Genomic DNA, 45,399 nt, shown 5'->3' with positions numbered 1-45,399 from the left:
ACTTGGCAGAGCCAGAAACCCTACGAGCAATCATGGTGGTGCCGGAGCGGCTACCGCGCGAGCGGTTTAGTCCAACGCTGCAAAGCGGCCGCTGCGCCGCCTTCAGCGATAGTCGTCTTCGAGCTGGTGCCGCACGGCAAGCACTGTCACCGTCGTCGCGTTTTCGATCTCGAAAAGCACGACATAGCCGCTGCCAACCATCCCAGAAGGGCTCTGCCGAATTCTTCACCGGCACCGTGCGCATCGATCCGTTGAATGCGCCACCCGCGCCAGCTCGCGTATCCTGCGCAAGCGTCACCTTCGAGCCGGGAGCGCGCACCAACTGGCACACCCATCCGCTTGGCCAGACGTTGATCGTCATCGCAGGCTGCGGCTGGACGCAATGCGAAGGAGAGCCCATCGTCGAGATCCGCCCGGGCGACGTGATCTGGTGCCCGCCGGGCCACAAGCATTGGCACGGCGCCTCGCCGACGACCGCGATGACCCACATCGCCATCCAGGAAGCACTGGATGGCAAGAACGTGATCTGGATGGAACCGGTCACGGACGAGCAATACCTTGCCGGCGTGGCCACGGCAGTGGCATGAAGCCTCGGCTACCGGAGTGATTCAATGAAATTCAAGCGCCTGTGGACCCTGTTGATGCCCTGCTTGGCCTGCCTGGCAGTGATGCCCGCCATGGCCGCAGAGCTACCCGCAACGCCATTCGTACGCATTGCCAAACTGGAAATCGATCCGGCGCGCCTGGCGGACTTCCATGCCGCCGTACGCGAGAGCATTGAAACCTCTGTGCGCGTTGAGCCGCAAGTCCTGGCGCTCTACGCTGTGGCCGACAAGGAGCGGCCGACCCGCATCACCGTGTTCGAGATCTACACCGATGCGCAGGCGTATGACCGCCATCGCGAGACACCGCACTTCCGCAAGTTCTTCGAGACGACCCAGGCGATGGTGCTCTCACGCCGGCTCAGCGATACGACGCCGATTGCGATGCGAGCGAAGCCCTGACACAGCGCGGCATCAGCGGCCACCTCACCAGCACATTCGCCGTGGACGCGGCCGCACCATCTGACGCAGCTAGCCAGCGGACTTGACGCCGCGTTTCACCACCGAGTCCATCCGTAGCCTTGCGTACTCCGCTGGCAGCACCGGTTCGGCATCGGGGTTGCCAAGGTCATTCATGCGCACCCGGTAGGTCTCGCGAGAGGTCCATGCTGCGGTGGCGGCGACGACCGTCACCGCGAGCGTGATCGCCCCAACGATCAGCGGAATGCCGGTCGTTCCGGGCGGCGCGACCGCGGCGAAGAGAGCCGGCAGCATGGCGGTGACCATGGTGCCCAGGTTCTGCGAGATCGCCATCGCCGACACCCGCGTGCGGGTGGGGAACAGCTCCGGATAGAAGCTCGGATACACCGCGTTGTAGCCCTGGTAGACCACGCCCCACATCAACAGCGACATCAATATCGCCAGCGGAATGTTGTGGATGCTGATCGAATAGAGGTACACAAAGGACAGAAGGCCAGCGCCGAGAGCCCCAACGATGATGGGGGGCCGTCGGCCGATGCGATCCGACAGGCCGCCAACGAACGGTATGACGGCGACCGCCAGGCCGTTGCCCAGCACGGGAATCCACAGGTAGACGGCCTTGTCGAACCCGATGCCGTAGCCAGGCTGCACAGCGTAAGCCGCGCCGAAGATGGTCGTGACCACGGGGATCACGTTCATCAGCGCCATGCAGACCACGCGCAGCATGTCGGACCAGCTCTCCGTCACCGCCTGGATCAGCGGTGCCTTGGGACGCTCACCTGCCGCGACCTCCTCGGAGAAGGCCGGCGTCTCATCGACCTCGCGACGGATGTAGTAGCCGGCAATGATGACGACGAAGCTGAGAAGGAAAGGAACGCGCCAACCCCAGCTGTTGAAGTCCTCTTTGGGCAAATAGGCGGCAAGCGGCAGAAACACTGCCGCAGCCAGGATCTGGCCCGCCTGCACACCCTGCAGCGTGAAGCTCGCAAAGAATCCACGCCGGCCAAAAGGGGCGTGCTCAAGGATCATCGCGCTGGCGCCGGAGATTTCGCCGGCGACCGCAAAGCCCTGGACCAGTCGAAGCACGACCAGCATGATGGGTGCCACGACCCCCACCTGTTCATAGGTGGGAAGCAAGCCCACCAGCATGGTGGAGATGCCCATCAGGAACATGCACAGGATCAGCACGTGCTTGCGACCGTGCGTGTCACCCCAGTGGCCCAGGAAGATCGCACCGATGGGGCGAGCCAGGTAGCCGACACCGTAGGTCGCGAGCGACGCAACGATGGCAATCTTGGGGTTGTCGGAGGGGAAGAAGAGCCCCGGAAACACCAGCGCGGCCGCGGTCGCGTAGATGAAAAAGTCGTAGTACTCAAGGACCGACCCGATCCAGCCACTGGCCGTCGCCTTTCTGGCCTGGTGCGGGGGCTCAGGCTCGCCATCAACTTGGAGGTTCATACATTGGCTTCCGGTAGGGTCACGCGGCAGCGCGCAGCTTCATGGCTCCAGGCAGTGGCACCGAACGACGCAACACGTCCTCTGCCAGCCAGAGCGCGCTGGCCTGGCCACGCTTGGCGACGTATGGCAGGGGCAGCTGCTGGTAGTCGTCGTTGAAGACCTCGAAGCTGTAGTCGCCTCGGTAACCCACTGCGTCAAGCTTCCTGACGAGAGTCGCTACGGCCTCGCTGTGCACGCCTTCGCCGGGGAAGACTCGGAAATGGCGCGCCGTTTCGATGCGCTCCTCGGTGGTGCGGGTCTCGTTCCACATGAAGTCCGACAGCTGCACCAGGAAGATCTTCATGGGGTCGATCGCGTCGATCTTGTCCAAGGGCGTGTTGGTGGCGAGCATGTGATACGAGTCGACGGCAAGCCCAAGGTTGGGCACGTCGGCCTCTTGCACGACATCCCAGGCCTGATGCACCTCGTTGATGTGGCGCCCCCAGGAAAGGCCCTCATAGGCCACTTTGATGCCCTGGGGCAGCGCGAGCATTGCCAGCTTGCGCAGATCGCGCACGACCGCCTGCTTGTCGCCAGTCGCGTGCCGCGACGTGGAACTGCACGCCAGCAGGAGCTTGGCGCCCAGCGCCTTGGCCATCACGATCATCTGCTTGGCCATGTCGACCTTGTAGGTATGGAGATGGCCCTCCAAGCCTTCGAAGTCGCGCAGCACCTGGAACCCGGTGACACGCAGGCCGCTGCTGCGCACGGCGGCGACGGCAGCGTCTATCCCCTGAGGATGGCCCACGATGTCGCGCGCGGCGAGCATGACCTGACCAAACCCGGCGCCTTTCACAGCGGCGAGCTTGGCTTCTAGCGGCCCCGCGAGCGTGATGGTGTCCAGGCCGAAATCGGTGATGTGGATGGAGGCGTTGGCGCAGTTCATGGTCATGCCTCAGCGCGGATCCAGCACGAACTCGAAGCTGGGGCCCTGGTCGCTGGGCCTCGTGATCGCGCCCCGGGTGCCGCTGCGCACGCCGCTGGTGGGCGACTCCACGAACTCGACACCACGATCCTTCAGTTCGGACACGGTTGCCAGGACATCGGCTGCTCCGAAGGCGACGCGTTCCAGGAACTCCTCTGCATCAGCGTCTTCACCAAAGGGAACAGGCTCCACCAGTTGCCAGTACAACGTCCCACACGGGCTAGCCAGAATGCGTCCGTTCGGCAGCACGCCGAACGTGACGTCTGAAGGCAGCTCGGTGAAACCGAACAGGTCACCGTAGAACGTGACCCAGTCGGCCATCCGGTCCTCGGCGATGTACTGCACGAGGCCGAACAGGTGGACGCCAGCCAGCGCCGGAGGGTGCTGATCGACGGATGGAATGGGGACAAAGTCGACGTCGTAGATCGAGAACTCGGAGTGCCGGTCAACGAAATAGATGCGGCTGGCGCCAACACCGTGAATCGCTGGGATGTTCAGTTCCATCACCTCCACATTGACCGGCACGGCCCAGGCGCCAAGCTCCAGCACGCGTCGATAGGCCTTCGCGGCATCACGCACGCGGAACGCGACCGCAGAGATGCTGGCCGTCTCGGCCATCGGTGGATCGCCCGGCGCGTGATGCGCGTTGACGATGATGTTGATGTCGCCCTGCCGATACAGCAGCACCTCGCGCGAACGATGGCGCGCGATCGGGCGGAAGCCCAGCTTCTCCAGGCTTTGGCCCAGCGTCTGCGGCTTGGCCGTGGCGTACTCGATGAACTCGATGCCCTGCAGGGTCAGCGGATTGGGCATGTCGCCCATGGCTTCCCGTTGGGTGGCGATGATTGGTGGCATGGTGAAGTCCTGTCTTTCAGTAGCTCAACTTGGCGAGCGACCGAAGCGTTTCCGGTGTCGTGGTAGGGAGCCCGAAGAACTCGAGGTAGGCCGGGATCTGCTCGAACAGCATGTCGGCGCCGACCTGAAACCGGCATCCCCGCTGCTGCGCAGCTTTCAGGAAGGCCGTCATCTCCTGCTTCATCACTACCTCGCCGACGAAGGTGCGCGCGTCCAGTCGTGACATGTCGATAGGCAGCGGATCGCCGTCGTTCATACCCATCGGTGTCGCATTGACGACCAGGTCCAGCCCGGCCGGATCGTTGACGCCCGCCACCACCTCCAGCGCCGGGAAGTGGTGACGCAGTCTGCTGGCCAGCCCGTTGGCCGATTCCGCGTGCGCGTCGAACAGGTACAAGGCGCTGACGCCGGCCGCGGCCAAGGAGGCTGCGATGGCGGAGCCAACCCCGCCACAGCCCACCACCAGCGCACGGGCACCGTTCAATTCACAGCCTCTGCGTCGCACGCCGCGGACAAAGCCCTCCCCGTCGAACATGTCACCGACGAGGCGGCCGTTCTCATCTCGCCTCACTGCGTTGCAGGATCCCGCGATCTGGACGGCCTGGGAGGCCTCATCGAGCAAGGACACGGTCGTGACCTTGTGCGGCATGGTGATGAGCGTCCCACGCACGTTCTCAAGCTCGAAGAGTGTCTTCAGCAGCGCGGGGAAATTCGCCGGCTTGCAAGCCATCGGAATCAAGGCCACGTCGATCCCGGCATGCTCGAAATACGGGTTGTAGATCAGCGGCGACTTGAAGGTGTGAGCGGGGAAGCCGATCAGGGGCAGCAAGTGGGTGGTGGCGCGAATCACGGCATGAACCTCAAGTCAAAGCGGTGCAAAGCCGGTCATCGGGCGCGGACCGCCCGGCGGCATCAGCGGGATGAAACCCATGCGGTCAAGCACTTCGGCCTGCAGGTCAATGCCGGGAGCGACTTCCTCGAGCACGACGCCATCGTGGGTCAATCGGAAGACGGCGCGCTCGCAGACGAAAAGGACTTCCTGGCCGGTTCTCAACGCGCGCGCGCCGGAAAAGCTGATCTGTCGAACCTCCTGCACGAGCTTGGGCAGCGTCCCCGCACTCAGGATTTGCAGGCGTCCGCCTTCCACCGTGACCTTCGATCCGCGCCCCTCGAACGCGCCGCAGAAGACGATCTTCTTGCTCCCCTGGGTGATGTCGATGAAACCGCCTGGGCCGATGATCTTGCCGCCGAGCAGCGCCACGTTCACATCGCCGCGGGCATCGAATTCGCCGAAGCCAAGGAATGCCGTGTCGATCGCGCCGCCCGAATACAGGTCGAACTGCGAAGGAGAGTCGATCAAGGCTTCGCCTCCGCGAACGAAGCCGAACAGCGGTCCCTGCAGCGACTGCCCGCCGTAGTGACCGTGGTCGACGGTCTGCCAGAGCTTGACGCCGTGCTTGGCGGCCAGGGCGGCGACCTCGTCGGGCATGCCGAAGCCGAAGCTGGCGATACCGCCTCCAGACAGCTCTTCAAACGCACGGGCGCCGACGATCTGTCGCACCCAGTCGGTTGCCGTTGGTTCTGCGTTCTGCGTGGCGACGCTGCTGCGCTTCACCGATCCTGCGAGGCCGGCCTCGAATGCGCTCTGATAGCTTTGAGGCTGCTGTGGCGAGACGACGACGGCATCGATCAGGGCTCCCGGCAGCCGGGCACTTCGAGCGGTAAGCTCACCGGCCGCGACTTGCTCCCGCACCTGCACCAGGACGCATCCGCCATTGTTGTGTGCGGCGGTGGCGAGCACCAGGCCGTCGAGCTCGGCGCCCTCTTCTTCGAAGCTGATGTTGCCGCGATCGTCCGCAAGGCTGCCGCGCAGGATGGCGACGTCAATCTTCAGCGGCAAGTAGCGGATGTAGGTCTGGCCGTCCAGGGAGATCAGCTCTGAGATCGGCTCTCTCGCAGCGGCATTCATGCGGCCGCCTTCGCGTCGCGGATCGACGAAGGTGTCGAGGCCGACGTGCGTCAGCAGCCCGGGCCGCCCGGCGCCGCTGTCGCGGACCAGGTGCTGGATCACACCGCCGGGCAACGCGTAGGCCTCGATCTTCTCGGCAGCCGCGAGGGCTTGCATGCGCGGAGACCAGGACCAGTGGGCGCCGATCACACGCTTCACAAGGCGCTCATGGGCCAGGTGGTTGAGCCCGCGGTCCTTGCCGTCACCCAAACCTTGGGCATGGACCAGCGTGAGGCCGAGGGGCGAACCCGTCGACAGGAATCGGCGCTCGATGGCGGCCAAGAGCTCTTCCGGCTCCAGCAGTCCTCCGCCAGCGCCTGTGATGGCGACAGTGGCGCAGTCAGGAATCAGAGCGGCGGCTTCGTCAGCCGACATGAACTTCAGTTGGCTCATCGCACGCCCGAAACGTGATGCTGAGCCAGGAATGTCCTCGCATGCGCGAGGACCTCGTCGAACTGATCGCGGTGCACGCCATGCCCCGCGTTCTTGACGGTGACGACCGTGATCCTGGGGTTGACCGCCTGCATGTCGCTTGCTATCGCTTCCGGCATCAGGCCTCGGTCCGCACGTATCAACAGCGTCGGGGCAGCAAGTCCTCGGACCAGCGGCCAAGGCCGAACGAAGCTCTCGCCTCGATTGGACTTCCAGATTCCCGTCACATCGCTGCGGTCCCGAACCCGCCCATCGGCGCCTCGAACGAAGCGTGCCTCGAGCGCCGACTGCGAGACCTTGCGCGCCGGAGGCAGCTTCGCCTCCATCTCGTCCCAGCTCGAATACACCCCGGGCGCGGGGGCAGCGGTCGGGGCGCCGGCCGGTGCGGCCTGACCCGGATTCAAGGCTGCCAGACTGCCATCGCTGCGCGTCGTGGGGCCGCCGTCTTCAAGCAGAAGCACCTGCACCTGCGATGGCAGCTTGCTGGCCAGCGCGATCCCGACCACGGCGCCGTAAGACATGCCATAGATAGAGAACTGACCCAGTTGCATCGCCCGTGCGAACTGCACCAGGTCATCCACCGTCGCCTCGACCGTGTAGTCGCCATCGGGCGCCCAGTCACTGAAGCCGCGCCCCCTCAGGTCGACCGCGATGACGCGGTAGTCCCGGGCAAGGGCGGCCGCCAGGTCCTGGCTGTCCGCGGCCGTCGAACCTTTGCCATGCAGCATCAGGAGCGTCGGCCGGCCGGCCGTGCGCCATTCCAGGTAAGACAGGCGTCGTCCCGAACTCAAGGCGACGTCGCTGCGGGTGACGCCGGCTTCGACGGCGGGCGCCGACTGGGCCGCCTCTGCCCGCGGCAAAAAGCTCGCGACAAGGCTTCCGGCGACTGCCGTCGCGCCGATCAAGCGCTTGAAGGTCAGGACACCGGGCATGTCAGTGCTCTTAGAACCGCGCGCTCAGGGCGACCGAATAGCGCCTCTGCAGCACGTCGTAGGCAACCACGTCGGTGGAGCCGATCACTGGACCGGAAGGCGGCTGCCGATCACCGATGTTCTGCACAGCGGCACGCAGCTCCAGCTTCGGAGTGATCTGCCAACGCGCCATGACGTCGAAGTAGTTCACCGACGGCGTGGGCGCCACGTTGGCTGCCGGCGTGAGCACATTGGTCGAGCTCTTGAGCTCACCCATGTATTGCCACGACAGCGTCACATCCACCGGGCCGAGGCCGTAGCTGAAGTTCGTGACGGCCTTCCATTTCGGATGGCTGGACGTGAACGTATCGACCTGGGTGTTGCCGACGGTGCCGGCGTAGTTCACAAAGGGCGCCGAGCTCACGTTCTGGATCTCGTACTTGCCCACGCGCGAGATCATCGAGTTGATGCCGACGCGCCCCTTCACGGCATCGCCGCTCAGCCTGGCGAGATCGACCTTCCAGTCCAGGTTGAAGTCGACGCCGCTGGTCCGGTAACCCGCGAGGTTGAACTCGGGCTCGACCGGGAAGCTCAGCGTGCCGTTGGCGTCACGACGCAGCAAGGTGCAGTTGTAGTTCGACGGCGAGAACGTCGGGTTGCTGCCATCGCCGTTGTAGCAACTTTGCAGGTTGACCGCCGTGGTCATGTAGCCGATGGCACCTTTGAGCGCGATCCGATAGAAGTCGACCGACACGGTGGCGTTCGACACCAGCGGGTGGCTGAAGGGTGACTTGAGCACCATGCCCACCGTGTAGGTGTCGGCCGTTTCCGGCTTCAGCGCCGGATTGCCCTGCTGAGAAGTCGTGACGGTCGTGCCCGTGAACCGATAGTTCGCTGGCACGCCTTGGGCGGCACACAGCGCCGCCACTGCGGCGGCGTCTGCCCCGGTCCTGTAGCGGCTGGTCACGTCGCAAGGGTCGCCCTGACCTGCGGCCGTTGAACCGATCGTGGAGCTGACCGAGCGTCCGCCGCCGAACAACTCACCCACGCTTGGCGCCCGCACGGCGCGCTGGTAGCCACCGCGGAAGCGGATGGGGTTGGCGACAGTCCAGTCCACGCTGGACTTGTAGGCGTTCACGCGGCCGATGCCTTGGTAGTCCGACACGCGATATGCGAGGTTGAGGTCGAGCTGCTCAATCAGCGGCTTCTCATTCAGCAGGGGTACCGTGAGCTCGCCGAACAGTTCCTTGACTGTCGACCGGCCGGCGGAGTTGCTGACCGGCCGCGAGAAGTAGACCTCGCTGTTGGTCTGCTGGTCATCGCCGAGGTATTTGTAGGCGACGCTGCGGCTATCGACACCGACCGCGAAGGCCATGTTGCCAGCGGGCAGCTCCATCAGGCTGCCTTGAACCGTCGCCTCGAAGATGTGCTGGTCGAGGGTCGTGTTCTCCTTCAGCGTGCGGAGGACGTAGGACTGGCACGCCGAAGAGATCGGATCGAACGAGAAGATCGAGAACCCGCCAGAGCATTTGCTCGCGCCGCCGTCGGCCGCGTTGAGCAGGCTCTGAAGTGCGGCGATGTTGATGCTGCCGGTCTGGGTGAGGTTGTAGTTGGTGTGCCCGGTGCTTGCGTAGGCATCCCACTTCCAGTCGCGGATACCGACATCGCCCTTCAAGCCCGCTGTGAGCTGGCCCACCTGGTAGTCGTAGGTAAACACCTGCGGGGACACACGGTCACCAAAGAACGAGTAATTGAACGTGGCGTTCGGGTTGGGACGCGACGCCAGCACTGTCTTCAGGTCGGCCGGGATGAACGGGTTCGTCACGGGCACCGTGGCCACCGGCGAGGTGCCGTTCAGCGAACCGCGCTGCTGGTTGGTAGCCGAGTAGCTGGTGTAGTTGACCGTGGCGTAGGCCTGAACGCTGTCGGTCACCTTGAAGTCGAAGGAACCGTAGCCGTTGTATCGCTTGGTCGGATTCAACAGGGTGCCGGCGGCATGCGGCGTGAGCGCGACAACGAAGCCTGTGTTGCCGGGCTGCATGACAAAGCCATCAGCAGCGGTCAGGCGCAGATTGCTGCCCGGTGCGGTCGAGAACAGCGTCTTGTCGCGATTGATCGAAAGCGCCTGGCTGGGTGTGGGCGCCGTCGCGCTATAGGAAGTGAACAGGGTGTTCAGCACTGCGGCGCTAGGCAGGTTGCCGGCGCTCGGCGTGTAGCGTCCCTGAGGCGGTGCGTTGGTATCGCCCGTGTTGTCGAAGAAGCGGCGCGAGTCCTTGTATGCGGCGCCGCGGTCCAGATACGACAGCGAGACCAGCGAGTTGCCGCGCCCATCTGCGAACTTGCTGCCCATCAACACGCTGAACTCGGTGGTGCGGCCATCAGAGCGGGAGGTCTCTCCGTACTGGGCGTCGAACTGGATGCCTTCGAACTTGCGCTTGGTGATGATGTTGACCACACCGGCCACTGCGTCGGAACCGTAGACCGCCGAAGCGCCGCCGCTGATGACTTCGACGTTGCCGATGATGTTCGAAGGGATGGTGTTCATGTCCACCGCGTGGCCGAACGGGTCGGAGGGCTGCGCCCGATGGCCGTCCACCAGCACCAGCGTGCGCGCCACACCGAGACCGCGCAGGTTCAGGTTGGCGCGTGCACCGCGAGCCTGCTGATTGGCCCCCGCCTGGGTGGCGCCAGACGAAGAAGCATTGAACTGCGGGAGCTGGTTGAGCACAGCTTCGATGGTCGCGGGCCCGCTTTTCTGGATGAGTTCCTGCCCCACCGTGGCAATCGGGCTGTCGGCCACGAAGTCCTTGCGGGCGATGCGCGAACCCGTCACGACCACGGCTTGCAGGCTGGCCGATGCGACCTGCGAGGCCGCAGCGGAAGGTGCCGCTGGTACCTGTGCGGCGCTCTCACTGGTCGTGGTCTGAGGAGCAGGTGCCGGCTCGGGCGTTTGGGCCCAGGCCGAGCTGCAGGCCAGTGCCGCGGCAATGGCAACCACCGAAGGCGCACTGATTCTTGCGCCCGTCATGAAAACTTTGTCTCTGCGATTCTTAGGCATGTTCTGTCCTTGATGACCCGGGCCAACAAGCTGGCCCAACTGTCCTCTCCTCTGTCGCTGTGCCGCGGCATTCAAGGCAAGGCTGTAAATTCAGATTGACTATAAATCACATTCATTCAAAGAACAATGCTATTTATCGAGGTGCAAACCCGCATCCAGCGATCGCACCTGGAATCAGCGGCTACGGGGTGGGGGCTGGCTTAGCCTGCGAGGACGCGTCGAAAGCAATCGAGCAGGTTTTGCGCCGGTCGTGACAAGGCCCGATCGGTGCGGCGAACGACATTGATGTCGCGCATGATCTTGGCTTTGCCCATGGGTACCGAGACCAGGCTCGGATGGAGTTCACCGGACGAGCACAGGCCCGGCAGGATGGCGACGCCAAGGCCTCCGGCGACCATGGCCAGGCCGGTCATCAGCTGCTCGGTCTTGAAGCGGGGCTTGATCTCCACTTCGTCGCGCAGCCAGGCGTTCTCGATGTCACGCTGAATGGCACCGGTGCCGGCCAGGATCACCTGGGCCGACGCAACATCAGTCCAAGATACCGAACGCTTGTTCGCGAAAGGGTGGTCGTTGCGGCAGAAGACCCGGAACTCGTCACGAAACAACGGCTCTACCTGGATATCGGCTGTCGACGAGGGGGCAGCCATGATGGCGAAGTCCACCACGCGGTCCAGCACCCAGGCTTGTGCCTTTTCGCCGGCGACGTCATGAAAGGCCACGTCAAAGCCGGGATGCGATTCGAAGAACAGGTTCAGCGCGCGAGGCCCTATTGCTGCGGCAACGGACGGGATGACGGCGATGGAAAGGCGGCCGCGCGAGTCGATGGCTGCGCCTTTGATGTTCTCTAGCGAGGCCTGAAAGTTGCGAACGAGCTCATCAGCAACCACCGCCAAGCGCTCGCCTTCTTGGGTCAGGACCATCGTGCGCGTGGTGCGGTCGAACAGCCGCATCCCAAGCATCGACTCGATCTTGGCGATGGTGTTGCTCAGCGAAGGCTGCGAGATGCCCAGGCGCTTGGCCGCCCCGCTGAAAGTCGATGACTGGCTGGCCATCGCGAAGACTTCCAGTTGACGGATCGTCAGATTGACGCCGGGCGAGCCATCTTCCGTTGGGACCAAGTTCTTCCACCTTGCTTGAGAAACTGCCTCGAATGATACGGGCCGGGTCTCCCAGACTTAGCCGCAGGCCACGGCGCCCGACTCGATGAACCGGGCAATGTCTGCTTCCGAATAGCCCGCCTGCTTCAGCGCGTCGCCGGTGTATTCCCCAAGCGCTGGTACCGGGCCGCTCAACCTAGGCGAGTCATGTGCGAACACAATGCCAGCGCCGACGATCTCCTGGGTGCCCTGCCCGTCGGCGGTCGGCAACGACTCAAGTAAGTGCCGCTCTCGTACTTGCGGCCAGGCAGCTGCTTCATTGACCGAGCAGATGGGGCTTGCAGGCACGCCACGCGCCGCCAACAGCTCAGCCCAGTCGGAAGCGTCTCGGTGGGCCAGGCGCGCTTCGATTGCTGAGATCAGCGCGTCGCCGTTGGCCCGGATCGACGCTGCATCCGCGAACCTAGGGTCGGCCGCCACCTCTGGCGCCTCAAGGACGTCGCAAAGTGTTGTGAACCACTTGGGCCAGATGAAGCTGATGAACAACCGCCGGTCCCTGCACATGAACCGCGCCGAATTGGGTCGCGGCACCATGGACACCGGCGTGTCGCCGCGCAAGACGTCGGTCACCGCACCGGCGCTCAGCACCCAGGCCGCGTCGAACATACTGACGTCGACCCGCTGACCGATACCGGTCTTCTGACGCTGCAGGATGGCCGCCATGATCCCGGCGAAAGCCATATAGCCGGCAAAGGGATCCAGGATGGACAGACCGAGCGTGGTGGCGGGCGCGTCGGGGTCGACGTAGAGCGACGTCGTGCCCGACATGGCCTGCACTGACCATTCCATCGCCGGCCTGTCCCGCAACTCGCCCGATTGACCATAGCCGCTCACGGAGCAGAAGATGATCCGCGGGTTCACGGCCTGCAGAGACTCCCAGTCGATACCCATCTTCGCCGCCGCGCCGGGGCGCAGGTTCTCGACGACCACATCTGCGTCGGCGACCAGGCGGAACAGGATCTCCCGGGCGGCTGCCTGCTTCAGGTCCAGGACGACCGAACGCTTGCCGGCGTTGGCCTGGGCGAACGTCGCCTCACGCCAGTGCCGGAATTCATCGCCGCCAGGCGCTTCGACCTTGATGACCTCGGCGCCCATGAGCCCCAGTTGGTAGGTCGCGAACGGTCCTGCGAAGGCGTGGGTCAGGTCGATGATTCGAATGCCCGAGAGCGGGGCGTTGGAGATTGCAGTCATGGCGCTGGGGCCTCCTTCTGACATCTGAAATTCGCTGCGTCGTCGGTCGAGCCCGAGCCGCCGTAAACCGCCACCTGGGGATATGGGCAGAGCGGCCTGGTGCGCGTCACCTTGCCGCCTTCCAGGCGCGCACCAACGATCCGCTCCGGCGCGCGGCCTTGTTCCACCCAGGCTTCCAGCGCCGACAGCATGTCGTGATCGGCGTCGACAGTCGGTGCATCGGCACCTGCGCCGCCAAACCTGTCCACGCCAGTGCCGCCGCGGCAGTGACCCATACCGGGCACCATGAACAGCCTGAAGAAGTCGTCGATCGGCCCCAGCTTTTGCTGGACCTGCTCGTGGTAGGCGATGGGCTGTTGCGCCAGGATCCAAGGGTCCAACCAGCCGTGGTAGTGCAGCAGCTTGCCGCCACGGTTGCGGAAAGCCGAGATGTCGGGCTGGTCGTTGGGCAGGTCGGGCCAGGCCTTGCGTGCGGCGTCCATGTCGCGGGCGACAGTCAACTGGCGGGGATCCCAGTTCGGATCCTGGTGGACCACCTTGCCGAACAGCGAGAAGGCAAAGGCAGAGCGCGGCTCGAGGGTGATCGTGATGCCGGGCACAAGTCCACTATCGACCGCGTTTCCCCTTTCGTTCTCCAGCGGGGCGAACAGCGTCTTGACCGCCTTGACCTGGGCGGGGCTGAGGCAGTCCTTTGAGTCGGATCCAGGCTTGCATTGCAGAACAGCCGGATCAAACCGGCATGCGGCCGGGTTTTCAACAACGCCGTCGGCAACACCGTCATTCCGATCGCAAGCCTCAGTGCCCGCCGCGGCGACCCTTCGCCAGACGGAGCTATCGACGACGTTGGCAACGGATGGGCCAACCACGTACTGGGACCAAAGCAGCCGCGCGCTTGCCGCGAGTTGATTGGGCCCTGCCCCGCCCGCGAGGACGCCATCGAAGTCATCCGGATAGGCCTGCACTTCCTTGAGGCCCTCGCGGCCACCGCCCGAGCAACCCACGAAGTAAGACCGAGCCGGATTTCGGCTGTAGAACTGCTGGATCAGCGCCTTGGACTTCACCGCGAGCAGGTGGTTGGCACGCGCCGCGAAGTTGGCGCGCCGATCGGGGCGGCCCAGCGCCCAGTCGACGTCTTCGATGCGGTGCCCCGTGTCGGTCGAGGCGGCTGCATAGCCCCGGCGCAAGCCACGTGCCATGTCGGCATAGTTCAAGGTGCCGGCCTCGCCACCGACGCCAGCGGCCAAGAACTTGCCATTCCAGGTCTGCCTGGTTGGCAGCCAGAGTTCAAAGCCGATCTCCTGCTCGATGACACCGGTCAATCGACAGAAGTCCGCGCCGACGGGCGCGCCCGGCTTGCCGGCGCGATCCAACCAGCTGCCTTGTTGGCCCACATGGCCAGCCGAAACAACACGGACGTCCGCGATCGACACCTGGGTTGCAAACGCGGCGCACTCGTCGCCAAGGGCAATCGCCGGTGACGTGAGGCACGCCAGCGATGTCAGAAGTAGGGCCAGACGCATCGCTCTCGCCTCAGCGCGGGTTGATCTGTTCAAGCAGGCGCCCTTGCACCCTCGGCCCCAAGGCCACGGTGATGCCCGCCACAACGAAGAAGCTGAGACCGATCAGCGCCGCCACGCCGTTGATGCCAAAGCTCGCAAGCACGAAGGCGATGATGGGCCCCGACATCGCGGCCATCACTCGGCTCACGCCGTAGACCAGGCCATGCCCGCGACCGCGGATGCGCGTGGGATAGCACTCGGGCATGTAGCAGGCGATGGACGTCGTGATGATGGTCTTGCTGAAGGTCACGGCAATGCCGAAGGCCACCACCAGCATCGGGTTGGTTTGCAGCGCAAAACCGAGGATCAGCAACGCGCTCGCAACACCGCCCACGGCGATTTGCCACTTGCGATCGAACCGGTCGGCGAACAACAGCATGACCAGCGGGCACAGGGGCTGCGCCAGCGCAATCAGGAAGGCGTAATAGAGGCTCTGGGTGACGGCGATGCCCTTGGCGATGAGCAGAGTCGGGACCCACGCCGCGAACCCGTAGAACGCCACCGGCATGAACAGCTGCTGGATGACGAACATCGTGGTGCGGGTGAGGTAAGGCGCGCGGAAGAGCTCCGCGAAGCTGCCTGCGTCGGTCTTGCTTGTCTGGGTCATTGCGACCGGTGGCTTGAACGATGCAGCGGCCACGACAGCCGGACTCCTGGAGCCTGCTTGATGCGCCGCAACATCCGCCTCGATCTTTGACATCACCGCATCGGCTTGTTCGAAGTGGCCCATGGTGGCCAGCCAGCGCGGGCTTTCGGGCAGGCGGCGACGGAACCACCAGATCAGCAGCACGCCACCGACGCCAAGCGCCATGACCCAGCGCCAGCCGTCGATGCCCCAGGGCGTATGTGGCACCAGCGCGTAAGACACGAAGGCGGACAGCGGAACGGCCGACAGCGCGATCACCTGGTACATCGCCACTGCCCTGCCCCGCAGCCGGCTCGCCACCAGCTCCGTCACGAAGGTGTTGACGACGACAAGCTCAAGACCAAGCCCGATGCTGGAAAGGAATCGCCAGACATCCATTCCGATCGCGTTGGTCTGGAAAGCCATGATCGCCGTGGTCGCGCTGTACCAGAGCATGGACCACACGAACATGGGCCGCCGCCCGAACCGGTCGGCGAAGAAGCCGAACAAGGAGGAGCCGACCAGCATGCCGGCAAAGCCCGACAGGATGAAGAAGCCGATGGAGTGCGGGTCGAAAAAGCTGCTGGCCTTGGCCGTGTACACGCCGCTGAGCACCATGCCCGGCGCGATGAACGCCGTCATCTGCAGGAAATAGTTCTCGAAGAAGCAGCCCAGTGACAGCAACACCACCAGCTTGGCCACGGGCCAACTGAACGGCAGCCGCTCCAGGCGCTCCGAGATGTCGGCGAGGCTGCCCGTTGCGGGTGGTGTTGCCATGTCCATATCAGAACGCCTTGGAGACGGTCAGCGACCAGATGCGGCCAAGTGGGTTCGCGTTTTGGCTGTCGAACGCGAATGCCGATGCGCTGGACAGCACGGTCGGCGGCGCCTTGTTGGCCAGGTTCTGCACGCCCAGGCCGAAACGCATGCCGCTCCACGGCGCCTTCCCCTCGCGATCCGTCTCGTAGCCGACGGTCAGGTCCAATGTGGTCCATGACGGCACGGTCGACACGGGCTGGGCCACGCCGGCGACGGTGATCGGCGCGTTGTTGGTGTACGAGCCGGTGTAGTTGGCGAACAGATTGGCGCTCAAGCCGTTCAGCTCCCAGCCGACCGACAGGCGACCGCGGGTCGACACCGGGAACTGCAAGGTGCTCAGCACGTCGGTCATGCCAGAAACCGGCGAGAGCTGGCGCTTCAGGTTGAGGATCTTGGTGATCGATCCGCCGAGCTGCCAGTTACCCACCGCCGAGCGGAACTGGTAGTCGACGCTGGCATCGATGCCGTCCTGCTTGAGGCCGCCGAGATTGGCGTTCTGCGCGTTGAAGATGACCTTGTACGAACATTGCGCGATCGTCGACAGCACGAAGTTCGGGTTGTTGATGTAGGGCAGGTAGACCGGGTTGTAGGTGGACTGCTGGCCCTCGACGCAGGTGGTGGGTTGCGGGGCCGCCACGATGAACGGTGCGTAGAGGGCACGGTTGCCCGGTGTCGCCAGGAAAGTGCTGAAGATCCCGCTCAGGGACTCGATGCGGTCCTTGTAGTCCACGTTGTAGTAGGTCGCAGACATCTTCAGCCCGGGTGCCCAGGACGGCTTGAAGTCCGCACCGAACGAGTACGTCGTTGCCTTCTCAGGCTTCAGCGCCCTGTTGCCGCCGTCCAGCGCGATGCCGTTGGTCGTGCCGCTGGCGACGTTGGTCAGCGGGATCGTCGTGTCGCCCGAGCCGTTTGCAAACGCGAAACTGCGCACCCCGCCCTGCACGTCCGGATTGCTCTCGGGCAGGCTGGGCGCGCGGAACGAGGTGCCGTAGCTGCCACGCACGACCAGATCCTCATAGGGGCGCCAGTTGAGGCCTACTTTCGGGTTCGTGGTGGTTCCCACGTCGGAGTACCTGTCGTGGCGAAGCGCCAGGCTCAGGTCCAGCCGCTGCACGGCCGGCAACGCGTTCTTCGGGCCGACGAGAGGCACGAAGACTTCGGCGAACGCGGCATTGATGTCCCGGTCGGACGAGGTGTTGCGCGAGACCAGCGACGTAGCGGCCGGCACTGAGGTGAAAGGCACACCCGGCGCAGGCGTCCCCAGAGGGATCGCGGGCGTCGTTGCGCGGTCAGTGCCGACACGAATCAGCGACTGGAAGGAACTGATGCGCTCCAGGCCGGCAGCCGCACGGACCTGACCGCCCGGCAAGGAGAACAGCGGGCCGTCCACCTTGACGCTGGCGTCGGTGAGCCGCGTGACGACCGCCTGGCGTGCCATGTCGCGGAACTGGGACAGCACGCTGGCCGATTGGGTACCCGTATACGGATTGAACTGTCCGGTGTCGACGAGGGCCTGCAGCACGGTGGCATTGACGAGCGGCGTGCAGTTGCACAGGCTCGTGGAAGAGCGAGTCAGGTAGGCCGTGGCCTTCCAGTCGCCGCCCAGCTTCACGTCCAATCCTCCAGTCAACGCGCGGCTCTGCTCGGGGTAGATGTTTTCCGTCGGACCGAACGCCGAGTAGAGCGGGTACTGCACCGTGTAGCCGGTAACGGCGGAAGCCCCAGGCACGCCCGCGACGTAGAACGGCGTGTTGGGCTTCACTGTGAGGCTCGATGTCGGATAGCTGCGCGACATCGATTCGCGCCGGTTGTAGAAGCCCTCGACGAAGATGCTGAAGCGATCGCTGAGCTCGTGTTCGCCGTACAAGGTGAACGAGTCGCGCTTGAGCTTGGGCAGGTAGTCGACGTAGTTGGACGTGTCGACCAGGTTCAGCTGGTTCAGATTGCCCGTGATTTGCGCCAACGTCGGTGCGCCGGAGGTGACCGTCGGGACGCCATAGAGCCGGGCCGTGGAACCCGAGCCGGCGACGATATTGCCCGCCGCAGGTCCCGGGGTGGTGGTGGTGCCGACGAGGCGACCATCGTTGCCTCCAAGCGGCCGCAAGTCCGCCCGCATGTAGGGGCTCGCGCCTTGCAGCATGGCGCTGCGCTCTTGGCGCTGGTAGGCGAGCACGAAGCTGCCGCTGTCGAACTCCTTGCCGAACAGCAGGCTGCCCTGGTTCTGGTGATAGTCACCGTTGTTCGTGTGTGTGGCGGACGCCAGCAGGCCGTCGTAGCTCTTGCGCAGGATGAGGTTGACCACGCCGGCCACGGCGTCCGAGCCGTAGATGCCGGACGACCCGTCCGTGACCACCTCGATGCGCTCCAGCGCGATCGCGGGAATCTGGTTGGGGTCCCCAAAGGAGCTCGCCGTGCCGTTGGGCGCCACGCGGCGGCCGTCGATCAGCATCAGCGTCGCGTTGTTGCCCAGGCCGCGCAGGTTGATCGCCGAACCCTTGCCGCTGTTGTCCGCGGCGCCATCACGGCCGGCCGTGCGCGTCTCGTCGGCACCGATGTTCTGGATCTGCGGCATCGTGCGCACGATGTCCACGGCGCTCGTCTTGCCACTCGCCAGGATTTCCTTGGCCGTCATCTGCACCGTGGCGGAGCCCGAAGGCGCAATGCCGCGGATGCTCGTGCCCGTCACGACCACTGCCTGCAAGCGCCCGGAGTCGGCCACAGACGCGGCCTCGGCAGGTGCCGGCACCGTCTGCGCCTGGGCGGCAGAAGCGGCGAGACCCGCAAAGGCAAGCATCAGCGCTCGGTTCAAAGCTCCGAGTTGGGGCTGATGTGTAGAGGAGCAGGAAGTGGGCTTGTGCATGCGGGTCTCCGTTAAAGATGTGATATGTATGTATGCGATTGATACTGATTAGCTATTTATTGGCGCAGCCGAAGCGCAGAAGGCCGGGCATCAGGGCCAGGCCTTCGGGGGCGTCAGCGTTCTACGTAGGGGTCCAGCTTCGGGCTGAAGAAGTGCAGAGACAGGGTCGCCAGGAGGTACGCACCTCCCGCGTAAAGGAACATGGGCCAGTACTGGCCCGGCGCGGCATGCAGCACACGTCCGGTGAGTTCCGCGCCAACCACGCCGGCCAGCGATGCAATGAAGCTGGAGATGCCCACGACGGAGGCCACTATGCGGCTGGGAAACAGGTCGGCCAGAACAGCGGCGCTGGTGGCAGTCCAGGTCTGGTGCACCAGCGCCGCAATACCGATCACGCCCACGGCCAACCAAGGCGATTGGGTGAAGGCCGCGACGATGACCAGCGGCATGGTCAGCCCACACCCCAGCAGCGTGAACTTGCGTGCCTTGTTGAGGCCCAACCCACGCTTCAAAAGGCGGCTGGAGATGTTGCCGCCGACGATGGCGCCCACCGCCGCGATGCCGTAGACCGCGGTGACGTAGGGCGTGATGGCGGTCCCGGTGAGCCCGAACGCCTCGCCGAGGAACTTCGGCAGCCAATAGACGATGAACCACCAGGCGGGGTTCACGATGGCCATCAGCGACACGAAGGCCCAGAGCTGGCGGCGCTTGAACAGACCGAGCCACGAGAAGTGCTCTGCTTCGGAGGTGACCCGACGGTCGCCCAGGATGAGTTCTCTCTCAAGCGGATCCAGCCGCGGGTGCGATTCCGGCTTGTCGTACAGACGCAGCCAGGGAAGGACGAGCAGCAGGCCGAGGACACCGGTGATGACGAAGCCGGATTGCCAGCCCCAAGTCTCAGTCGCCCATGGGATCAGCAGCGGGGCGACGATGGCGCCGAGCATCACACCAAGGTGGACGAGACCTGCCGCCGAACTGCGCTCGGCCTGGGGTGCCCATTCCGCCAAACCTTTCAGCGTTGCCGGATACACCGGTGCCTCGCCGATCGCGAGTCCCACTCGAACCAGACCAAAGCTGATCGCGCCGCGTGCCAGGACATGGGCGAACTGAGCCAGCGAGAACAGGATGATGGCGCCGGCGAGCCCGAGCCGCACGCCGATCCAGTCGATCAGCCGGCCCGACACCAGGTTCATCACCGAGAACGAGATCTGGAAAGCTGCAACGACCCGCGCATAGCCCAGTTCGCCCCAGTCGAACTCTTTCTGTAGAGCAGGGGCGACGAGACCGAGCACCTGCCGGTCCAGATTGTTCACAAGGTTGATCAACAGCAGCAGGCTGAAGATCCTCCACCGCAAGCTCAGGAAGTTCACGTCGTCTCCGTTGTGTTGCGGCGCTCTGCGGCACCTTGCCTGTAGCAACTGAAGCGCTCAAGGGCGCCCTCAGCTCGACCCGACAGAAATAAGTTTACACTATATTTGCAGCTGATATATAGTCTTCACATAACTTTCAGCGACCCGACTCAACACGGCGCGGCGCAATGAAGACAGCAAATGATCGTAGACCGCTGACATCGGAGACAGAGCGGATGTCGGCCGCCCTCGAGGCTCGCAGCCGCGGCATCCCGCTGGTCGGGCTCGTCGGTACCGTCACACCTCTGGAACTGGTCATCGCCGCTGGCGCGATGCCGGTTGCCGTGATGGGTCGAGCAGAGGACTGGGGCGCGTCCATTGACCCCATGGAAGAAGGCCACGAGCCGGAGATCTCGTCGCTGTTCAGGCAGGCAACGACCGGCTTCCTCGACTGCCTCGACCTGCTCGTCGTGCCGAGCACCTCAGACGGCTATCGCTACCTGTATCCCTATCTGAAAGAGATGCAGCGGCAAGGCTTGGGCGAGCGCATCCCGACCATCGTGCCCTACGACTTCCTGTTCGGCGACGCGCCGGCTGTGCAGCGTCACAGCCGGACCGTCATGAGGGATCTCTGTACTCGCCTGGCAGTGCTGACCGGCAAAGCGGTGACCGACGCAGCGTTGGTCCAGGCGATCGCCTTGACGAACCAGACCCGGCAACAGGTTCGGAAACTGCAGGACCTGCGCGCAGTGGGGCAAGTATGCGGCGTCGAGGCCCATCGCGTGATCCGAGCCACGGCCTTTGCCGATGTGGCTTCGCACGCCGAGGTGCTGACGAGCATCCTTTCAACTCAAGCCACCGAACATCGACCGGCAAAGGCCCCGCGTCTTCTGCTGATCTCAGCCGTGCCGCTCTATCACGAGCGTCTGCACGAAGTGCTGGAGTTCAGCGGTGCGCTGGTGGTTGCCGAGGACGATGAGTGGGGCGCCCGGCGCGGCAGCCCCGATATCTGCGTCGATGGTGATCCGATGGAAGCGCTCTTCGCGCATGCCCGGACCTACGCCGTCAGTCCCCGCATGCTGCAGGCCGAAAGAGAAGCCTGGGCCAGCGCGCAAATGCAGTCCGGCATGTATGACGGCGTCGTCTTCTACATCCCGCCCTGCGACCAGTTCTTTGGCTGGCGCTACCCAGACCTCGATGCAGTGGCCGCGGCGTATGGCTTGCCCACGCTGCTGATTCGCGAAGACGTCCTTGATGTGTCGGCCGGACCTGCGATCAAGCAGGCGTCAAACCGCTTCATCGACGGCCTTGTTGATTCGAAGAAGGTCACGTCATGAGCGCCACGCCAACCTCTTCCAACAAGCAACTGCTGTGCAGTGAGCAGGCAAAAGAGTTCTCGCGGACCTGGTTCGGCGACCTGCGCCGCAAGGTCATCGACGACCGGGTTCCTTACGTGCTGTCCAGCGCGGAGATGCCGCACGAGATCTTCGACGTGCTCGGGCTGCCCGTGGTCACCGGCGAGTGGTGGGGCGGCATGATTTCCGCCAAGCGCCAAGCCGGCAAATATCTCGACTGGCTGAATGCCAAGGGCTTCCATAAGGGCCTCGGCGCGTACAACAGCCTGGGTGCCATGAGCCTGGTCGCGGACGTGGAGGATCCCCCTTGGGGCGGACTGCCACCGCCAGCCATGCTGTGCGCGCCGCACCGTGAGCAATCGGCCGAGCGAGTGAATCGCCTCGTCGCCAACCATCTTCAGATTCCCTACGTCGGCATCGAGATGCCGGCTTCCACGCGGTTCTACCCGCGCTGGTGGGAGATGGCGCGAAGCGACTGGGAGGACCTCTACGAGTCGAACCGCATCGACGTTGTGCTCGAGCAGTACCGCGACATGATCCAGGTCGCCGAAGGCATCGCAGGCCGCAAGTTCGACATGGACGCGCTGCGCGAGTTGATGCATCAGGTCAATGAGCAGGAGCTGAACTTCGACGCAGCGCGCGAACTGATCGCCACCGCGCCCAAGTGCCCCGTTCGGCTGTCGGAGCAGATGTCGAACGCCATGACCGCGCAGTGGCACCGAGGTACGCCGTGGTCAGTGGCCCACAGCGCCCGCTTCCGCGAAGAGGTGGCCTCACGGGTAGCTGCAGGCGAATCCGTCACGCCCAACGAGAAGGTCCGTCTGATGTGGGTGGGCGTCGGCCTCTGGCAGAACACCGATTTCTACAGCGCCTTCGAAGAAAGCCACGGAGCCGTCTTCGTCTGGTCGATGTACCTCGCGCTCGCCGCCGATGGCTACATCAAATACAACCTGCGCGACCCCCTTCGGGCGCTGGCCGCTCGATATCTGAACCTCGGCGAGCAAGCTCACGCTGCGCCATGGGCAGGTGAGTGGATGGTTCACGAAGGCCTGCGCCATCGCGTCGACGGCGCGGTGATGCTGGCCAGCCCCACGCAGCGCCACCAGCTCGCGGGCAACACCTTTCAGAAGCAAGCACTCGAGCGTGCCGGTATCCCGGTGCTCGAGATCCTTGTCGATCCCAACGACAACCGAGGCTGGGACGAGGCCGCCATGCGCGCGCTGGTGTCCTGCTTCATTGAAGAGAGAGTAGCGAAATGACCGGCCTCAAAGGTATTCGAGTTCTGGACTTCTCCCACGCGCTGGCGGGCCCGTTGTGCACCTATCACCTGGCGCTGCTGGGTGCAGATGTCATCAAGGTGGAGCGTCCCGAGATTGGCGATGACCTGCGTCACTACACGGAACACGCAGGCGCCAAGAACATGTCCGCGCCCTTCGTGGCGGCCAACGCCGGCAAGCGCTCCATCACGCTCGACCTCAAGTCCGAAAAAGACAAGGAAGCCGTGCGCCGCCTGGTGGAGCGAGCTGACATCGTCATCGAGAACTTCCGACCTGGCGTGCCTGACAAGCTCGGCATCGGCTACGAGGCCTTGAAGGCCATCAATCCCAAGATCATCTATTGCTCGTTGACAGGCTTCGGTGGCACTGGCGAGTTGAAGGAATGGGCGGCGTATGACCACATCGTCCAGGCTATGTCCGGGATCATGTGGCTCAACGGCGAGCCTGACCAGGGTCCGCTGAAGGTCGGCCTGCCCTTCGCCGACACCTTCAGTGGCTACGTCGCCGCCTTCGCCATCATGACTGCGCTTTTCCAGCGGGAACGCACGGGCGAAGGCCAGTTCCTCGACATCGGCATGCTTGATGCGACGCTGATGCTGCTGAGCCAGGGCATTGCGACCTACCAGATCAGCGGTGTCGCGCCGATCCGCACCGGCAATCGCGGCTATCGTCTCGTCGCGACCGCGGACACGTACCCGACCCAGGATGGCCACCTCAGCATTGGCGCCAACCACCAGCACCAGTTCGTAGCGATGTGCAACGCGCTGGGCTGGGGCGAAGTGCTGAACGACCCTCGGTTCGCTGACCACGCCGCGCGCACAAAGAACAACGACGCCTTGCGCGTCGAGCTGGAGCAGCGCTTCTCACGGGAGCAAGGTGAAGCCGTCGAGCAGAAGCTGGCCGCGGCCAAGGTGCCCGTGGCCAAGGTCCGCACGATCGGCGAGATCATCAAGCACAAGCACGTCGAACAGCGCGACATGTTCGTCACGACCGATGTGCCTGGGCTCGATCATTCAATCAACCTGACCGGATCGGGCTTTCGGCTGGCGCCGGACCTCCCCATTCGCTCAGCGACGGTGCCGCGGATCGGTGAGCACACACAAGAGGTGCTTTCCGAGATTGGGCTGTGACCCTTCCGTATCGACCAGATCGAAGCCGAAGCGAAGTACCTGGACGCGTTGGCCGCCTCGGTTCCTTGCAGCCTCGTCATCAATGTTGCACGACAGTTCTTGGCTAGGGCAACCGGATCTGATTGCCACTCCGAGCACTGAATCCAGGCGCGCCACGTTGGAAAGCTCAAGGCCCAGCATCATGGAATTACCTTCTCTCCTGAAGGTTCGAGGCCTAAGTCACTCGTACAACGGGGTGCGGGTCCTCGATGACGTGGAACTGGATGTGCGTCGTGGCGAGTTCGTTGCCCTGGTCGGTGCCGACGGTGCCGGCAAATCGACGCTGATCCGGTGTTTGGCGGGCAAGAGAGAGCCTTCCCGAGGCACGGTGCTTTTGTCAGGATGCCCGGTCTCTTCATTTGCCCCGGGCGACCGTCGAAGGATTGCCTGGGTCAGGTGCTTCGGTCTAAATCAGAGCCAAAGTGCGTTCGAGGCTGTGCTTGCCAGCCGATTGGGCAGAGAGGACGAGTGGCGGATCGCCAGGCGTGCGTTCTCTCGCGAGGACAGGATGTACGCGCTGGAGTGCCTCGACCGCGTCGGCCTAGTTCAGGAGGCAGGAACGAGGATCGAGGCGCTGACGGGAGACCAACGGAAGTACGTGGCCATCGCAAGAGGCCTTGCTCAGCAACCGGAACTGATCGTTGCGGACGAGTTGGTCGGCTTGCAGAGCCACCTGGCTGGAGATGGCGTCCTTGCACAACTTGCAGCCATCGCCAGCAGCGGCGGCTTGGCTGTCGTGTGCAGCTTGCAGGACGTAGCGCTTGCTTCTCGGCATGCCGACCGCCTGGTCGGCATGGCTGCTGGCAGGGTGGTGTTTGATCAGCCAGCGGACTCTCTTGCCGCAGACGCCGCCAGTTGGCTCCTCACCATGCGGCGTCCCTCGGCGTCGTGCATGCTGGATGCGGCATGACGCCGCCCAGCTGGCGCCAGAGCAATTTCTGAGGCGAGACGAGGTTGGGCCACAGGCCGTTGGGAGCGCCGGCATCGAAAGAACGGTAACTTGTTAAAATAGCTCAGCTGCTCGCGCCTAGTCGGACCGTCGATCCTTGCATGCCCACGATGTGGGGTTTTTTGTGGGGTACTCTGAAAGCGGGCAAGAAAAACCGCCAATCAGACAGTCACTTAGCGCCGAACTCGACGTTCAGGTGCAGAACATCGAATGAACGTCTCACGGCGTCTCATGCCGTCCCACAGTTCGATGCTCGGCGCAAACCCGCAACGGTAGTCAATATCACGGCGTCCCAGGTCGTCTCACTGAAGCGCGCGGCTTCCGTGGGGTGAGCTGCCGGCAGCTTGCCTCGGCGCAAGGCCCCTCGCGCGGCTCTCGACAGCCATGCCACCGCACGGCGCCGGATTCGACGCCGATCTTCAGTAGCGCCTCGCAGGCCGGCATGGAAACCGTCTCGTCAAAGCGCAACCATCTCTTGGGGTAGTTCAGCGTCGCGTTGCTTGGTCCAGGTTTCCCGCAGCTCAAGCGGAGGGTCGCCCCATCGATCCCCCAACGGAGGTTCTGTGGGTACAACACCAAAGCCGGTTTCTGATCTCTTGCTCAAGTCCTGGCTGAGCGCCGGGCCGGTCGACCGATCCGTCGGCGACGGATTGATGTTCGTCGCCTCCGAGGCGGGTGCGGTCGCGCTCAGGTTGCCGCCTGTACCTGCGTGCGCCGTCGTCCAGTGCAGCCTTGCTCGCCGTCGAGTCTTGGCTCTTCGGTGCAGCGGAAGTTCCCGTCGAGTTCTTCGGCGACCTCGACTTCTCGGGCATGCAGATCCTGGCCAGCTTGCGTGAGGTGTTTCCGCGCGGAAGTGCTTGGCAGCCCGGCTATCGGGTCCTGGCGCGCTTGTTGACCCTGGGAGGCGGTCACCTGCCGGATCAAGCGTCCAAGACCCAGCAATCCGATCCCGGTGAGACCGGCTGCACGTACGCCGATAAGGAGTTGCTGCCGGCGATGCACCAATACGGTCGCTTCATCGACCAAGAGGCTTTCGACTCTGCATAGGTAGAAGATCGCCCTTGGTCTCCATCCACAGCCGGATGTCCTCGACCCGCCAAGCAGTGACGCGGCGCGTCAACTTCACTGGCGCCGGAAAGGTACCGGCCGCAACTTGGCGCCACAACGTCGACTTCGAGAACGGGATAAAGGCAAGAACCTGTGCCTGCCTGACGAAGCCGGTCTGGGGCAGGATGGGGACGGACGGAGATGGAGAAGCTTGGGCCGAAGCCTTCGGGAAGGGAATGATCATCACCGCATTTTCTGCCGAGCCGGCCTACTGAAACAGTTCTTAAGTTCCACAGCAAACTACCCCAGAGCGCGTCGCCTTGACTTCTCGGCGGTCAGAAAGCATCCTGAAACCGTTCCTATCGACAAATCAGACGGCTTCGCCATGCCCCGCCCGCTTCAACTGAACGAAACCGCCCCGCTCGCCGTGAAGGAGGGAGCTCGGCGCATCGGCGAGCGACTGACGATGGCGCGCAAGCGCCGGCGGCTGACGGTGCGCGAGCTCGCGGCGAAGGCGGGCGTCAGCTACGACACCGCACGTTCCGTGCAAGCCGGCAACCTGCAGACCGGCCTGGGGGCCTACCTGGCGGTCCTGTGGGCCATGGGCCTGGGATCAGAGTTCCAGGCCTTCGCCGACCCGGAACGCGATGAGGAAGGGAAGCAACTGGAGCTCACGCGCCTGCCGCAACGGGTCCGCCATCGGACGGAGCGGCTCGATGGCGAGTTCTGATTGGCCCGCTGGCGCACCTGTGGCCGTTCGGCAGCCTTGATTTGGGAACACCGCAAGATTTGCTGCGCAGCAAGTCTTGCGAATCGATCGCCGCGCTGCGGCACACACACGCGGCCGACCGAGTTTCTTGAACAGCTCTGACTGAGCTCAAGCCTGCCAAGAACTCTTGCAGACGCGAAATGTCAGAAATTGATCTACAATTCTCACCGTGGTTTCCATGACGCTGCCCGAATCGATCGTCCTCCACGCCAAGTCCCTGCCTGAGGGTGGTGTGCTCTCGCCCAAGGAGTTCCTGCACCTCGGGAGTCGGGCGGCCGTGGACCAAGCTTTCTCCCGTCTGACTAAGGAAGGAAAGCTGTTGCGCATCGCGCGCGGGAGCTATGCGACGCCGGTGTCAAGCCGCTTCGGCACACGAGCACCAGCGCCTGAAAAGGTGGTCGAATCGCTGGCAGCCCGAAGCGGAGAAACCGTAGTCCCCCATGGCGCCGCAGCGGCCAACGCGCTGGGACTGACTCAACAGGTCCCGATCCGAGAGGCCTACGTGACGTCGGGACGGACGCGACGGCTGAAGTTCGGTCGGTCGGAGGTGACGATCAAGCACGCACCACGCTGGATGCTTGCCCTGGGGACGGGCCCTGCTGGGGCTGCAGTCCGGGCCTTGGCCTGGATGGGGGAGCCCCACGTCCGCGAGTCGCTGGCGACGCTGCGCCGAACGCTGCCCGAGACAGAGTGGCGGACTCTGATCGCCCATCGAGCGGCCCTCCCATCTTGGATGGCCCGTGCCATCGGCGAAGAAGCAGCTCGTGGCTGAGCCCTTCTTCACCCTCGGCGCCGACGACCAGCGCGAAGTCCTGGAAATCGCTCGCGAGCGCACTGGGCGGCCAACCCATCTCCTCGAGAAGGATGCCTGGGTGGTCTGGGCCCTGAACGTGTTGTTCAGCTCTCCCCTCGCCTCCGACTTGACGTTCAAGGGCGGGACCTCGCTGTCCAAGGCCTACAAGATCATCGATCGGTTCTCCGAGGACATCGACCTCACCTACGACATCCGCAAGCTGATCGCAGACTTGGTTGATGACGACAGCGCCCTGCCCGGCAGCCGAAGCCAAGCCAGCAAGTGGACCAAGGCCGTCCGTGACCGCCTTCCTGAGTGGATCGACGCCCAGGTTCGACCCGTGCTCATGGAGGCTCTGGCGCGTGACCGACTCGACGTGACGCTGGAGACCGGTGGCGCCGATCACGAGAAGCTTCTGCTGCACTACCCGGCTCACAAGCTCGGAACCGGCTATGTCTCACCCGTCGTGACGCTGGAGTTCGGCGGCCGCGCCACGGGCGAGCCGCACCAGGTGATGCAAGTCAGCTGCGACATGGATGGACATGTCGATGGTGTCCTGTTCCCTGTGGCTTCCCCGCAGGTGATGAGCGTGGCGCGCACGTTCTGGGAAAAGGCCACCGCCGCACACGTCTACTGCGCGCAGGCCCGGATCCGCGGGGAACGCTATGCCCGGCATTGGCACGATCTCGCCGCGATAGGACGCAGCTCGTACTTTGCGGCCGCCATCGCTGACCGCGAAGTCGCCAAGGCAGTCGCGGAACACAAATCGCTCTTCTTCATCGAGAAGGATGCCGAAGGTGCCGTGATCGACTACTTCGCGGCGACCGACGGGAAACTGCAGATCGTGCCCGACGGAACGGCGCGCGATGCACTGGCGGCGGACTACGACAGCATGCGCGCCGACGACATCCTGGTCGGCGACGCACTGCCGTTCGACGCGCTGATAGATGCGTGCGCCTCCGTCGCACGGGCTGCCAACGCAGCAGCCGCGAACAACTGATCCACTCGCGTCAGGGCGAGGTGTCCGGTGACTGCAGACCGTAGCGACGAACTCGCACAGGAATTGGAACGGCTACGCGACGAGAACGTCCGACTGGCTGGGCTGCTGGACGCGCACGGCATCGCCTGGCGCGTACCCAAGCCCGCGACCACACCCGCAGCGGCTGCTGCGGCGACACCGCTCACGACCGACGATAAGGTCGCGCTCTTTCGCCGTCTGTTTCGTGGCCGCACGGACGTCTACCCGGTACGCTGGCAAAGCAAGACGGGCAAGGCCGGCTATTCGCCTGCGTGCGCCAACGAGTGGCGTTCGGGCGTCTGCGAGAAGCCGCGGATCAAGTGCTCCGATTGCGGCCATCGGCTGCTGGTCCCATTGACCGACCAGACGATCTACGACCATCTCGCCGGCCGCCACACCGTCGGTGTCTATCCCCTGCTGGGGGACGACAGTTGCCATTTCCTCGCGGTGGACTTCGATGATGCCGAGTGGCGCAGCGATGCCCGGGCCTTCATCGACTCCTGCCGTGACCTCGGCGTGCCGGCCGCGCCGGAGGTCTCCCGCTCCGGCGAGGGCGCGCACGCGTGGGTGTTCTTTTCTTCGAGAGTCGCCGCGCGGGATGCACGCCGACTCGGAACTGCCATCATCAGCCACACCTGCGCCCGCACGAGGCAACTGAAGCTCACGTCCTACGACCGGCTGTTCCCGAACCAGGACACGATGCCCAAGGGCGGCTTCGGCAACCTGATCGCCCTGCCGCTGCAGAAGCTACCGCGCGAAAGTGGTGGCAGCGTGTTCGTCGATGACGGGCTACAACCCCATGCGGACCAATGGGCCTTCCTCGCCTCGGTCCCGACCATGGCAGCGCACGACATCGAGCCAACGATCCTGCGCGCCACCGGAAGCTCGCACCCGCTCGACGTCACTTTCATCACCGAGGAAGATCAACAGGAACCCTGGAGGCGTACCGCACCTGCCGGGCAGCGCTTGCCCGGCACCATGCCCGCGTCGCTGACCGTGACATCGGCCAACATGCTGTACTTCGACAAGGCTTCTCTGCCGCAAGCGCTGGCGAACCGGCTGATCCGCCTGGCAGCATTCCAGAACCCCGAGTTCTACAAGGCGCAGGCGATGCGCCTGTCCGTGTGGAACGAGCCGCGCGTGATCGGCTGTGCGGAGAATTTTCCCAACCACATCGCCCTGCCGCGCGGCTGTCTGGATGCCGTCAAAGAACTCCTGCGCGACAACGACATCCGCTGTGAGCTGCGCGACGAGCGGTTCGGCGGTGAACCCTTGGACGTGGGCTTCGCCGGCAAGCTGCGCCCAGACCAAGAGCAAGCGGTCGCCGCCATGCTCCGTCATGACACCGGCATCCTGTGCGCGCCGACAGCGTTCGGCAAAACAGTCACGGCGACGGCGTTGATCGCCCGCCGAGGCGTGAGCACACTGGTGCTGGTCCATCGCACTGAGTTGCTCGAGCAGTGGCAGGAGCGGCTGCAAGCCTTCCTGGGCGTGAGCAAGGGTGTCATCGGCGCCATCGGCGGCGGCAAGGCCAAGCCGACCGGCCGAATCGACGTCGCCGTGATGCAGTCCTTGTTCCGGCTGGGCGAAACGAACGAGATCGTCGAGAACTACGGCCAGGTCATCGTCGACGAGTGCCACCATCTCTCGGCGGTCTCGTTCGAAGCCATCATGAAACGGGTGCGGGCCAAGTACGTGCTAGGGCTCACCGCCACGCCGATCCGGCGCGACGGACGACAACCGATCATCTTCATGCAGTGCGGGCCCATGCGGCACACGGCCGCCCAACCGATGGGCGCACCTCAGTCCTTGGACGTGATTCCCCGCTACCTGTCGGCCCACATCCGGCTACCTGCCGATGTCGGCATCCAGGATGTCTTCCGACACATCGCCAATGACGCCGGCCGCATCCAGGCTATCGCGAACGAGGTTGCTGGCGCTTTCGAGCAAGGACACAAGGTGCTGGTCCTGACCGAGCGGACCGACCACCTTGGCGCCATCGAAGCGATGCTGGCGGACCGGGTGTCGACGCTGTTCACGTTGCATGGCCGCATGTCGAGGAAGCAGCGCGCGACCCTTGTCAGCGAGCTCGACGCCCTGCCACCGGACGCACCACGCGTGCTGCTTTCCACAGGCAAGTTGATTGGCGAGGGGTTCGACCACGCGCCACTGGACACGCTGGTACTGGCCATGCCGATCTCATGGAAGGGCACGCTGCAGCAATATGCCGGACGGCTGCACCGCGAGCATGCGGACAAGACACGTGTGCGCGTCATCGACTTCGTCGACGCGGGTCACCCTGCCCTGCTGCGCATGTGGGACAAACGCCGGCGCGGCTACCAAGCCATGGGCTATCGAATTCCGTCAGCCGACACCAACCCCTATCTGGCTTTCGATGGGGAGTCTGACGATGCCGACTGAACCTGCAGTCCGCATCTGCCGTACGGAGGCCGCTCGTACACTCGTTTTCGCGTTTCGCTGAGACGGCCCCCTCGACAAAGCCCCACTACGTGTCACCAAAGCTCATGCTTCGCGTTGGGTATTTCGTTGGGTTCGCGGCCAGCGTGAGATCCGGGTTCCATCGGTATCAACAACTTGGCCTCGACCCCGAGGTTCAGGTGCAGAACATCGAGTAGCGCCGCAGCAGCCCCGGATCGGCCCCGCGCGCAGCGCTATGCGGGCTTGCGCAGCATCACCTCCTGATGTCCGCGGCCAGCCGGGATCATCGGAAAGCAGTTTTCCTGGGCGAGCACCCGCACGTCGAGGAAGTAGGGGGCGTCCGACGCCAGGCATCGGGCCAGCGCCGCGTCCAGCGCGGCCCGCTCGTCCACGCGGGCGGCCTGCCAGCCAAAGCCGCGGGCCACTGCGACGAAGTCGGGCATGCACTCGTTGTAGCTGTGGCTGTAGCGCTCGCCATGGATCAGCTCCTGCCACTGGCGCACCATGCCCATGTGGGCGTTGTTGCAGAGGATGAGCTTGACGGGCGTGCGGTGCTGGCAGGCCGTGGCGAGTTCCTGGATGTTCATCAGCACTGAGGCATCGCCGCTGACGCAGACCACCGTCTTCCCAGGATGGGCGATCTGCGCGCCGATGGCGGCGGGCAGGCCATACCCCATCGTGCCGGCGCCACCGGAGGTCAGCCAGCGCCGCGGCGCGTCGAAGCCAAGGTGTTGGGCTGCCCACATCTGGTGCTGGCCGACGTCGGTGGAGACGATGGCGTCACGCCCCCGAAGTTGCCGCTGCAGCAGCCGCATCAGGGCCTGTGGGGCGATGCCGTCGGGCGCGTCGGCGAAGGCGAGGCAATCCTGGCCACGCCAGCCCTCGATCTGCAGCCACCAGGTGTCGAGCCGGCCGGCAGCGGGCGGCCCGTAGAGCAGCGCCCGATGCAGGGCGACCAGCAACTCGGCGGCATCGCCGACGAGGGGCAGGTCGGCACGCCTGACCTTGTTGATCGACGCCGCGTCGATGTCGACATGGATGACCTGGGCCTGCGGTGCGAACTGGTCGAGCCGGCCGGTCACGCGATCATCGAAACGCGCCCCGACGCAGACGATGAGATCGGCATGGTGCATGGCAAGATTGGCCTCCAGAGTGCCGTGCATGCCCAGCATGCCCAGCCATTGAGGGCCGGACGCCGGAAAGGCGCCGAGGCCCATCAGCGTCAGCGTGCAGGGCGCCCCGCACAGGCGAACGATGTCGGCAAAGCGTTCACAGGCCGACGGTCCGGCGTTGATGAGCCCGCCGCCGCCGTAGAACACCGGCCGCCTGGCCTGGACGATCCATTGCGCGGCCTGGGCCATGCGGGCGGTGTCGAGGGGCGCGCGGCGCGGCCGGTTGGCGCGCGGATTCGGCAGCGGCCGCTGCACCGCGCACCGCTGCTGCAAGTCCTTCGGAAAATCGATCAGCACCGGCCCGGGGCGCCCGCCACCGGCAACCTCGAAGCCCTGGCGCACGAGGGCTCGCACCTGGCCGGCATCGCGGATCTGCGCATTCCATTTCGTCACCGGGCGGCTGATGCCCAGGGCGTCGCATTCCTGGAAGGCATCCGTACCGATGGACGACAGGGCCACCTGGCCGCTGATGCACAGCACGGGGACGGAATCGGACAGCGCATCGAGCAGCCCGGTGGTCGTGTTGCTCATGCCCGGCCCTGAGGTCACCAACACGACGCCGACCTTGCCGGTGCTGCGCGCGTACCCCTGGGCGGCATGCACGGCGGCTTGCTCGTGACGCACAAGGATGTGGCGGATGCGGGTTTCGCCGTGCAAGGCGTCGTAGATGGGCAGCACGGCACCGCCGGGATAGCCGAAGACCGTGTCCACGCCGAGTTCGGCCAACGTATCGAGCAGGACCTGCGCACCGTTGCGCAGGGAGGCGGAAGGCGTGGCCGGGGGCAGCCGGTCAAGAAGGGCATTCATTCGATGAGTTTCTGCCGGAGCGGGCAGAAAAGGCTGCTTAACTTGCCTCAAAATTCATCAGGATCAGAAAACTTTCCCAAGTAATAGCCATGACCAAGGAAATCAAGCTGGATCGCCACGACCTGGCCCTGTTGCGTGCCCTGCAGCTCAACGCGCGCGCCAGCCTGCAGGAGCTGAGCGCCGAGGTGGGCTTAAGCAGTTCGCCCTGCTGGGCGCGCATCAAGCGCATGGAGGAGGCTGGCGTCATCGAGGGCTACACCATCAAGGTCAACGCCGAGTTGGTGGGCGTGCCCGACCAGCTCATCGTGCAGTTGACGCTGGACTCGCATTCCGAGGACGCGCTCGAAGCCTTTGGCCGCCAGCTGGAGGCCATTCCCGAGGTGCTGGAGGCCTACCTTGTCTCCGGCGACTACGACTACGTGCTGCGCCTGGCCGTCAAGGGCACGCGCGACTACGAGCGCCTGCTGCGCGAACAGCTCTACAAGATCCCGGGCATACGGCACAGCAAGTCCAGCTTCGTGCTGCGGCGCCTCAAGAGTGGCAACCTGGCGCTCTGAGACTGACCGGCTGGGCCGCCCGCACGCTGGCTCGCAGCAGATCGGCATCCGGCAGGAAGCTAAAGTCCGGGCGCCGTCCTCGCTGACCCTGCAAGCGGAAGCAGGGAAAATCGCGGGCGCTCCAGGCGTGCCTGCGCCGACTGGATCCGGTCCGGAACATCGAATCAATCGCCCCCCCCCATGGAATATCCCGGCAATCTCTTCGTCGTCGCGGCGCCCAGTGGCGCCGGCAAGTCCAGCCTCGTGAAGGCCCTGCTGGAACTGGATGCCCGGCTGGCCGTCTCCATCTCGCACACCTCGCGGGCGCCGCGCGGCCAGGAGCAGCACGGGCGGGAATACTGGTTCATCTCGCCGGACGAGTTCCGCGCCATGGCCGCACGCGGCGAATTCTTCGAGTGGGCCGAGGTGCACGGCAATCTCTACGGCACCTCGCGCGCCGGCATCGAGGACCGCCTGCAGCACGGCGAGGACGTCGTGCTGGAAATCGACTACCAGGGCGCACTGCAGATCAAGCAGCTGTTCCCCTATGCCGTGCTGATCTTCATCCTGCCGCCGAGCTGGGACGAACTGCGCCTGCGCCTGAACCGCCGCGGCGATACCGAGCCCGAGGTCATCGCCAAGCGCATGAACGCCGCCCGCACCGAGGTGGCGCAGGCACGCCACTTCGATTTCGTCGTCGTGAACGCGGTGTTCGACACGGCCGTTTTCGACCTGAAGACCATCGTCCACGCGCAGCGGCTAAAATACGCTGCTCAGCGGCGCAACCGCTCTGCCGTCTTTCAGGCGCTCGATCTACCCTGATCGCGCTTCAATCAAGGAACACCATGGCCCGCATCACCGTCGAAGACTGCCTGACCAAGATCCCGAACCGCTTCCAGCTCGTGCTGGCTGCAACCTACCGCGCCCGTATGCTGAGCCAGGGCCACAGCCCCCGCATCGAGAGCAAGAACAAACCCGGCGTGACCGCCCTGCGCGAAATCGCCGCCGGCGAAGTCGGCATCGAGATGCTGCGCAAGGTTCCGGTCTAAGTCAGACCCTGCCAAAGCTGAAACGGGCGTCCCAGGACGCCCGTTGCTTTTTGTCCGACCGCCAAGCATGGCAAGGCCATGCAACCCCTTTGGGGTTCAAGACAACTTGCGCGGTCGGCGGTTGCCCCAAGGGCATCGGATAAATTCGGGGCGATATGGCCCAACGCTCCCTCACCGCCTGGTTCACGCTGCCTGGCCTGCGCCAGCCGGCGCCCCCCACGCCGGCCGAGGCGGCTTCCTTCGACGCCCTCGCTCCCAAGCTCGTCTATCTGAGCAAGGCCGAGGTCAAGCGGGTGCGCGAGGCCTACAAGTTCGCCGACGAGGCCCACCTGGGCCAGAAGCGGGCCACCGGCGAGCCCTACATCACCCACCCCATCGCCGTCGCCGGCATCTGCGCCGAGTGGCGCCTGGACGCCCAGGCCCTGATGGCGGCGCTGATGCACGACGTCGTCGAGGACTGCGGCGTCTCCAAGACCGAGCTCATCGAGAAGTTCGACGCGACGACGGCCGATCTGGTCGACGGCCTGACCAAGCTGGACAAGCTGCAGTTCTCCACCAAGGAGGAGTCGCAGGCCGAGTCCTTCCGCAAGATGCTGCTGGCCATGGCGCGCGACCTGCGCGTCATCCTCATCAAGCTGGCCGATCGCCTGCACAACATGCGCACCATGGGCGCGATGGCGCCGCACAAGGCCCGCCGCATCGCCCGCGAGACCTTCGACATCTACGCCCCCATCGCCCACCGCCTGGGCCTGAACCAGACCTTCCGCGAGCTGCAGGACCTGTCCTTCCAGTACTTCCACCCCTGGCGCTATGCCGCGCTCAGCAAGGCCGTGGGCAAGGCACGCGGCAACCGCCGTGATCTGGTGTCGCGCATCGAGGGCGAGATCCGCGCCGCCTTCGCCAAGGCCAGCTTGCGCGTGGAGGTGCAGGGCCGCGAGAAGACCGTCTATTCCATCTACAAGAAGATGCGCGAGAAGGGCGGCCTGTCCTTCGCCCAGGTCAGCGACATCTTCGGCTTTCGCATACTGACCGAGGAGCCGCTGCAGTGCTACACGGCCCTGGGCGTGCTGCACCAGCTTTACAAGCCGCAGGCCGGCCGCTTCAAGGACTACATCGCCAACCCCAAGGACAACGGCTACCAGTCCCTGCACACGACACTGATGGGGCCGCTGGCCACGCCGCTGGAGTTCCAGGTCCGCACCGAGGGCATGCACCAGATCGCCGAACAGGGCGTGGCGGCGCACTGGATCTACAAGAGCCGCGGCAAGCAGGCTTCTGCGCTGATCGCTCAGCAGGCCAATGCGCGCTGGCTGCAGAGCCTCATCGACATCCAGGACGAGACGCGCGACGCCAACGAGTTCCTGGAGCACGTCAAGATCGACCTCTTCCCGGACGCGATCTACGTCTTCACGCCCAAGTCCAAGATCATGGCCTTGCCCAAGGGCGCGACGCCGGTGGACTTCGCCTACGCCATCCACTCCGACGTCGGCGACCACTGCGTGGCCGCCCAGGTCAACGGCGAGGCCGTGCCGCTGCGGGCCGAGCTCAAGAGCGGCGACATCGTCGAAGTCATCACCGCGCCCGGCGCCAGCCCCAACCCGGCTTGGCTGAGCTTCGTGCGTACCGGCCGCGCCCGCTCCAAGATCCGCCACTACCTGAAGGACCTGGAGCAGGAGGAGTCGCGCGAGCTGGGCGAGAAGATGCTGGCCCAGGCCATGCGCGTCGAAGGCCTGGGCCTGCCCAGCTTCGAGGTGGACGACCCGGCCGCGCAGATCTGGCACGACCTGGCCGCCTGGGCCGGCAGTGCCGGCACGGAACAGTTGCTCGTCGACATCGGAGCCGGCCGCAAGATCGCCACCATCATCGCCAAGAAACTGGCCCGCCTGATGGCCGAGCAGGGCCAGAAGCCCGATGCGCTGGCACTCACGCTGGGTCGCTTCACCGAGCAGACGGCCGGCCAGGGCAGCGTCACCATCGACGGTAGCGAGGGCGCCTCCGTCCAGCTGGCCGGCTGCTGCCGCCCCATCCCCGGCGACGAGGTTCGCGGCTACCTGGGCCGCGGCGAAGGGCTGGTCGTGCACACCTGCGAATGCGCGGTCGGCCGCCGTCTCTTCCAGCGCGACAGCGAGCACTGGATCCAGGTCGAATGGGCCGAGGAGCTGACGCGCAGCTTCGAGGCCGGCATCGCGCTGCTGATGACCAACGGCAAAGGCGTGCTGGCCCAGGTGGCCCAGGCCGTGGCGCAGGCCGAGGCCGACATCACCCACATCTCGATGAGCGACGAGGCCCAGCTGCGCGAGACGGCCGAGATGACGCTGCTCATCGCCGTGCGCGACCGCCTGCATCTGGCCGACGTGCTGCGCGTGCTGCGCCGCACCGCGCCCGTGCAGCGCGTCTGGCGCGTCAAGCCCTAGCGCCCCCACGCGCCTCGCCGCGCCTGGCAGCCCCACGCGCTGACAGCGTTGACATCGACTGACGAGCACTCACGGCCGTGAGTGTTTCTGCATGCGTCCGCGGGTTAACCAGTGTTTCCAGGGCCGGTATTTCTTTTCGGGATAGCAATCCCGACAAAACGAATTTCTCCCGGTTGCGACGGCTGCTTAAGGTCGCGTCGCGGCTCCAAAAAGTCTTACTTTTGAGCCTCCGACCGACCCACAACAAGTACGGGCCCACGACCCGGAGCGCGGAGAGACACGTGAACAAGTTCAGCAAACCGGCGGTGGCAACCGCTGTTTCCATGGCACTGGCCCTGTGGGCACAGCAATCGGCACTGGCCCAGCAGAGCACCGGCACGGCCGAGGCAGCCAAGTCCGCGGAGCCCAAGCCTGCCGAGGCAAAACCCAAGGCACCGGTCAATGAGCTCGAAACGGTGCTGGTCGTCGGCACGCGCCAGTCGCAGCAGTCCGCCATCGGCCGCAAGAAGCATGCGGCCACGGCGCAGGACTCGATCGTGGCCGAGGATGTCGGCGCCTTCCCCGACCGCAACATCGGTGAGGCGCTCTCGCGTGTGGCGGGCGTGGCCCTGGACCGCGGCGACTACGGCGAGGGCGTCAACGTCTCCATCCGCGGCAACGGCCCCGAGCTGACGCGCGTCGAGCTCGACGGCCAGACCGTGCGCTCCGGCGCCGGCACCGACCTGCTGGGTGGCGGCGACGGCCGCGGCGCCGAGTTCCGTGAGCTGTCGTCCGACCTCATCAAGAGCGTCGACGTCGTCAAGGGCTCGACGGCCAAGATGGTGGAGGGGTCGCTGGGCGGCGGCATCATCATCGAGACCCGCACCGGCCTGGACTTCGACAAGCCCTATTACTCGCTGCGCGCCGCAGCCACGCAGAGCGACCTGAACAAGAAGACCACGCCCAACTACAACCTGGTGCTGGCCGACCGCTTCCTCGACAAGCGCCTGGGCGTGCTGCTGAACCTGAACGACTCGCGCTACCGAAGCGAGGTCCATCAGCTGACCAACGGCGGCAGCAACAACCAGCAGGGCCTGCTGCGCCAGCTGGACTTCGACAACTCGCCGCAGAAGACCTTCGCCTTCAACCCGGCCACGCTGTCGACAACCGACCCCACGGTCAACACGACCTTCCTCGCTTCGCCGTTGACGGCCGGTGGCAGCTTCAACGCGGCCACGCCGATGGAACTGCTGACCAAATCGGCCGCGGCCCAGAGCAAGTCCGACTGCTTCGGTGCCTTTCCCAACCTGACGACGGTGCAGACCAACGCCATCAACGGCGCGACGGCGCGCACCGCCGCCATCAACCAGCGCAACAACGAGCAGCTGACCTGCCTGAACCAGTGGAATGACTACATCCCCGCGCTGATCCGCTCCTATGTACGCAGCCAGGACGACAAGCGCACCGGCGGCGACATCCGCCTGGACTTCAAGGTCAACGACAACCTCTCCGTCTACGGCAAGTACAGCAGCAACCGCCGCGACGTGGCCGACATAGTCGGCAACTTCTCGGTCGGCGGTGCGCCCAACATCAACGGCGCCGGCCTCTTCGTCGACTCGGCCAGCGGTGTGCGCTCGGTGGCCCCGGGCCTGGCCTACCCGTACTACGTCAACCCCAACACCTACAGCTACCGCGCAGGCAGCACGCTGGCCACCGGTGCCGTCTCCAACATCAAGCCCGGCTACACGGTGGACGACTCCCACCACGTCACCAGCTACACGACGACCGATGGCTTCTACAACACGGACATGATCTTCAGCCGTGTGAACACCAACTCGCACTACCTGCAGGCCGGCGGCGAGTACAAGGACGGCCGCGTCAACGTGAAAGCCATGGTGGGTAGCAACGACTCCGCGGCCTTCCGCTATGACCGCCGCGCCGCCTTCGGCTACCAGTACGGCGAGGGCACGTTCAAGCTGCAGAACGACGGCTCCTGGACCTTCGCCCTGCCGCCCGGCAGCGCCAACGACCAGCTCAACTACGACAAGTACGCCCAGCTGTCTTCCCAGGCCGCCACCGCCGCCGTGCCCGTGTCGGCCACCAACACAGTCTTCGTGCCGGCCTACACCTCGGCCCAGAAGCCGCTGCTGACGCCGACGACCAACCTGCAGGTCATCCGCCTCTACAAGAGCGACAACAGCGAGAAGACCGGCAAGCTGGACTTCACGCTGGACCTGCGCGAACAGTCCAGCTTCTTCCAGAACCTGCAGGCCGGCCTGAACTTCCGCGACACCCGCGGCAGCTACTGGGGCCTGGGCGGCGCCACGGTGCGTGACCCGCAGGGCACCTTCGGCGCGGCCGGCTATGTGCCGGGCATCTACTTGCCCACGGTCAACACGCGCAGCTCGGTCGTCGGCTGCCAGAACACGGCCGGGTCGCTCGCTGCCGGCGGCCAGCCCTGCGCCTACGGATACAACCCCAGCACCAACCCCGCCACGCCGCAGAACGGCCAGACCGTGCTGACGCAGGCCCAGTACCTGGACATGGTCAAGCAGGTGCTGTCCGTTGCCCCGGCCGGCCAGTTCTACGCCGGCGCCAAGAACCGCGCGGCCGGCCTCATCGACGGCTGGCAGCAACTGGACATCGACAAGCTGTTCTCCATGGCCGGCATCCCGCTGAACCTGGACTGCGTCGTCAGTTGCAAGGCCAGCGACGGCCAGGTCTACGACCAGCCGGTCACGCGCTTCCAGGAGCGCGCCTACGCGACCTACCTGATGACGGACTTCGAGACGGATCGTGTGCCCTTCACGAACTGGCAGCTGCCCTTCGGCATGGAGCTGGCCGGCAACGTCGGTGTGCGCATCGTGCAGACCGAGGCCGCCGGCACCGGGCAGCTGACCTTCCAGACCATCCGCAAGACGGCCGCCTTCGACCCCGCCAACCCCGGTGCGGCCGCCGGCCAAGTGTCCACCTTCTACCGCCAGAACACGGCCATCAAGGGCAGCAACACCGACGTAATGCCGTCCCTCAACCTGGCCCTGTGGGTGGTGCCGGACAAGACCGTGCTGCGCTACAACATCGGCAAGACCATCGCCCGTCCGCCGGTCAGCAAGCTGCTGCCCTCGGGCACCTGCATCTACAGCGAGATCGTCGATCAGGGCGCCGACGACGCGGACGGCAGCGAGGCCGACCAGCGCTGCACCGGCACCATGGGCAACCCAAACCTGAAGCCGCAGACCAACGTCAACCAGAACCTGTCGGTCGAGTGGTTCGCCAACCGCGACACCATGCTCAGCGCCGCCGTCTTCCGCCAGCGCGGCCTCATCGGCGCGCCGACGCTGGTGGCGCCGCGCACCAACACCAAGGTCTTCGCCGGCAGCAGCGCCGTCGACCCGGCGACCGGCAAGCCGCTGGCCGACATGGAGTTCGCCTTCAACCAGTGGGACAACCAGCAGGCCTCCACGCGCCGCGGCGTCGAAGTCGGCCTGAAGACGGCCTTCACCTTCCTGCCCTGGCTGCTCCGCTACACCGGCTTCGACGCCAACTACACCCGCGTGCGCTCCACGCAGGGCGTGCCGACACTGGATCTCATCAGCGGCGACGTGCTGCCCGTCATCAACGAGCCCAAGTACTCGTACAACGCCTCGCTCTGGTACGACGACGGCGGCTTCTCGGCCCGCATCGCCACGCAGGTGGTGGCGCCGCGCTACTACGCCTTCTCGCCCAACACGACGACCAACGTCGGCATCAACAACTACCCCTCGGTCGGCACGACCGGCTGGCGCCTGCCCTACAACCCCGGCGCGCCCATCTTCGGCAGCCGCACCCGCTTCGTCGACGCCAAGGTGTCCTACCGCTTCAAGAACGGCCTGGAGATCTTTGCCGACGTGCGCAACCTGACCGGAGAGCGCACCCAGAGCGACACGGGCGGCTACCAGGGCTACAGCGACGGCATCCCCAGTCTCTACATCGATGCCTACAGCGGCCGCCGCTACATGGTGGGCATGACCTTGCGCAGCCCGCGGTGAGGCGCGCTCTCATCCTGACTGCCGGCCTGCTGCTGGCGGTGGCGGCGGCAGCCCAGCAGGACAACCAGCTGCCTGCCGTTCAGGTCAAGGGGCAGCGCAACGGCGGCGTCGACCCGGCTCTCGTCACCGCGGCCAAGAGCAAGGTGCTGTCGCGCCAGTACGCCTCGTCCTGCGCCTTCATGAGCGGCTACTCGGCCACCGAGGACGAGGTGACGCTGGCCTACCTGCGCGACTTCGGCCTGCAGGACAGTCCGTCCAACGAGGCCGAACGCCTCAACGACCGCAGCCCCGAGGGCAATGCCAAGACGAGCGACGTCGCCAGCGGCATGCCCGACGGCGCCGCCGATCTGGGCACCTCGGCGAGCACGCCGATGACGCCCTCCGTGGCCTGCTCGGCCACGGACCGCCGCTTCGCCGCCGGGCGCAACTGGATCGCGCGCAAGGACAAGTCGCTGACCCAGGCCTTCGACGCCTATGAGGCCGGCGACTACGCGCAGGCGCGGGTGAAGTTCGAGGAAGGCTGGAGCAAGCTGGGCTACGAGGAGGCCGCGCTGATGCTGGGCCGCATCCACCTGCTCGGCCTGGGCACACCGGCCAGCACGCCCAAGGCGATGGAATGGCTGAGCCAGGTTGTCGACGCGCGTTACGACCCCGTCGCTGACCGCCTGCGCTTCGACCCGCAGAAGCCCGACCACATCACCACCCGCGTCGAGGCCACCCTGCTGCTGGCCCGCATCCAGCTGACCGGCCAGGGCACGAAGCGCAACCCGGCGCAGGCCTACCGCTGGTGGGCCAAGGCGCTGGACTTCGGCTTCGAGCCCGCCGGCACGCTGCTGGGCCAGGCCGAGCTGAGCGGCATCGGCACGCCGCGCGACGCCCGGCGCGCGCTGGGCCATCTGCAGGCCGCCGCCGAGGCCGGCCATCTGCCCGCCCTCTTCCTGCTCGGCCAGCTCTACCACCACCAGCTGCCCGGCCAGCCCGACGGCGTGCCGCTGGACCTACAACGTGCAGGCGCCTACTACGGCGCCGCCGCCAAGGCCGGGCATCTGGACGCGACTTACGCGGCCGCGCGCATGCTCGATCTTGGCGAAGGCGTGCCGGCCGCACCCGAGCGGGCCATCGTGCTCTACAAGGACGCGGCACTGAAGGGCCATGCCGACGCGCAGAACGCGCTGGCCACCTTCTTCTACCGCGGCGAGATCGTGCCGCAGAACCTCGCCACGGCACGCCAGCTCTTCCAGGCCGCAGCCCGCCACCGACAGCCCGAGGCCATGTTCAACCTCGCCGTCATGCTGGCCCAGGGCCAGGGCGGCGACAAGGACATGGCCGCAGCCTATGCCTGGTGCAGCCTCAGCAAGGGCCTGGGCCACGCGCAGGCCGCAACCGCGCTGCCCAGCATCGCCGCCCGGCTCAGCCCGGAGGACAAGGCCCGCGCCGACGCGATGCTCAAGTCGCCGCCGGCGCGGGGTAGCTGACCTCGACCACCTCGATCCTCTCGACGCCCACCGGCGTCACGAGATTGAGCTCGTCGCCCACGCGCGCCTTCAGCAGCGTGCGCGCGATGGGCGAGATCCAGCTCACCTCGCCGGCCAGGCTGTCGGACTCGTCGATGCCCTTGATGGTGATGGTCTTCTCCTCGCCACGGGCGTTGGCGTAGGTCACCGTCGCGCCAAAGAAGATCTGCTCGGAACCAAAGTGGGCGCTGGGGTCGACGACCTCGGCGATGTCCAGACGCTTGGTCAGGAAGCGCAGCCGGCGGTCGATCTCGCGCAGCCGCTTCTTGCCGTAGAGGTAGTCGCCGTTCTCCGAGCGATCGCCGTTCTTGGCCGCCCAGGACACGGTCTCCACCATCTTGGGCCGCTCGACGTCGATGAGCTGCATGAACTCCGCACGCAGCCGCGCATAGCCACCCGGCGTCATGTAGTTGCGCGTGCCCGCCGGCAGGCTGGGCAGCGAAGGGCCGTCGTCATCGTCGTCGTCGGACGAATCGGATTCCTTGGTGAAGGCCTTGTTCATGCGAGCATTGTCCGATGCAAGCCCCCTCCTCCACCGGCCCGCTGACGGGCCTGCGCGTCGTCGAAATGGCCGGCATCGGCCCCTGCCCGCTGGCCGGAATGCTGCTGGCCGACCACGGCGCCGACGTGCTCGTCATCGAACGCCCCGGCGGCCAGGTGCTGGACACCGGCACGGCGCTGGACCGCGGCAAGCGGCGCGTCACGCTGGACCTTAAGACGGCGGATGACCTGGCAGAAGCACGCGCGCTGATCGAGGGGGCGGACGCCCTTATCGAAGGCTTCCGCCCCGGCGTCATGGAGCGCCTGGGCCTCGGTCCGGAAGTCTTCGCCACCAGGCACCCCCGCCTCGTCTACGGCCGCGTGACCGGCTGGGGCCAGACCGGCCCGCTGGCCCAGGCCGCCGGCCACGACATCAACTACGTCGCGCTGACCGGCGTGCTGTCCGTCGCCAGCCGGCAAGGCGTCGCGCCCAGCATCCCGGCCACGCTGATCGGCGACATGGGCGGCGGCGCGATGTTCCTGGCCTTCGGGCTGATGGCCGCGCTGTGGGAGGCCCAGCGCAGCGGCCGCGGCCAGGTCGTGGATGCGGCCATGGTGGACGGCGTGGGCCTGCTGTCCAGCCTGCTGCACTCGATGCGCGCGGCAGGCGGCTGGAGCGATGCGCCGGCACAGAACTTCTTCCTGCACAGCTCGCCCTTCTACGACTGCTTCGAATGCGCCGACGGCCGCTTCGTGTCCCTGGGCGCGCTGGAGCCGCAGTTCTATGCCGAGCTGCTGCAACGGCTGGGGTTGAGCGATGTCGACCCCACCGCACAGCAGGACCGCAGCCAATGGCCGGCGCTGCGCGATCGCGTGGCGGCGCGCATCCGCGAGAAGACGCGCGACGAGTGGTCGGCCCTGCTGGAGGGCACGAACGTCTGCTTCGCGCCGGTGCTGACACTGGCCGAGGCGCCGCTGCATCCGCACGCGCAGGCCCGGGGCAGCTTCGTTCAGGCGCAGGACGGTCACTGGCAACCCGCCGCTGCGCCGCGTTTCTCGCGCCGCGGCTAGGGGCACTCAGAGCTGCCCCAGCAGCTCGGCCATGACCTTGCGCAGCCAGACATTGGCGGGGTCGGCGTGGAAGCGCTCGTGCCAGTGCTGCTTGACCGCGAACGCCGGCAACGCCACCGGCGGCTCCAGCAGCTGCACCCGCTCCTGCTGCGCCAGCGCCTCGCCGAGCCGGCTCGGCACGATGACGAGCAGCTCCGTCTGCGCCACTAGGCGTGCCACGCCCAGGAAGCTCGGCACGCGCAGCACGATGCGCCGCTCGTAGCCCTTCTGCGCCATCACCTTGTCGACGATGGCGTGGCCGGTGCCCGACGTCGTCACGACGATATGCCCCTCGGCCAGGAACTGCGCGCGCGTCGGCTTGGCCTGGATGCGCGGATGCTGCCGCGCCGCGAGGCAGACGAAGCTCTGCCGGAACAGCACCTGCTGGTAGAAGCCCGCCTCCAGTTGCGGCATGAAACCCACGGCCAGGTCGATCTCGCCCGCCTCAAGCCGCCGCGGGCTGTCGCTGGTGGTGCGCTCGGCCTCGATGGCAATGCCCGGCGCCACGCGGCGCAGGTGATTCACCAGCCTTGGCAGAACGATGATCTCGCTGATGTCGGTCATGCCGATGCGGAACTGCCGCTGCGCCGTCGCGGGATCGAACACCCGCGGGGCGCCGGCCAGCTCGGCCAGCTTCTGCACGGCCGCCTCCACGTCGGGGTAGATCTGCACCGCATAGGGCGTGGGCTCCATGCCACGCGCCGTGCGCACGAAGAGCTTGTCGCCGAAGTGAGCGCGCAGCTTGTTCAGCGCGATGCTGGCATTGGCCTGGGCCAGCCCGAGGTGCTCGGCAGCACGCGAGACGCTCTGCGTGCGGTAGACCTCGGTGAACACGTTCAACCAGTCGACATCGAGCTTGGCCATTGCCCACCCCTCTATTGAAAAGCGATATGCGATGTATATCGCTTTACGTCTTTACGCAATAGAGCAGCACTCCCAAACTTGCCTCCACCACAGCAGGAGACAAGCCATGAACCAGGCGCTTCCCATCCTCGTCGCCGGCGGCGGCATCGGCGGCATCGCCGCCGCGCTGGCCCTGACCCGCCAGGGCTACGACGTCACGGTGCTCGAACAGGCCCCGCAGCTCGGAGAGATTGGCGCCGGCATCCAGCTCGGCCCCAACGCCTTCGCCGCCTTCGACGCACTGGGCGTCGGCCCGCAGGCCCGTGCCCGCGCCGTCTACACCGACGAGATGGTCATGCACGACGCCCTCGACGAGCGCCTGG

The 45,399-nt window shown here is 65.5% G+C and carries 36 protein-coding genes (1 of these 36 only partly in view); 19 read left to right on the top strand and 17 right to left on the bottom strand.

Translation table 11 applies throughout. The features are described 5' to 3' along the window. The first annotated feature begins 143 nt into the window (after positions 1-143). Together AC07VX_RS21205 and AC07VX_RS21200 are read left to right on the top strand one after the other, a co-directional pair. Complete coding sequence (locus AC07VX_RS21205) at positions 144-587, top strand: (R)-mandelonitrile lyase (RefSeq protein WP_493166361.1); 444 nt, start codon at positions 144-146, stop codon at positions 585-587. 24 nt (positions 588-611) lie between these two features. Continuing rightward, on the top strand, positions 612-1,004 hold the full coding sequence (locus AC07VX_RS21200; RefSeq protein ID WP_493166092.1) for a putative quinol monooxygenase: 393 nt from the start codon (positions 612-614) through the stop codon (positions 1,002-1,004). 69 nt (positions 1,005-1,073) lie between these two features. Here AC07VX_RS21200 and AC07VX_RS21195 read toward each other — a convergent pair whose 3' ends face one another. The 13 genes from AC07VX_RS21195 to AC07VX_RS21135 form a co-directional block, all read right to left on the bottom strand. After that, the gene (locus tag AC07VX_RS21195) at positions 1,074-2,480 is read right to left on the bottom strand and encodes an MFS transporter (RefSeq protein ID WP_493166093.1); all 1,407 of its coding nucleotides are present in this window, start codon (positions 2,478-2,480) and stop codon (positions 1,074-1,076) included. A 19-nt stretch (positions 2,481-2,499) separates the two neighbouring features. Then, on the bottom strand, positions 2,500-3,405 hold the full coding sequence (locus tag AC07VX_RS21190; RefSeq protein WP_493166094.1) for a sugar phosphate isomerase/epimerase family protein: 906 nt from the start codon (positions 3,403-3,405) through the stop codon (positions 2,500-2,502). Positions 3,406-3,414: 9 nt separating this feature from the next. Then, positions 3,415-4,299 (bottom strand): VOC family protein, encoded by an 885-nt coding sequence (locus AC07VX_RS21185; RefSeq protein ID WP_493166095.1) that lies wholly within the window; start codon positions 4,297-4,299, stop codon positions 3,415-3,417. 16 nt (positions 4,300-4,315) lie between these two features. After that, positions 4,316-5,149 (bottom strand): shikimate dehydrogenase family protein, encoded by an 834-nt coding sequence (locus tag AC07VX_RS21180; RefSeq protein ID WP_493166096.1) that lies wholly within the window; start codon positions 5,147-5,149, stop codon positions 4,316-4,318. A gap of 15 nt (positions 5,150-5,164) precedes the next feature. Further along, complete coding sequence (locus tag AC07VX_RS21175; RefSeq protein WP_493166097.1) at positions 5,165-6,700, bottom strand: acyl CoA:acetate/3-ketoacid CoA transferase; 1,536 nt, start codon at positions 6,698-6,700, stop codon at positions 5,165-5,167. Further along, the gene (locus AC07VX_RS21170; RefSeq protein ID WP_493166098.1) at positions 6,697-7,671 is read right to left on the bottom strand and encodes an alpha/beta fold hydrolase; all 975 of its coding nucleotides are present in this window, start codon (positions 7,669-7,671) and stop codon (positions 6,697-6,699) included. The genes AC07VX_RS21175 and AC07VX_RS21170 overlap by 4 nt, the downstream gene beginning before the upstream one ends. Positions 7,672-7,681: 10 nt before the next feature. Next, positions 7,682-10,708, bottom strand: a complete 3,027-nt coding sequence (locus AC07VX_RS21165; protein ID WP_493166099.1) for a TonB-dependent receptor domain-containing protein — start codon at positions 10,706-10,708, stop codon at positions 7,682-7,684. 200 nt (positions 10,709-10,908) lie between these two features. After that, entirely contained in the window at positions 10,909-11,826 is a 918-nt protein-coding gene (locus AC07VX_RS21160; RefSeq protein WP_493166100.1) for a LysR family transcriptional regulator, read from the bottom strand. 57 nt (positions 11,827-11,883) lie between these two features. Then, positions 11,884-13,056, bottom strand: a complete 1,173-nt coding sequence (locus AC07VX_RS21155) for a CaiB/BaiF CoA transferase family protein (protein WP_493166101.1) — start codon at positions 13,054-13,056, stop codon at positions 11,884-11,886. Further along, entirely contained in the window at positions 13,053-14,576 is a 1,524-nt protein-coding gene (locus AC07VX_RS21150) for a tannase/feruloyl esterase family alpha/beta hydrolase (protein WP_493166102.1), read from the bottom strand. Before AC07VX_RS21150 ends, AC07VX_RS21155 begins: the two co-directional genes overlap by 4 nt. A gap of 10 nt (positions 14,577-14,586) precedes the next feature. Then, complete coding sequence (locus AC07VX_RS21145) at positions 14,587-16,017, bottom strand: MFS transporter (protein WP_493166103.1); 1,431 nt, start codon at positions 16,015-16,017, stop codon at positions 14,587-14,589. Between the two features lie 7 nt (positions 16,018-16,024). Next, positions 16,025-18,853 carry a TonB-dependent receptor domain-containing protein gene (locus AC07VX_RS21140; protein WP_493166104.1) on the bottom strand — a complete coding sequence of 943 codons (2,829 nt, stop codon included), beginning with the start codon at positions 18,851-18,853 and terminating at the stop codon, positions 16,025-16,027. Between the two features lie 179 nt (positions 18,854-19,032). Continuing rightward, positions 19,033-20,289, bottom strand: coding sequence for an MFS transporter (locus tag AC07VX_RS21135; RefSeq protein ID WP_493166105.1), 1,257 nt, complete (start codon positions 20,287-20,289; stop codon positions 19,033-19,035). Between the two features lie 215 nt (positions 20,290-20,504). Between AC07VX_RS21135 and AC07VX_RS21130 the strand changes: the two genes are divergently transcribed. The 5 genes from AC07VX_RS21130 to AC07VX_RS21110 all read left to right on the top strand — a co-directional run bounded on the left by AC07VX_RS21130 (position 20,505) and on the right by AC07VX_RS21110 (position 26,065). Then, complete coding sequence (locus AC07VX_RS21130; RefSeq protein WP_493166106.1) at positions 20,505-21,605, top strand: 2-hydroxyacyl-CoA dehydratase; 1,101 nt, start codon at positions 20,505-20,507, stop codon at positions 21,603-21,605. After that, a complete protein-coding gene (locus tag AC07VX_RS21125) occupies positions 21,602-22,882 on the top strand; it encodes a 2-hydroxyacyl-CoA dehydratase (RefSeq protein WP_493166107.1) in 1,281 nt (426 codons plus the stop codon). Before AC07VX_RS21130 ends, AC07VX_RS21125 begins: the two co-directional genes overlap by 4 nt. After that, entirely contained in the window at positions 22,879-24,030 is a 1,152-nt protein-coding gene (locus AC07VX_RS21120; RefSeq protein ID WP_493166108.1) for a CaiB/BaiF CoA transferase family protein, read from the top strand. The genes AC07VX_RS21125 and AC07VX_RS21120 overlap by 4 nt, the downstream gene beginning before the upstream one ends. A 181-nt stretch (positions 24,031-24,211) precedes the next feature. Continuing rightward, positions 24,212-24,979 (top strand): phosphonate ABC transporter ATP-binding protein, encoded by a 768-nt coding sequence (locus AC07VX_RS21115; protein ID WP_493166109.1) that lies wholly within the window; start codon positions 24,212-24,214, stop codon positions 24,977-24,979. A gap of 771 nt (positions 24,980-25,750) precedes the next feature. Then, positions 25,751-26,065, top strand: coding sequence for a hypothetical protein (locus AC07VX_RS21110; RefSeq protein ID WP_493166110.1), 315 nt, complete (start codon positions 25,751-25,753; stop codon positions 26,063-26,065). On the opposite strand, the gene AC07VX_RS21105 is transcribed toward AC07VX_RS21110, so the two are convergent. After that, complete coding sequence (locus tag AC07VX_RS21105) at positions 26,034-26,309, bottom strand: helix-turn-helix transcriptional regulator (protein ID WP_493166111.1); 276 nt, start codon at positions 26,307-26,309, stop codon at positions 26,034-26,036. The two genes, AC07VX_RS21110 and AC07VX_RS21105, sit on opposite strands and share 32 nt — an antisense overlap. A 141-nt stretch (positions 26,310-26,450) precedes the next feature. On the opposite strand from AC07VX_RS21105, the gene AC07VX_RS21100 reads away from it, so the two are divergent. The 4 genes from AC07VX_RS21100 to AC07VX_RS21085 all read left to right on the top strand — a co-directional run bounded on the left by AC07VX_RS21100 (position 26,451) and on the right by AC07VX_RS21085 (position 31,066). Continuing rightward, positions 26,451-26,795: a helix-turn-helix domain-containing protein gene (locus tag AC07VX_RS21100; protein WP_493166112.1), complete on the top strand. Its 345-nt coding sequence runs from the start codon at positions 26,451-26,453 to the stop codon at positions 26,793-26,795. Positions 26,796-27,012: 217 nt separating this feature from the next. Next, positions 27,013-27,606, top strand: a complete 594-nt coding sequence (locus AC07VX_RS21095; RefSeq protein ID WP_493166113.1) for a DUF6088 family protein — start codon at positions 27,013-27,015, stop codon at positions 27,604-27,606. Then, entirely contained in the window at positions 27,599-28,627 is a 1,029-nt protein-coding gene (locus AC07VX_RS21090) for a nucleotidyl transferase AbiEii/AbiGii toxin family protein (protein WP_493166114.1), read from the top strand. The genes AC07VX_RS21095 and AC07VX_RS21090 overlap by 8 nt, the downstream gene beginning before the upstream one ends. A 27-nt stretch (positions 28,628-28,654) precedes the next feature. After that, positions 28,655-31,066, top strand: a complete 2,412-nt coding sequence (locus AC07VX_RS21085) for a TOTE conflict system archaeo-eukaryotic primase domain-containing protein (RefSeq protein WP_493166115.1) — start codon at positions 28,655-28,657, stop codon at positions 31,064-31,066. Positions 31,067-31,317: 251 nt separating this feature from the next. Here the strand turns inward: AC07VX_RS21085 and ilvB are convergent, their stop codons facing one another. Further along, positions 31,318-33,063: a biosynthetic-type acetolactate synthase large subunit gene (gene ilvB, locus AC07VX_RS21080; RefSeq protein ID WP_493166116.1), complete on the bottom strand. Its 1,746-nt coding sequence runs from the start codon at positions 33,061-33,063 to the stop codon at positions 31,318-31,320. Positions 33,064-33,152: 89 nt separating this feature from the next. Here ilvB and AC07VX_RS21075 point away from each other — a divergent pair, with 89 nt between their 5' ends. From AC07VX_RS21075 to AC07VX_RS21050, 6 genes are all read left to right on the top strand, one after another. Continuing rightward, complete coding sequence (locus tag AC07VX_RS21075; RefSeq protein WP_493166117.1) at positions 33,153-33,620, top strand: Lrp/AsnC family transcriptional regulator; 468 nt, start codon at positions 33,153-33,155, stop codon at positions 33,618-33,620. A 180-nt stretch (positions 33,621-33,800) separates the two neighbouring features. Then, complete coding sequence (gene gmk, locus AC07VX_RS21070) at positions 33,801-34,421, top strand: guanylate kinase (RefSeq protein ID WP_493166118.1); 621 nt, start codon at positions 33,801-33,803, stop codon at positions 34,419-34,421. 23 nt (positions 34,422-34,444) lie between these two features. Continuing rightward, a complete protein-coding gene (gene rpoZ, locus AC07VX_RS21065) occupies positions 34,445-34,648 on the top strand; it encodes a DNA-directed RNA polymerase subunit omega (protein WP_025563690.1) in 204 nt (67 codons plus the stop codon). A 155-nt stretch (positions 34,649-34,803) separates the two neighbouring features. Continuing rightward, on the top strand, positions 34,804-37,062 hold the full coding sequence (locus tag AC07VX_RS21060; protein WP_493166119.1) for a RelA/SpoT family protein: 2,259 nt from the start codon (positions 34,804-34,806) through the stop codon (positions 37,060-37,062). A 281-nt stretch (positions 37,063-37,343) separates the two neighbouring features. Next, complete coding sequence (locus tag AC07VX_RS21055; protein WP_493166120.1) at positions 37,344-41,069, top strand: TonB-dependent receptor; 3,726 nt, start codon at positions 37,344-37,346, stop codon at positions 41,067-41,069. After that, complete coding sequence (locus tag AC07VX_RS21050; protein ID WP_493166121.1) at positions 41,066-42,544, top strand: tetratricopeptide repeat protein; 1,479 nt, start codon at positions 41,066-41,068, stop codon at positions 42,542-42,544. The genes AC07VX_RS21055 and AC07VX_RS21050 overlap by 4 nt, the downstream gene beginning before the upstream one ends. Here the strand turns inward: AC07VX_RS21050 and greB are convergent. Next, positions 42,516-43,085: a transcription elongation factor GreB gene (gene greB / locus AC07VX_RS21045; RefSeq protein ID WP_493166122.1), complete on the bottom strand. Its 570-nt coding sequence runs from the start codon at positions 43,083-43,085 to the stop codon at positions 42,516-42,518. The genes AC07VX_RS21050 and greB overlap by 29 nt on opposite strands. A 14-nt stretch (positions 43,086-43,099) precedes the next feature. Between greB and AC07VX_RS21040 the strand changes: the two genes are divergently transcribed. After that, on the top strand, positions 43,100-44,134 hold the full coding sequence (locus tag AC07VX_RS21040) for a CaiB/BaiF CoA transferase family protein (protein WP_493166123.1): 1,035 nt from the start codon (positions 43,100-43,102) through the stop codon (positions 44,132-44,134). 6 nt (positions 44,135-44,140) lie between these two features. Here AC07VX_RS21040 and AC07VX_RS21035 read toward each other — a convergent pair whose 3' ends face one another. Continuing rightward, on the bottom strand, positions 44,141-45,037 hold the full coding sequence (locus AC07VX_RS21035; RefSeq protein WP_493166124.1) for a LysR family transcriptional regulator: 897 nt from the start codon (positions 45,035-45,037) through the stop codon (positions 44,141-44,143). Between the two features lie 106 nt (positions 45,038-45,143). On the opposite strand from AC07VX_RS21035, the gene AC07VX_RS21030 reads away from it, so the two are divergent. After that, positions 45,144-45,399, top strand: partial view of a 3-hydroxybenzoate 6-monooxygenase gene (locus AC07VX_RS21030; protein WP_493166125.1) — the beginning only. The gene runs 950 nt beyond the window's last position; only the first 256 of its 1,206 coding nucleotides appear in the window; the start codon lies at positions 45,144-45,146; its stop codon lies beyond the right edge, outside the window.

The sequence above is a fragment of the Roseateles sp. GW821-FHT03B02 genome, from assembly GCF_059421025.1.
This window is presented reverse-complemented; position numbering and strand designations above follow the sequence as displayed.

Coding starts and splice junctions, on each gene's coding strand:
- AC07VX_RS21170 (WP_493166098.1), bottom strand. CDS start 7,671: ATGCCCGGTGTCCTGACCTTCAAGCGCTTGATCGGCGCGACGGCAGTC.
- AC07VX_RS21190 (WP_493166094.1), bottom strand. CDS start 3,405: ATGAACTGCGCCAACGCCTCCATCCACATCACCGATTTCGGCCTGGAC.
- AC07VX_RS21195 (WP_493166093.1), bottom strand. CDS start 2,480: ATGAACCTCCAAGTTGATGGCGAGCCTGAGCCCCCGCACCAGGCCAGA.
- AC07VX_RS21130 (WP_493166106.1), top strand. CDS start 20,505: ATGTCGGCCGCCCTCGAGGCTCGCAGCCGCGGCATCCCGCTGGTCGGG.
- gmk (WP_493166118.1), top strand. CDS start 33,801: ATGGAATATCCCGGCAATCTCTTCGTCGTCGCGGCGCCCAGTGGCGCC.
- AC07VX_RS21185 (WP_493166095.1), bottom strand. CDS start 4,299: ATGCCACCAATCATCGCCACCCAACGGGAAGCCATGGGCGACATGCCC.
- greB (WP_493166122.1), bottom strand. CDS start 43,085: ATGAACAAGGCCTTCACCAAGGAATCCGATTCGTCCGACGACGACGAT.
- AC07VX_RS21150 (WP_493166102.1), bottom strand. CDS start 14,576: ATGCGTCTGGCCCTACTTCTGACATCGCTGGCGTGCCTCACGTCACCG.
- AC07VX_RS21095 (WP_493166113.1), top strand. CDS start 27,013: ATGACGCTGCCCGAATCGATCGTCCTCCACGCCAAGTCCCTGCCTGAG.
- AC07VX_RS21175 (WP_493166097.1), bottom strand. CDS start 6,700: ATGAGCCAACTGAAGTTCATGTCGGCTGACGAAGCCGCCGCTCTGATT.
- AC07VX_RS21140 (WP_493166104.1), bottom strand. CDS start 18,853: ATGCTTGCCTTTGCGGGTCTCGCCGCTTCTGCCGCCCAGGCGCAGACG.
- AC07VX_RS21125 (WP_493166107.1), top strand. CDS start 21,602: ATGAGCGCCACGCCAACCTCTTCCAACAAGCAACTGCTGTGCAGTGAG.
- AC07VX_RS21165 (WP_493166099.1), bottom strand. CDS start 10,708: ATGCCTAAGAATCGCAGAGACAAAGTTTTCATGACGGGCGCAAGAATC.
- AC07VX_RS21115 (WP_493166109.1), top strand. CDS start 24,212: ATGGAATTACCTTCTCTCCTGAAGGTTCGAGGCCTAAGTCACTCGTAC.
- AC07VX_RS21200 (WP_493166092.1), top strand. CDS start 612: ATGAAATTCAAGCGCCTGTGGACCCTGTTGATGCCCTGCTTGGCCTGC.
- AC07VX_RS21040 (WP_493166123.1), top strand. CDS start 43,100: ATGCAAGCCCCCTCCTCCACCGGCCCGCTGACGGGCCTGCGCGTCGTC.
- AC07VX_RS21060 (WP_493166119.1), top strand. CDS start 34,804: ATGGCCCAACGCTCCCTCACCGCCTGGTTCACGCTGCCTGGCCTGCGC.
- AC07VX_RS21075 (WP_493166117.1), top strand. CDS start 33,153: ATGACCAAGGAAATCAAGCTGGATCGCCACGACCTGGCCCTGTTGCGT.
- rpoZ (WP_025563690.1), top strand. CDS start 34,445: ATGGCCCGCATCACCGTCGAAGACTGCCTGACCAAGATCCCGAACCGC.
- AC07VX_RS21035 (WP_493166124.1), bottom strand. CDS start 45,037: ATGGCCAAGCTCGATGTCGACTGGTTGAACGTGTTCACCGAGGTCTAC.
- ilvB (WP_493166116.1), bottom strand. CDS start 33,063: ATGAATGCCCTTCTTGACCGGCTGCCCCCGGCCACGCCTTCCGCCTCC.
- AC07VX_RS21100 (WP_493166112.1), top strand. CDS start 26,451: ATGCCCCGCCCGCTTCAACTGAACGAAACCGCCCCGCTCGCCGTGAAG.
- AC07VX_RS21105 (WP_493166111.1), bottom strand. CDS start 26,309: ATGATCATTCCCTTCCCGAAGGCTTCGGCCCAAGCTTCTCCATCTCCG.
- AC07VX_RS21145 (WP_493166103.1), bottom strand. CDS start 16,017: ATGGCAACACCACCCGCAACGGGCAGCCTCGCCGACATCTCGGAGCGC.
- AC07VX_RS21120 (WP_493166108.1), top strand. CDS start 22,879: ATGACCGGCCTCAAAGGTATTCGAGTTCTGGACTTCTCCCACGCGCTG.
- AC07VX_RS21155 (WP_493166101.1), bottom strand. CDS start 13,056: ATGACTGCAATCTCCAACGCCCCGCTCTCGGGCATTCGAATCATCGAC.